General features: G+C 66.1%; 47 protein-coding genes, 1 other RNA gene and 1 pseudogene (1 of these 49 running past the window's edge). 26 read left to right on the top strand and 23 right to left on the bottom strand.

What is annotated here, in order from left to right; all coding sequences use genetic code 11:
* Positions 1 to 521: 521 nt before the first annotated feature.
* Positions 522 to 1655, bottom strand: a complete 1134-nt coding sequence (locus OQF70_RS05140; protein WP_280536260.1) for an FAD-dependent oxidoreductase — start codon at positions 1653 to 1655, stop codon at positions 522 to 524.
* A 244-nt stretch (positions 1656 to 1899) separates the two neighbouring features.
* Positions 1900 to 2685, bottom strand: coding sequence for an IclR family transcriptional regulator (locus OQF70_RS05135; RefSeq protein WP_280536258.1), 786 nt, complete (start codon positions 2683 to 2685; stop codon positions 1900 to 1902).
* Between the two features lie 140 nt (positions 2686 to 2825).
* On the opposite strand from OQF70_RS05135, the gene OQF70_RS05130 reads away from it, so the two are divergent.
* The 6 genes from OQF70_RS05130 to OQF70_RS05105 all read left to right on the top strand — a co-directional run bounded on the left by OQF70_RS05130 (position 2826) and on the right by OQF70_RS05105 (position 9198).
* Entirely contained in the window at positions 2826 to 4034 is a 1209-nt protein-coding gene (locus OQF70_RS05130; RefSeq protein ID WP_280536257.1) for an extracellular solute-binding protein, read from the top strand.
* A 34-nt stretch (positions 4035 to 4068) separates the two neighbouring features.
* Complete coding sequence (locus tag OQF70_RS05125; protein ID WP_280536255.1) at positions 4069 to 4947, top strand: ABC transporter permease; 879 nt, start codon at positions 4069 to 4071, stop codon at positions 4945 to 4947.
* Positions 4947 to 5786, top strand: coding sequence for an ABC transporter permease (locus tag OQF70_RS05120; RefSeq protein WP_280536254.1), 840 nt, complete (start codon positions 4947 to 4949; stop codon positions 5784 to 5786). The genes OQF70_RS05125 and OQF70_RS05120 overlap by 1 nt, the downstream gene beginning before the upstream one ends.
* A gap of 253 nt (positions 5787 to 6039) precedes the next feature.
* Complete coding sequence (locus OQF70_RS05115) at positions 6040 to 7326, top strand: glycosyltransferase (RefSeq protein WP_280536253.1); 1287 nt, start codon at positions 6040 to 6042, stop codon at positions 7324 to 7326.
* The gene (locus OQF70_RS05110; RefSeq protein WP_280536252.1) at positions 7319 to 7690 is read left to right on the top strand and encodes a cupin domain-containing protein; all 372 of its coding nucleotides are present in this window, start codon (positions 7319 to 7321) and stop codon (positions 7688 to 7690) included. Before OQF70_RS05115 ends, OQF70_RS05110 begins: the two co-directional genes overlap by 8 nt.
* On the top strand, positions 7687 to 9198 hold the full coding sequence (locus OQF70_RS05105) for an aldehyde dehydrogenase family protein (RefSeq protein ID WP_280536251.1): 1512 nt from the start codon (positions 7687 to 7689) through the stop codon (positions 9196 to 9198). The genes OQF70_RS05110 and OQF70_RS05105 overlap by 4 nt, the downstream gene beginning before the upstream one ends.
* 78 nt (positions 9199 to 9276) lie before the next feature.
* Here the strand turns inward: OQF70_RS05105 and OQF70_RS05100 are convergent, their stop codons facing one another.
* From OQF70_RS05100 to OQF70_RS05075, 6 genes are all read right to left on the bottom strand, one after another.
* On the bottom strand, positions 9277 to 10239 hold the full coding sequence (locus OQF70_RS05100; RefSeq protein ID WP_280536250.1) for an ROK family protein: 963 nt from the start codon (positions 10237 to 10239) through the stop codon (positions 9277 to 9279).
* A gap of 6 nt (positions 10240 to 10245) precedes the next feature.
* Positions 10246 to 11277 (bottom strand): ABC transporter ATP-binding protein, encoded by a 1032-nt coding sequence (locus tag OQF70_RS05095; RefSeq protein ID WP_280536249.1) that lies wholly within the window; start codon positions 11275 to 11277, stop codon positions 10246 to 10248.
* Positions 11278 to 11401: 124 nt separating this feature from the next.
* Positions 11402 to 12817, bottom strand: a complete 1416-nt coding sequence (locus OQF70_RS05090) for a phosphoglucomutase/phosphomannomutase family protein (protein WP_280536247.1) — start codon at positions 12815 to 12817, stop codon at positions 11402 to 11404.
* A gap of 573 nt (positions 12818 to 13390) precedes the next feature.
* The gene (locus OQF70_RS05085; protein ID WP_280536246.1) at positions 13391 to 15049 is read right to left on the bottom strand and encodes an aldehyde ferredoxin oxidoreductase C-terminal domain-containing protein; all 1659 of its coding nucleotides are present in this window, start codon (positions 15047 to 15049) and stop codon (positions 13391 to 13393) included.
* 167 nt (positions 15050 to 15216) lie between these two features.
* A complete protein-coding gene (locus OQF70_RS05080) occupies positions 15217 to 16383 on the bottom strand; it encodes an ABC transporter ATP-binding protein (RefSeq protein ID WP_280536245.1) in 1167 nt (388 codons plus the stop codon).
* 51 nt (positions 16384 to 16434) lie between these two features.
* On the bottom strand, positions 16435 to 17592 hold the full coding sequence (locus tag OQF70_RS05075; protein WP_280536243.1) for an extracellular solute-binding protein: 1158 nt from the start codon (positions 17590 to 17592) through the stop codon (positions 16435 to 16437).
* A gap of 204 nt (positions 17593 to 17796) precedes the next feature.
* Here OQF70_RS05075 and OQF70_RS05070 point away from each other — a divergent pair, with 204 nt between their 5' ends.
* Both OQF70_RS05070 and OQF70_RS05065 read left to right on the top strand, forming a co-directional pair.
* Positions 17797 to 18693, top strand: coding sequence for an ABC transporter permease (locus OQF70_RS05070; RefSeq protein WP_280536241.1), 897 nt, complete (start codon positions 17797 to 17799; stop codon positions 18691 to 18693).
* Positions 18694 to 18695: 2 nt separating this feature from the next.
* Positions 18696 to 19547, top strand: a complete 852-nt coding sequence (locus OQF70_RS05065; RefSeq protein ID WP_280536240.1) for an ABC transporter permease — start codon at positions 18696 to 18698, stop codon at positions 19545 to 19547.
* 185 nt (positions 19548 to 19732) lie between these two features.
* Here the strand turns inward: OQF70_RS05065 and OQF70_RS05060 are convergent, their stop codons facing one another.
* A complete protein-coding gene (locus OQF70_RS05060; RefSeq protein ID WP_280536238.1) occupies positions 19733 to 22066 on the bottom strand; it encodes an aminotransferase class III-fold pyridoxal phosphate-dependent enzyme in 2334 nt (777 codons plus the stop codon).
* A gap of 243 nt (positions 22067 to 22309) precedes the next feature.
* Complete coding sequence (locus OQF70_RS05055) at positions 22310 to 23617, bottom strand: glutamine synthetase family protein (protein ID WP_280536237.1); 1308 nt, start codon at positions 23615 to 23617, stop codon at positions 22310 to 22312.
* A gap of 159 nt (positions 23618 to 23776) precedes the next feature.
* Here OQF70_RS05055 and OQF70_RS05050 point away from each other — a divergent pair, with 159 nt between their 5' ends.
* Positions 23777 to 24409 (top strand): type 1 glutamine amidotransferase, encoded by a 633-nt coding sequence (locus tag OQF70_RS05050; protein ID WP_280536235.1) that lies wholly within the window; start codon positions 23777 to 23779, stop codon positions 24407 to 24409.
* A 42-nt stretch (positions 24410 to 24451) separates the two neighbouring features.
* Here OQF70_RS05050 and OQF70_RS05045 read toward each other — a convergent pair whose 3' ends face one another.
* Complete coding sequence (locus tag OQF70_RS05045; RefSeq protein ID WP_280536233.1) at positions 24452 to 25777, bottom strand: aspartate aminotransferase family protein; 1326 nt, start codon at positions 25775 to 25777, stop codon at positions 24452 to 24454.
* A 240-nt stretch (positions 25778 to 26017) separates the two neighbouring features.
* Here OQF70_RS05045 and OQF70_RS05040 point away from each other — a divergent pair, with 240 nt between their 5' ends.
* The 6 genes and pseudogenes from OQF70_RS05040 (at position 26018) to OQF70_RS05015 (ending at position 31233) form a co-directional block, all read left to right on the top strand.
* Positions 26018 to 27007 (top strand): ornithine cyclodeaminase family protein, encoded by a 990-nt coding sequence (locus OQF70_RS05040; RefSeq protein WP_280536232.1) that lies wholly within the window; start codon positions 26018 to 26020, stop codon positions 27005 to 27007.
* 246 nt (positions 27008 to 27253) lie between these two features.
* The gene (locus tag OQF70_RS05035; RefSeq protein ID WP_280536231.1) at positions 27254 to 27454 is read left to right on the top strand and encodes a hypothetical protein; all 201 of its coding nucleotides are present in this window, start codon (positions 27254 to 27256) and stop codon (positions 27452 to 27454) included.
* Positions 27455 to 27913: 459 nt separating this feature from the next.
* Positions 27914 to 28402 carry an Lrp/AsnC family transcriptional regulator gene (locus OQF70_RS05030; RefSeq protein ID WP_280536230.1) on the top strand — a complete coding sequence of 163 codons (489 nt, stop codon included), beginning with the start codon at positions 27914 to 27916 and terminating at the stop codon, positions 28400 to 28402.
* Between the two features lie 27 nt (positions 28403 to 28429).
* Positions 28430 to 28732: pseudogene (locus OQF70_RS05025) on the top strand (ABC transporter permease subunit); the annotation flags it as partial.
* 496 nt (positions 28733 to 29228) lie between these two features.
* The gene (locus tag OQF70_RS05020) at positions 29229 to 30341 is read left to right on the top strand and encodes a phytoene/squalene synthase family protein (RefSeq protein ID WP_280536228.1); all 1113 of its coding nucleotides are present in this window, start codon (positions 29229 to 29231) and stop codon (positions 30339 to 30341) included.
* Positions 30342 to 30426: 85 nt separating this feature from the next.
* On the top strand, positions 30427 to 31233 hold the full coding sequence (locus OQF70_RS05015) for a VOC family protein (protein ID WP_280536227.1): 807 nt from the start codon (positions 30427 to 30429) through the stop codon (positions 31231 to 31233).
* Between the two features lie 3 nt (positions 31234 to 31236).
* On the opposite strand, the gene OQF70_RS05010 is transcribed toward OQF70_RS05015, so the two are convergent.
* Positions 31237 to 31962 (bottom strand): ribosome assembly factor SBDS, encoded by a 726-nt coding sequence (locus OQF70_RS05010; RefSeq protein ID WP_280536225.1) that lies wholly within the window; start codon positions 31960 to 31962, stop codon positions 31237 to 31239.
* A gap of 174 nt (positions 31963 to 32136) precedes the next feature.
* Here OQF70_RS05010 and OQF70_RS05005 point away from each other — a divergent pair, with 174 nt between their 5' ends.
* The 4 genes from OQF70_RS05005 to OQF70_RS04990 all read left to right on the top strand — a co-directional run bounded on the left by OQF70_RS05005 (position 32137) and on the right by OQF70_RS04990 (position 35927).
* Positions 32137 to 33555 (top strand): glycosyltransferase family 2 protein, encoded by a 1419-nt coding sequence (locus OQF70_RS05005; RefSeq protein ID WP_280536223.1) that lies wholly within the window; start codon positions 32137 to 32139, stop codon positions 33553 to 33555.
* 88 nt (positions 33556 to 33643) lie between these two features.
* Positions 33644 to 34027, top strand: coding sequence for an Asp-tRNA(Asn)/Glu-tRNA(Gln) amidotransferase subunit GatC (gene gatC / locus OQF70_RS05000; RefSeq protein ID WP_280536222.1), 384 nt, complete (start codon positions 33644 to 33646; stop codon positions 34025 to 34027).
* Complete coding sequence (gene gatA / locus OQF70_RS04995; RefSeq protein WP_280536221.1) at positions 34028 to 35305, top strand: Asp-tRNA(Asn)/Glu-tRNA(Gln) amidotransferase subunit GatA; 1278 nt, start codon at positions 34028 to 34030, stop codon at positions 35303 to 35305.
* A 91-nt stretch (positions 35306 to 35396) separates the two neighbouring features.
* The gene (locus tag OQF70_RS04990; protein ID WP_280536220.1) at positions 35397 to 35927 is read left to right on the top strand and encodes an OsmC family protein; all 531 of its coding nucleotides are present in this window, start codon (positions 35397 to 35399) and stop codon (positions 35925 to 35927) included.
* A gap of 51 nt (positions 35928 to 35978) precedes the next feature.
* Here the strand turns inward: OQF70_RS04990 and OQF70_RS04985 are convergent, their stop codons facing one another.
* From OQF70_RS04985 to OQF70_RS04975, 3 genes are all read right to left on the bottom strand, one after another.
* Entirely contained in the window at positions 35979 to 38615 is a 2637-nt protein-coding gene (locus OQF70_RS04985; protein WP_280536219.1) for a cation-translocating P-type ATPase, read from the bottom strand.
* 175 nt (positions 38616 to 38790) lie between these two features.
* Entirely contained in the window at positions 38791 to 39609 is an 819-nt protein-coding gene (locus tag OQF70_RS04980; RefSeq protein ID WP_280536218.1) for a sulfite exporter TauE/SafE family protein, read from the bottom strand.
* A 3-nt stretch (positions 39610 to 39612) separates the two neighbouring features.
* Positions 39613 to 40053, bottom strand: a complete 441-nt coding sequence (locus tag OQF70_RS04975; protein WP_280536217.1) for a plastocyanin/azurin family copper-binding protein — start codon at positions 40051 to 40053, stop codon at positions 39613 to 39615.
* 97 nt (positions 40054 to 40150) lie between these two features.
* Here OQF70_RS04975 and OQF70_RS04970 point away from each other — a divergent pair, with 97 nt between their 5' ends.
* Positions 40151 to 40846, top strand: a complete 696-nt coding sequence (locus tag OQF70_RS04970; RefSeq protein ID WP_280536216.1) for a protein sorting system archaetidylserine synthase — start codon at positions 40151 to 40153, stop codon at positions 40844 to 40846.
* A gap of 34 nt (positions 40847 to 40880) precedes the next feature.
* Here OQF70_RS04970 and OQF70_RS04965 read toward each other — a convergent pair whose 3' ends face one another.
* Together OQF70_RS04965 and OQF70_RS04960 are read right to left on the bottom strand one after the other, a co-directional pair.
* Positions 40881 to 41192, bottom strand: a complete 312-nt coding sequence (locus OQF70_RS04965) for a hypothetical protein (RefSeq protein ID WP_280536214.1) — start codon at positions 41190 to 41192, stop codon at positions 40881 to 40883.
* Positions 41193 to 41274: 82 nt separating this feature from the next.
* A complete protein-coding gene (locus OQF70_RS04960; RefSeq protein ID WP_280536213.1) occupies positions 41275 to 41562 on the bottom strand; it encodes a zinc ribbon domain-containing protein in 288 nt (95 codons plus the stop codon).
* Between the two features lie 85 nt (positions 41563 to 41647).
* Here OQF70_RS04960 and OQF70_RS04955 point away from each other — a divergent pair, with 85 nt between their 5' ends.
* Positions 41648 to 41944 (top strand): hypothetical protein, encoded by a 297-nt coding sequence (locus tag OQF70_RS04955; protein ID WP_280536212.1) that lies wholly within the window; start codon positions 41648 to 41650, stop codon positions 41942 to 41944.
* A gap of 489 nt (positions 41945 to 42433) precedes the next feature.
* On the opposite strand, the gene ffs is transcribed toward OQF70_RS04955, so the two are convergent.
* The 4 genes from ffs to OQF70_RS04935 form a co-directional block, all read right to left on the bottom strand.
* Positions 42434 to 42745, bottom strand: an RNA gene (gene ffs / locus OQF70_RS04950) — signal recognition particle sRNA.
* A gap of 142 nt (positions 42746 to 42887) precedes the next feature.
* Positions 42888 to 43304, bottom strand: a complete 417-nt coding sequence (locus OQF70_RS04945) for a hypothetical protein (protein ID WP_280536211.1) — start codon at positions 43302 to 43304, stop codon at positions 42888 to 42890.
* A gap of 88 nt (positions 43305 to 43392) precedes the next feature.
* Positions 43393 to 43887 carry a redoxin domain-containing protein gene (locus OQF70_RS04940; protein WP_280536210.1) on the bottom strand — a complete coding sequence of 165 codons (495 nt, stop codon included), beginning with the start codon at positions 43885 to 43887 and terminating at the stop codon, positions 43393 to 43395.
* Between the two features lie 85 nt (positions 43888 to 43972).
* A complete protein-coding gene (locus OQF70_RS04935) occupies positions 43973 to 44323 on the bottom strand; it encodes a cupin domain-containing protein (protein ID WP_280536208.1) in 351 nt (116 codons plus the stop codon).
* A 105-nt stretch (positions 44324 to 44428) separates the two neighbouring features.
* Here OQF70_RS04935 and OQF70_RS04930 point away from each other — a divergent pair, with 105 nt between their 5' ends.
* Positions 44429 to 45226, top strand: a complete 798-nt coding sequence (locus OQF70_RS04930; RefSeq protein ID WP_280536206.1) for an SDR family oxidoreductase — start codon at positions 44429 to 44431, stop codon at positions 45224 to 45226.
* A gap of 126 nt (positions 45227 to 45352) precedes the next feature.
* On the opposite strand, the gene icd is transcribed toward OQF70_RS04930, so the two are convergent.
* Complete coding sequence (gene icd / locus OQF70_RS04925; protein ID WP_280536205.1) at positions 45353 to 46615, bottom strand: isocitrate dehydrogenase (NADP(+)); 1263 nt, start codon at positions 46613 to 46615, stop codon at positions 45353 to 45355.
* Between the two features lie 182 nt (positions 46616 to 46797).
* On the opposite strand from icd, the gene OQF70_RS04920 reads away from it, so the two are divergent.
* Both OQF70_RS04920 and OQF70_RS04915 read left to right on the top strand, forming a co-directional pair.
* A complete protein-coding gene (locus OQF70_RS04920) occupies positions 46798 to 47226 on the top strand; it encodes an EamA family transporter (RefSeq protein WP_280536204.1) in 429 nt (142 codons plus the stop codon).
* Positions 47227 to 47332: 106 nt separating this feature from the next.
* On the top strand, positions 47333 to 48214 hold the full coding sequence (locus tag OQF70_RS04915; RefSeq protein ID WP_280536203.1) for a DUF2071 domain-containing protein: 882 nt from the start codon (positions 47333 to 47335) through the stop codon (positions 48212 to 48214).
* A gap of 50 nt (positions 48215 to 48264) precedes the next feature.
* Here OQF70_RS04915 and OQF70_RS04910 read toward each other — a convergent pair whose 3' ends face one another.
* Positions 48265 to 49554, bottom strand: coding sequence for a Glu/Leu/Phe/Val dehydrogenase (locus OQF70_RS04910; RefSeq protein WP_280536202.1), 1290 nt, complete (start codon positions 49552 to 49554; stop codon positions 48265 to 48267).
* Between the two features lie 289 nt (positions 49555 to 49843).
* Here OQF70_RS04910 and OQF70_RS04905 point away from each other — a divergent pair, with 289 nt between their 5' ends.
* The gene (locus tag OQF70_RS04905; RefSeq protein WP_280536266.1) at positions 49844 to 50248 is read left to right on the top strand and encodes a PH domain-containing protein; all 405 of its coding nucleotides are present in this window, start codon (positions 49844 to 49846) and stop codon (positions 50246 to 50248) included.
* Positions 50245 to 51899, top strand: partial view of a PH domain-containing protein gene (locus tag OQF70_RS04900; protein ID WP_280536201.1) — the 5' portion only. 16 nt of this gene lie beyond the right edge of the window; 1655 of the gene's 1671 nt are visible here — the first part of the coding sequence; its start codon is at positions 50245 to 50247; its stop codon lies beyond the right edge, outside the window. Before OQF70_RS04905 ends, OQF70_RS04900 begins: the two co-directional genes overlap by 4 nt.

Raw genomic sequence — 51899 nt, 5'->3', positions numbered from 1 at the left:
TTGTGAGTGTCTTATGTTTATATGAGAAAGCTCCCGTTGACGTCGATCGAGTACTCTCGTAACGACAGATATTGCAGATATGTCGGATATGAATATATCACACTGAAAGTAAATATTGTCCCACCGGATACCACGTTCGATCTGGGTATCCAGTCCGTGCGGAGACGATCCAGCTCCGTCCCGCCCGAACGGTGACCGACGATCACACGCGGAATCGGTCAGTACAGTCGGTACATACCCCAATAGGGTCGTCACGTGGTTCAGACGCGCCACCACGTTTTTCCCTCCCCAACGAGTAGATACGGCGTTTCGTGTCCGGATCCGAACCCAGACAGTGTCCGATCTGTGGCTGGACGGGCGAACAGTCCGATCTCGAAGGAGCGGAGAGCGGAGTCGTCTGCCCGGTATGTGATGAACCGATGGTGATCGAGTAGCCGCAGGAGTGTGTTGATGGTGAGCGGGGAGCTTCACCGGAGATACTTATCGTATATGTATATTTAACTAATAGTGTTTAATAGATATCATACTTCTGACGTCGATATATACTCGAAATCCGGCCCGACGTCCTCGAACCGGTCGGCGTCGAACGGCTCCGTCGGGAAGGGGGCCTCGGCGCCGGTCAGCCGGTGGCGGACCGTCGGCCCGACGACCGGCGAGGTCATCACGCCGAGTCCGTTGAACCCGGTCGCCACGATCAGCGAGTCGGGCGCGCCGACCGGCGAGTCGATGATGGGGCGGGTGTCCGGCGAGGCGGTATCGACGCCCGCCCACCCGTTGACGAAGCCCGCGTTCTCGGCGCCGGCGAAGAACGTCGGGAGGAACTCCGCGACCTCGAGCATGAACGACTCGTCGGCGTCGGCCGAGGCCGCCCGCGGATCCGCGATCGTGTCGTGTGCGCCGCCGATCAGGAGGTCGCCGTTGTGCTCGGGCCGGAAGTAGAGGTGTTCGCTGCCGATCCGACCGGTCGGGAAGGTGTCGTCAAGCGGTGCGTCGGGCTCGACGACCACACATTGGGTCCGATACGGGCGGATCGGGACCGAGAGGCCGGTCGGGAGGAGGTCGCCGGTTCGCCAGCCGGCCGCGACGACGACCGCGTCCGCGTCGATCGGTCCCGCGGCGGTGTCGACGCCGCGAACGGTCCCGTCCGCGCGGATCCCGGTGACCTCACGATCGAGCTCGAAGGCGGCGCCGCGTTCCTGTGCGGTCTGCCGGAGCGCGTTCGCGTACGTGTAGGGATCGACCCAGCCGGTGTCACCGTAGCGAACGGCGCCGGCGAAGCCGTCGGCACGGATCCCGGGGAACCGATCCCGGAGTGCGGGCGCCTCGAGGAACTCCACGTCGAAATCCGCCGCCGCGAGCGCGTCCGCTGTCGCCCGTCCGTCCGCGGCTTCCCCGTCAGTGAGGACGTCGAGGCGGTCACGCGGCGTGAACGTGAACTCGTGAGTGCCGTCGAACTCACGGAAGAATCGGTTCGCGTGTCGGGCGATCGCGGGCTCGTCGTCGTAGTAGTTCGTCGGCGCCACGAGCCCGGCCGACACGCCCGTGGCTTCCGCGGCGACGCCCGAGCGATCGAGAACGGTGACCTCGTGGTCGGCGGCGAGCTCGAAGGCGGCGTGGCACCCGGCGACGCCTGCCCCGACGATGAGTACGTGCATCGGTTAGTACCCTCCACAGTGACGTGTCATTGCCACACGTATGACGACATCTTATATTAATAGTTGTGTTTCCGGCGATCCATTTAGTTTGTATATTGCAAAATACATCCAACCCCGGCAGGATACTTACAAAATTATGAACGTAATCCTTGATGTGGAAACATACCACAGAATCCGCCGATCCGTGCTGGATTCTCCGAAGACCCCGTTCCCATCACTATAGTTTGTATATGACGAAGGTATGTCACTCCGAGTGAACCGGATCGGACCGCTGGATGTTGATCTCGATCCGGTTTGCGGTCTCCTTGAGCGACGGGAGCAGATCGGTGATGTAGTCGTCGTCGAATCGGGTTTTCGGCCCGCTTGCACAGATAGCCCCCGCAACGCCCCGATCGGGGTGAGCGATGCTCGTCGCGACGGTTCGGGAGCCGAGGAACTCCTCCTCGTCGTTGAGCGCGTACCCCTGGTCGGTGATGCGTTCGAGTTCCTCGCGGAACTCGTCGCGATCGACGATCGTCTTCTCGGTGACCGGTTCGAAGGTGAGCTCCTCAAGGACGTGCTCCCGCTTCTCGTCGGGCATCGCCGCGAGCAACACCTTTCCGGCGGAGACGGCGTGGAGCGGTCGGACCGTCCCGACCGACGTCGCGGGTTCCGGAGCGTCGGCGCCGCGTGTCGGATACAGGTAGTACACGCGCCCGCGCTGTTCGACCGCGAGGTAGACGAGGTCACCCGTCCGCCGTGCCAGGTCATCCGCCGGCCCCGTACCGTGACGGTAGACGGGTATCCGTTCCCGGAGTTCGGTGCCCAGGGTGAACCACTCCAAGGTGAGTCGGTACTCCCCGTCCTCCTTGTACACCAGCCCGTCGGCCCGGAGCGTGTTCAGGTAGGTGTGCATCGTCCCGTCGGAGACGTCGAACTCGGCCGCCAGGTCGGTCACTCTGGCGCCGTTGTGGCGCTTGAGCGATTCGACGATCTCGACGGCGTTCCGCACCGTCCGAAGGTGCCGGCCGTCGTTCGCCTCGCTTGTCATATACCGTCATCTCGGTCCCCCTCCTCATAAATTTTGAGATATACGAACTCTCGCACCGCTCGATCGCGGGAGTCCATCCACGGATACTGCCACTCGTTCACAACTGTTATATAGTATGGTTGCACTTGTCGTGACGAACCATGACAAGAAAGCAGTCGTCGAGTCGCGCAGATCCGACTCCGTCGAACGACAGGCGTGGATTCCTCACCAAACTCGGCGTCGTCGGGGGCCTCGGAACGGGGCTTGCCGGGTGTCTTGGGAACGGCGGCGACGGTGGTAACGGCGGCAACGGGAACGGGAACGAGGGCGGATCCGGCGGTGGCAACGGCGGCACGCAGGGCAGCACGGGTTCCGGCGACCGGACGCTCACGATCCTCGGGTACAACTTCTATTACCCCGACTCGATCGTCGAACCGTTCGAGGAGGAGCACGGCGTCGACGTCGAGGTGATCAGTCTAACGACGAACTCCGAGGCGGTCGGGCTGATGCGAACGCAGTATCAGGGCGAAGTCGACGTGATCGGCGTGACCAACAACTGGGTCGAGCCGCTGTGGAACGCCGACCTCGTCCAACCGATCCCGACCGACGACATGAGCCACTTCGGGAATATGGTCGAACGCGCCCGGACCGCTCCGGGCTGTGTCATCGACGGGACGCAGACCGCGATCCCGTACGCGTACGGGATGACCGGGCCGATGTACCGTACCGACGTCATCGACGAGGAGCCGGACGAGCTTTCCTGGGACTACCTCTTCGATCCGGACGTGATCGAGTCGAACGACCTCGACGGGCGGATCGCGATGCGCGATTGGCCGATCGCAGCCTTCGCCGATGCGGGATACTACCTCGGAGACGATCATCCGCATCCGCCGAGCGACCTCGAGGCCTGTCGGGACGCCCTGGAGGCGGCCTTCCCCGCCTATCGAACGCTCTGGTCGACCCAGGACCAGCATCTAAAGCTGATCGCCAACGAGGAGGTCGTCGTCCAGCACGGATGGGACCTCACCGGATTCCTGGCGATGGATCAGGGCCATCCCGTCGAGATGGCGGTTCCGCCGGGCGGAACCGACGGCTACGCGGACGCCCACCAGCTCGCCACGGACGCGCCCAATCCGGACCTCGCGGTCGAGTTTATGGACCACTACTCCTCGCCGGACGCGTCGATCCAACAGATGCGGAACGCGGGGAACCTCCCGATAAATCTCGACGCCCGCGATCGGATGACCGAGACCGAGCGCGACCATCGGTCGGTCGTCCTCGAGAACGAGGACCGGCTCCGGATGCGCCGATACTTCGGCGACGAGGAACTCGAGACTGCCCAGCAGATGTGGCAGGAGCTGAAGGGGTAGCTCGCGTGCTCGGCATCGATATTCGACAGCCCCTATGAAACTCACGCGCACCCTCTCACGCGGCCGGGGACGCACCGCCGTCGATCTGCTGTTGACGGCGCCGGCGATCGCCGTCATGGTCGGTATCGGCCTGTTCTCGCTCGTGTGGGCCATCTACTTCAGCTTCTGGCCGATGCAGGGGAACCTCTGGAGTCCCGGCTTCTCGCTCGAGCACTACCGGGTTCTGTTCGAGTCGACGCGGACGATCGCCATCTTCGCCAAGACGCTCGCGAAGGTCCTCGTCATCGCGGTGGTCACGACGGCGATGGCGTTCCCCGTAGCGTGGTACGGTGGCCAGACGCTCGACGGGCGATCGGGAACGCTGTTCATTCTCGTCGCCATCGCCCCGTTCTGGACGAACTACATCGTCCGGACCTGGGCGTGGATGCTGATGTTGGGCGATCGAGGGTTCATCAACGAGGTGTTGACCGGGATCGGCGCGGTCGCGGAGCCGATCAGCCTGCTGTACACCGAGTTCGCGGTGATCGCCACGATGGTGTACATCTATCTCCCGTACTCGCTGTTCGCGATGTACGGGTCGGTGGACGCGATCCCGGGATCCCAGATCGAGGCGGCCTACGACCTCGGGTCGAACCGGTTCGAGGTCCTCCGATACGTGATCCTGCCGCTCGCGATGCCCGGGATCGTCCTGTCGTTCGTCTTCATCTTCGGGCGCGCGATCGGCGCGTACGTGACCCCCGAACTCGTCGGATCCCCACGAACGTTGTGGTACGGGAACGTCCTCGTCAACCAGTTCAAGGACAGCTTCAACTGGCCGCTCGGGGCGGCATATAGCGTCGTCCTGTTCGGGTTCGTCCTCGTGGTGCTGGCGGGGCTCTCGCGATGGCTCACTCTCCGGAAGGTGATGACCTGATGGCGGGCAAGTCGGCACTCGGAACGCTCGGCGACCGCGTCGACGCCCGGCTGCCGTCCGATCTCGACGCCACGCGCTGGCTCGCCGGGTTCACGATCGTCTTCCTCTATTTCCCGTTGGCGCTCGTGATCGTGATGTCGTTCAACGCAAACGATCTCGGATTCTTCCCGTTGACCGGCTTCACTCTCGAATGGTATCGGCAGTTGGCGGCCGACGCCGAGTTCTGGACCGCGCTGTGGTTATCGGTCCGACTGATGGTCGCCAGCGCGGTCGTCGCGACGCTGTTGGCCCTGCCAGCGGCGTACGGGTTCGCGCGACTGGAGGCCGACGGCGCCGGGGAGTGGATCAAGGGACTCCTCGGTTCGATCCTCCTGCCGATGTTCATCCCGGTCATCTTCATCGGGATCGCGTTGCTGTTGTACCTCTCGGCGATCGGGCTCGACTTCGGGTTCCTCTCCGTGCTGTTGGGCCACGTGATCTACGTGTTCCCCTATACGTTCCTCATCATCTACGCCGCCGTCCGATCGTTCCCGCCGGCGATCACGGAGGCGAGCCGTGACCTCGGCGCGAGCCGGAGCGAGACGTTCGCGCTGGTCGTGCTCCCGCAGATCTTCCCGTCCGTGATCTCCGGGTTCGTCTTCGCGATGCTGCTGTCGCTCAACGAGTTCATCATCACGTTCATGGTGAGCGGTCCGGACACGTTCACGATGCCGCTTTTGATCTTCGATCGCCTCCGTCGCCACCTGACGCCGGAGATGAACGCCATCGGCGCGATGCTGTTGCTGTCGGGGCTGCTCGTGGCGCTGTTCGCGGCCCGGTTCGATCCCCGTATCGACTGATCGAACCGGCCGCGACCGCCGCGATACGTGAACTCGGTCGCCGTGTCCGAATCCGACCGCGACGTCCGAATCTGACCGCGACGTTCGAATCCGACCGCGGTGTCTGATTCCGGATTGACAACGCGCGCCGTGTGGTAACGTGAGTTTTATATCCTATCGGTCTGTTCTCTCGAACCATGGGCGTTAGCAACACGCACCGAGATAGAGTCGCGAGACGCGTGGCCAATCCCGAAGCGACCGCCGGAGGTGACCGATGAGCGACGGCGCCACGATCGCCTTCTTCCCGGAGGCGGCGTACGGTCCGGCGCTCAACTCGGTCGGGATCGCACAGGTGTGCCGCGATCGCGGCCACGAGCCGGTGTTCATCTGTGACCCGAGTATGGAGGGCGTCTTCGAGGACTACGGCTTCGAGGAGCACTACGTGCCGATGTCGGATCCCGACGCCGACGCGGGATGGGAGGAGTTCATCAACACCCACATCCCGAACTTCGACAAGGATCCGATCGATCAGCTCGACAACTACGTCGAGGAGACCTACGATGCGATCGTGGCCTCCGCGGAGTGGGCCGAGACGGAGCTCCCCGAGGTCCTCGACGAGATCGACCCCGACCTGATCGTCGTCGATAACGTGATCCTGTACCCGTCGACCAAACAGTACGGCGTCCCGTGGGTCCGGATCACCTCGTGTTCGGAAAACGAGATCCCGGATCCGAACATCCCGCCGCACCTGTCCGGCGCCCGCGCGGACGACGTCGAGCACTACCACGAGTTCCAAGGGCGCTACGAGGACGTCATCGAGGACGTCCACGAGCGGTTCAACGACTTCCTCGAGGAGCACGGCGAGGACCCCTACCCGCGGGGCCTGTTCTACGAGACGTCGCCGTACCTGAACCTCCTCAAGTACCCCGAGCGGCTCCGATGGGACCGGTGGAATGAGCTGGATCCGGACCGGTTCCAGTACCTCAACGGCTGTATCCGCGAGGAGAACGAGTCCTACGAGGTCCCCGACCTGGACGCCGCGGACGACGCGCCCCTGCTGTACCTGAGCTTCGGGAGTCTCGGTGCCGGCGACACGGACCTGATGAAGCGGCTGATCGAGTTCCTCGGAACGCAGGAGTACCGCTGTCTCGTCAACGTCGGCGACTACGAGGACGCCTACGACGACTTCGAGGTTCCCGGAAACGTGGCGATCGAGAGCTGGTTCCCCCAGCAGACCGTCATCGATCGCGCGGACGTCGTCATCCACCACGGCGGCAACAACACGTTCAACGAGTGTCTCTACTACGGAACGCCGGCGATCGTGATGCCGTACGTCTGGGACGGCCACGACAACGCGACGCGCGTCGACGAGACCGACCACGGCGTCAAGCTGCACCGGTCGGACTGGACCGACGACGAGCTCGCCGGAGCGATCGAGACGTGTCTCACCGACGAGACGATCCGGGAGAACGTCGACCGCACCGCCGAGGACATGCAGTCCAGCGACGGCCGGAAGAAGGCGGCGACGCTGTTCGAGGACGTTCTGGAGACCCATGGCTGACGACGGCGAGTCGCCGTCGGCCAGCGTCCTTCAGGACCCGGCCGCCCTCGCGGACGAGGACCTCGACGACTGGGGCGTCGTCGACGAGCCGATCGAGGGCGAGTCACGAACCGCCGGAACGGTCATTCACAAGGGTCCCGACGGTCGCTCCGAGTGCGGCGTGTGGGCGTGCACGCCGGGCACGTGGAAGTGTGCGGTCGACCGCGACGAGTTCTGCTACTTCCTCGAAGGGCACGCGACCTACACCCACGAGGACGGCACCGTGATCGAGATCGAACCCGGAACGACGGTCCTGTTCCCGGCCGGCTGGACGGGGACGTGCCGCGTCGAGGAGACCGTTCGGAAGGTGTACATGATCCGATGACCGAGTTCGACCCCTTCGGGCGGCAGATCTTCCGCGGGAACGAGTATCGGGAAAGCCGGTCCGAGGGAACGATGGCGGTGATCGATCCGGCCACCGAGGAGCCGGTCGGGGAGATCGCGGTCTGTGACCCGTCGGAGGCCGAGTCGGTGGTCGATGACGCCGTCCGCGCGCAGGCCGAGTGGGGACGGACGGACGCCGCGACCCGGGCAGCCGCGCTCCACGACGTCGCCGACGCGATCGAGTCGGCGGACGTCGAGGCCGACGCGACGCTGATGACCCGGGAACACGGAAAACCGTATCCGGAGTCGGAGGGCGAGATCGACAACGTCGCCCACGTCTTCCGGTATTACGCCGAGTTGGCCCGCGACGAGGCGGGATCGATCCCCGGAACCAACCAGCCGGAGTCGTTCCAGTTCCACCGGTATTTCCCCTACGGCGTGACCGTCCACATCGTCCCGTCGAACTTCCCGGTCCTCCTGACCGCCTGGACCGTCGCCGCGTCGCTGGCGGCCGGCAACGCCGTCGTGGTCAAACCGTCCGAGCAAACGCCGCTGTCGACGTTGCGGTTCATACGTCACTTCCGGAGCCTCCCCGAGGGGCTGGTCTCGTGTGTCACCGGCGACGGCGAGACCGCCCAGTCGCTGATACGCTCCGACGACACCGACGCGATCGCCTTCACCGGCGGCGTCGAGACCGGCCGTGCGGTGAACACCGCGGCCGCCGAGGGACTCAAGCCGAGCGTCATCGAGGCCGGCGGGAACGACCCGATGCTCGTCTCGAAACACGCCCCGATGGAGGTCGCGATCGCCGGATCCGCCACGGCGGCGTTCCACCTCTCGGGACAGGTCTGCACCTCCTCCGAGCGCTTCTTCGTCCACGAGGACGTTCACGACGAGTTCGTCGGCGGCCTCGTCGAGATGGCGCGCGATCTCCGGATCGGCAACGGCCTGGAGGACGCCGAGATCGGCCCGCTCGTCAGCGAGCACGCCCGTGATGCGGTCGACCGGCAGGTCCAGGAGGCGGTCGAGGCGGGCGCCACGATCGAACACGGCGGTCGGGTCCCGCCGGACCAGGAGGTCGGCTGGTTCTACGAGCCGACCGTGCTGACCGGCGTGACGCCGGAGATGGCGGTGATGCGTGAGGAGACCTTCGGCCCCGTGGCGCCGATCTGTTCGGTCTCCTCCTTCGAGGAGGCGATCGAACTCGCGAACGACACCGACTACGGCCTCGGCGCCTCGGTGTTCACGACTGACCTCGAGGAGGCGATGCGCTCCTACGAGGAACTCGAGGCGGGGATGGTGTGGGTCAACAACCCGATGATCGACAACGACGCGATCCCCTTCGGCGGCTGGAAACACTCCGGGATCGGCCGGGAGCTGGGCCGCGAGGGCCTGAACGCCTTCCGGCGGACGAAGATGGGGGTCATCGACTGGAATCCGACCATCCAGGAGTGGTGGTACCCCTACCCCGACGACTGGTTCTACAGTCACGGCGCCGAGCGCTTTTAAGCGTGAACGCGTGTCGGGGTGACGTCTCCCGAGGCGAGGGGCCCGAACGGGGACCGATGCCTTCGGACCGGCTCACGCTTACGCCCGCACGTCGTCGGGCAACGCGAGCACGAGCGCGCCCTCGAGCACCGCCGCGTCGCCCCGGTCGCTGACGGTGACCTCGGGCGTGTCGACGACGAGTTTCGGCGGGAGTCGGTCCCGGATCGGATCGACGATCGTGTCCGGGTTGTTGGTCACGACCGCGCCGCTCAGCGTCACGACGTCGGGCGCGTACGCGTGCACCACGTTCGCGACGCCGAGCACGTTCAGCGCCGTCACGCGGTCGATCACGTGGTCCGCAAACGCGTCCCGGCCCGCATACGCGAAGACGTCCGCGGCGGTGAACGACTCGTCGTCGATCGGCAGCGCCGTGTCGGACGTCCCCTCCTCGAAGAGACGTCTCGCGAACCGCGGAATGTTGTTCCCCGAACAGTACGCCTCCCAGTGACCCGACTGCCCGCAGCCACAGGTCATCGTTCCGTCCGCGTCGATCGTCTGATGGCCCACCTCGCCCGCGTTCGAGTTCCGGCCCCGCAGGAGGTCACCGTCCGCGATGACGCCCGCGCCGATCCCCGAGGAGATGGTGAGATACACGAGATCGTCGACCGTCGGATGCGCGTGGAACCGGTCGCCGATCGCGCCCGCCTGCGTGTCCCCGCGAAGGGTCACCGACTCGGGGTCGAGGTCCAGCAGGGTCGCGACGGGCTCGACCAGGCGGATCCCGTCGATATCGTCTCCGAGGTTCGACGGGACCGTCACCGTCCCTGCGTCGACGTCGAGCCGTCCCATCGAGGCGATCCCGGCACCCGCGACCGCGGTCGGATCGACGGCCGCCTCCGCACACGCCGCCCGAACGACTTCGCGAACGGTCGCGGTGACGGCTTCTCCGGTCGGTCCGTCCGGCGTCGGTTCGCGTGCGCGTGCGACGATCGTCGCCGTCTCGTCCCCCACGGCCGCCCGAACGTTGGTCGCACCGAGGTCGATGCCCACGTAGTGTGGCATCGACGGTCACTCGAAGATCCGCACGTCGTCGATCGTCACCGACGCCTCGTCGCCGATCTCGAAGCCGGTCTCGTCGGATTCGATCTGGATCTGTCGGTCCCGTCCGGCCGTCGCGATATACCGCGTCGATGAACCGTGGTACTCCTTGTTCGTGATCCGAACTGCGAGTCCGTCCGTCTCCGGTCCGTGCAGACGGACGTGTTCCGGGCGGACGACGACCGTCGCCTCACCGACCGTGTCGACGTCCGGGATCGGGAGCGAGAGGTCGCCGTCGGTGAGGGTTGTGACCCCGTCCTCGACGCCGATCCGGCCCGAGAAGGCGTTCGCGTCGCCGATGAAGTCGGCGACGAAGGGGTTGGCCGGCTCGTCGTATACCTCCTCGGGGGTCCCTATCTGCTGGATCTTCCCGTCGCGCATGATCGCGAGGCGATCCGACATGCTCATCGCGCTCTCCTGATCGTGGGTGACGTAAAAGAACGTGACCCCGGTCTCCGACTGGATCCGGGCTAATTCGACCCGCAGCTCCTTCCGAAGCTTTCGGTCGAGGCTCGCCAGCGGCTCATCGAGCAGGACGATCGGCGGCTCCTTGATGAGCGCGCGTGCAAGCGCGACGCGCTGTTGTTGACCGCCGGACATGTCTCGAACGTCGCGGTCCTCGTACCCCGCGAGGTCGACGAGTTCGAGGTACTCGTTCACGCGGGCGTCGATCGTCTCCGCGTCGACGCCGTCACGTTTCAGCCCGTACGCGAGGTTCTCACGGACCGTCAGGTGTGAGAACAGCGCCAGCTCCTGAAAGACCAAATTGACGTCCCGCTCGTTCGGCGGCACGTCGTTGACGACCTCGCCGTCGATGTGGACGGTTCCGTCGCTTTGCGTCTCGAACCCCGAAACGATCCGGAGCGTCGTGGTCTTGCCGCTGCCGCTCGGTCCGAGTAGGGAGAAGAACTCCCCCTGTTCCAACTCGAAGGACACGTCGTCGCAGGCGACCACGTCCCCGAATCGCTTGATGACACCGTCTACCGTGAGAGCCGAAGCCATGGAACGTGATACTAACACTTCCTATAAGGATGTTTCGGGAGCCGACCGGCGAAAGCGTCCCATCGCGTTCGGTCAATCCTTCGGGACGTCGCGTTCGGTCGGCCCCTCGGGACGTCGCGTTCGGTCAGTCCTCGCCCGTCCCGCCGAGCCTGGCGGCGACCAGGTCGCTGCCGGCATCGAGGAGCGGCTCGAGCCGGTCCGGATCGGTGGTCTCGGCGTACACCCGGATCTTCGGCTCGGTTCCGCTCGGGCGGAGCAGAACCCACGAGCCGTCATCGAGCAGGAACTTGAACCCGTCGACGGTGACGGTTTCGGCGACCGGATCGCCCGCGATCCGGTCGGGGACGTCGGCTTCGAGCGCCTCGACGAGCCGGGGTTTCGCCGCCTCGTCACACGCCACGCTCCGTTTGTCCGCATAGATCCGCCCGTGCTCCTCGAAGAGTCGGTCCAACCGGTCATCGAACGGCTCGACGGCGGCCACCGCCGCCGCAAGCAGCGCGATCAGGACGCCGTCCTTGGTGCCGATGTGGCCGCGGATCGTGTACCCGCCGGACTCCTCGCCGCCGAAGAGGCCGTCGTGGGTCGCCATCCCGTCCGCGATCCACTTGAACCCGACCGGGACTTCGTGGACGTCGACGCCGTGTGCTTCCGCGATCCGATCGATCAGGAACGTGGTCGAAACCGTTCGGATGGCCGGTCCCGTCGCGTCCGCGTCCGTCAGCAGCGCCTCGAAGAGCGCCGCGAACAGGAGGTGCCCGCTCAACACTCCTCGATCCGGAGAACAGACCGTGATCCGGTCGGCGTCCCCGTCGTTGGCGATCCCGAGGTCGGCATCGTGTTCGGCCACCGCCTCCGGGAGCCCCGCGAGCGTTTCGGGGCTCGGCTCCGGAGTCTGACCGCCGAAGGTCGGATCCCGCTCACAGCGGCGCCGGATCACGGTCGCACCGGCGTCCTCGAGGAGCGTGTCCGTCACCCCGCGGCCGCTCCCGTGGATCGCGTCGTAGACGACCGTGAGGTCGGAGAGGTCGACGTCGAGGAAGTCACCGACGAGCTGTCGGGAGTGCTCGGCGTGGATCGCCACCGGATCGAACCGGTCGACCGTCCCGTGGTCCGCCTCGGGGAGTGCGGTCGGCGCCCCGAGTCGCTCCTCGATGGCGTCCGTCACCGACGGCATCGCGGAGACCGCGTCCGACGGGATGAACTTGATGCCGTTGTACTCCGGCGGGTTGTGGGAGGCCGTCACCATCACCCCGCCGCAGTAGTCGCCCCGGGCGACCGCGTACGCGAGGACCGGCGTCGGGCGATCCCGATCGGTGACCGAGACGTCGAACCCGTTGGCCGAGAGCACGTCCGCGAGGCTTTCGGCGGCGTCTTCGGAGGTCGCCCGTGCGTCGTACCCCACCGCGACGGCGCCGCCGGTTTCGACGGCCGTATCGCGGAGATAGGTTGCGATCCCCTGTCCGACGATGCGCACGCGCTCGTCGCTGAAGCGGTCGCCCCGTGCTCGCCAGCCGCCCGTGCCGAAGGTGATGTCGTCCATACCGGTTCCTCTCCACAGCGGAGTATAAATGCTGCCGAAACCTGTCGCCCCGCGGGGCTCGCCACCCGGCTCGCCGACATCGACGCGCGTCCCCGACGCCGTGTCGATCCCGTCATCGACGGGGTGTGACACCACGACACTACCGATCGGCTATGTGACTCTCCATCAATACACTACGCTATCATATATGTTCGAACCGTTCTTAAACCACGTAGAGACGTCATAACGGGATTCTCCAGTACACGGCCGGTACAGCCTCTGTGTTGGTGATTCGATCGACGAGTTTCGATCGTCGATTACGGTCCGATGATCGTCGTCCCATTCAGCAGATCCGAGGTACTGAAGCGCTGTGACGTGCCGTCTCTCGCACTCACTCGGCCCCCTCGACGGCCTCGTCGGATTCTCGGCGATCTGTCTGATTTTTATATATACTGTGTGTATTATACGCTGATAGCGTCTTGGGTTCGGCGGACTCATCGCTCCGAGTGTCGCGACGGCGACGGCGAAACCGTACGCGAGACGGGGATCGGCGGGAGCTGCTTCGATCGCCCGGGTTCGCCGGCGTCGACGCGATCAGGCCGGAACGGCCGCGTCGGGGACGACGCCGTCCTCCCACCCACGGGCGTCGTAGTACTCCCCGAGGGCCTCCTCGAGGTCCGGCAGGTCGTACGGGAGCGTGTCGTCCTCGCGGTCGAGACCGCGCTGGTTGTTGAAGTGGCGCTCGAGGGTGACGATGCGGTCACCGACGGCGAGGAGGTCCTCGAAGTCGGCGCCGAACAGCGCCTCGTAGCGGTCCGGGTTCATGTAGTCCCGGGAGAACTTGCAGACGACGCCGGCGTCGTTGACCGCCATCAGGTTCTCGCGCTCGACGAGCCGGTCGGCCTTCCCGAGGGTGCCCTCGGGATCGAGGGCGTCCTCCTCGGGAACCAGGGGATACTCGACGGAGTAGAAGACCGAGTACATGTGGTCCGCGCCGCGGTTGGAGACGGCGTAGGAAAGCCCCTGTCCGTGCAGGACGCGCCCCTCGTGGGCCGCGAAGTCCATCCCCTTGACCGTCCAGTTCTCGACGCCGAGCTCCTCGTGGCATCGGTCGATCCCCTCCGCGAGCGTGTCCCCGATCCCGTCGCGGTGGGCGATCTTCTCGACGGTCTCGTGGATCAACTCGACGTCGCCGAACGCGTCCTCGCTGGCGAGGTAGGCGGCCACGGTGTTGCCCGCCGAGATCGCGTCGAGGCCGTACTGGTCACACAGCTCGTTGGACTGCATCACGTCGACGATGTCGTCGACGCCGGAGTTCGAGCCGAACGCCATCGCGACCTCGAACTCGGGACCCTCGGTCTCGACGCCGCGCTCCTCGTCGCGGGTCGGGAGCTTGCACGCGAACGCGCAGGCCGAACAGGTGCCCTTCTTGTACTTCTTCTCCTCGACGGCCGAGCCGTTGATCCCCTCGACGCCCGCGAACTCGCGCTCGGAGAAGTAGTAGGAGGGCAGCCCCTCCATCGCGTTGGCGAGATCCATCACGGCGACCGTCCCCTGTCGCTTCATGATGTTGTCGTCGGTGGCGGCCTCTCGATGGATCTCCATCTGGGTGGACGGGATCTCGATCTCGGGCGCCGAATCGCCTTCGACGGTGATCGCCTTGACGTTCTTCGACCCCAGCACGGCGCCGAGTCCGCCGCGACCGAACGCACGCTCCTCGGAGGTCATGATCGAGGCGAACCGGACCTGGTTCTCGCCGGCCGGGCCGATGACGGCGGTCTGGTCGGCGGTGATGTCGTGTTCCGCCTCGAGGTACGCCACCGTCTCGCCGACCGTCTCGCCGGCCAGTTCCGGAACCGGCTCGAACTCGACGCCGTCATCGCGGATGTGGACCGCGATCAGTTCGTCGCTTGCGCCGGTGATCTCGACCGCGCTGTAGCCCGTGTCGGCGAAGTTCCGGGACATAAAGCCGCCGGCGTTGCTCGAGAGCAGGCCGTCGGTCAGCGGCGAGACGCCGGTACAGCTCATCCGCCCCGTGAAGCTCATCGTCGACGACTGCATCGGCCCCGTCGAGAACACGAGCCGGTTCTCCGGCCCGAACGGATCGGCGTCGAACGGGATCCGTTCGTGTGCGAGTCGGGTGCCGACGCCCCGCCCCCCGATGTACCGCTCGTTGATCTCTGCGATGTCCTCCCGTGTCGTCTCCCGGCTGCCGACGTCGATCGTCAACAGCGGACCGCGATTGTGAAGCATATGTGGTGATGTGATGTGGATGGTATTAAACCTTCATCGACTGGCTTCGACGACCGCCGCCTTCGGTCGCCACGATCGACGGACGGGCCCGTGCGTGCACCGGCTCTTCCGACATCGGTCGGCAGCCGACCCCGTCATTTCGCCGATCGAGTGGGTATACCGTTTCGCTACTCGAGGATGAGTTCGCACGCGCCGGTCGGGAAGCTCACCGTGACGTCGTCGCCGGCGTCGAACTCGTCGACCTCCTCGTTGACCTGCCGTTCGACCTCGAAGGTGTGGCCGTCGACGTCGACCTGGTACACCTTCAGCGACCCCTTATAAATCGCGTCGGTGACGGTGCCGTCCCACTCGTTGGCGTAGCCGCGACTCTCGCCGGGCGGCGTGAGGACGACCTCCTCGGGCCGAACCGAGACCGCCACGGATCGGCCCGCGTGGTCGGGGTACTCGCCGATGGCGACGTCCGGTCCGTCGGCGGTCTCGAGAACGGCGCCGTCGCCGTCGATCGTCCCCTCGAACAGGTTCGTCTCGCCGATGAACGTGGCGACGAACTGCGTCTCCGGCGACTTGTACAGCGAGTCGGTCGGGCCGACCTGCTCGATCCGGCCGTCGTTCATCACCGCGATCCTGTCGGACATCGTCAGCGCCTCCTCCTGGTCGTGAGTCACGTAGATGAACGTGATCCCCAGCTGCTCCTGGATCTCCTTGAGCTCGACCTGCATATGCTGTCGGAGCTTCCGGTCGAGGCTTGCCAGGGGCTCGTCCAGCAGGAGGACGTCGGGCTCGCGGACGATCGCGCGTGCCATCGCGACGCGCTGTTTCTGGCCGCCCGACAGCTCGGTCGCCTGGCGCTCGTGATAGCCGGGCAGCTCGACCATCTCCAGCGCTTCCGTGACGCGCTCCTCGCGCTCGTCCTCCGGAACGCCGTCCATCTCGAGGCCGAAGGAGATGTTCTCCTCGACAGTCATATGCGGGAACAGCGCCCACTCCTGGAACACCATACTGGTGTTTCGAGCGTTCGCGGGCACGTTCGTCACGTCCTCGCCGCTGATCGATACCGTCCCGTCGGTGGGAGTCTCGAGGCCGCTTATCATCCGCAGGGTGGTCGATTTCCCACAGCCGGACGGCCCCAACAGCGTGAGGAACTCGCCGGCCTCGATCTCGAGGTTCACGCCGTCGACCGCGACGACGTCGTCGAACTCCTTTCTGAGCGCGTCCAGTTGGACGGTGCCGCGCGTCGACGTCGCAGCGGTGCGGTCCGCGGAGGGGTCGGTCGCCTCGTCGTGGTCCGTCTCGGCCGATTCCTCGGGGTCGTGTGTATCCATTTTGGTACTCATAATGAACTCCCGGGTAATGAACGCCCGGGTGAGAACGGCTGTCGCGGGCGCTTAGACGCCGCTTTCGGCCTTCGCTTCTTCCCACATGTCCGTCCACTGGTCGGTCATAGACGAGAATTCGTAGGGCGTGGTCTGGTTGGCGATCCGTTCGGCGGCGTCGAATCCCTCGTCGGTGAACATAAGCGCCTCCTGTTCGTCGGCGCTGAACAGGTCGAACGCCTCCGTGTTGACCGGCGGACTCTTGGCGGCGGGCTCCCAGGCGATGCTCCGCTGCCCCTCCGGGGAGATGACGGTGTTCATAAAGTCGATCGCGAGCTCGCGGTCGGTCGGGTTCTCGACCAGACACATCCCCTCGGTCCACTGCATCCCGCCCTGTTCGGGCAGGACGACGTTGACCCAGTCGTTGCCCTCCGCGCGCAGCTCCGACATCGTGAAGTTCCCGACCGGGGAGATGACGATGTCCTCCTGGAGGAACGCCTGGCGGATGGCGCTCGTTCCGCTGTAGATCGCGTTGAACTGGTCGAACATCTGCACCAGGTGATCGAAGACGTCGTCCAGCTGCTCGTCGGTCTGCTCGAAGGGCGGGTACCCGAGCGTTTGCGCGATCTTCGGAATGTTCCAGGTCGGCCAGTCCATGATGCCCATCCGGTCCGTGTACTGCCCGTCGGGACCGCCCGTCCAGAGCACTTCGTAGGAGTCGTAATGGCCCTCCTCGACCTGGTCAGTGTTGACCGTCAGCGTGTCCCAGCCCCAGCGGGTGGGAAGCGCGTACATCTCCTCATCGTACTCGAAGGAGCTGAACGGCCACTGGAACTCCGAGAGGAAGTTGTCCATCGCCGGGAAGTCGTCCGGCGACAGCGGTTCGATCGTGCCGGCCTCCGCGTGGCGGGCTGCCCAGGTGTTGTTGAGGGTGAGCAGGTCGTAATCCTCCGTTCCGCCGCTCTGGAGGATGTTGAGTCCCTCGGGGTCGCTCGAGAGGAGGCTGATGTTGACGGTCGCGTCGTGTTCGGATTCGAACGTGTCGACGATCGCGTCCGTGCCGTACCCCTCCCAGGTGAGGACGTTCAGTTCGGTCGTGCCGCCGCCGCCGAGACAGCCGGCCACCGCCGCAGTGCCGACCGCGCCGGCTGCCTGAACGAATCGACGGCGCGACGCCGTCGAGTGTCCCGATCCGACCGCGTCGCCCGAGTCAGGTGTGTGGGCATTCATCTTGGGTCTACCCTAGTATGGTATCTCCGTTATATAAAACTTACCATATAATCCACCATTGGCCGTAAATATTCTACTCTGGTCCAACCGATACCGCTTTTGTTGGTTGAAATTCGATACTCTGGCCATCGGGCGATCCGGTACCGTATGGATGTGTAGCCCCGATCGGAAGATATATTGGATAGAGTTCGATCAAAGGGGAGTATGGTGGAGACTCACAGTAGAACAGATACCATACTTCGAACTATACTCGATCGCGTCCGCGAGTCGAACAGCTTCCTCGTGACCGGCGGGCCGATCCTGCTCCTCGAGGTCCTCTTCTTCCTGGCCCCCGTGGCGATCATGTTCTACATCGCGACGATCGGGATGGAGGACCTCGTGTTGGTTCAGGAGTTCACCCTCGGCAACTACTTCGAGGTGTTCACCGGGTCGGCCAACCGGGTGGCGTTCATCAACACGACGCTCATCGCGCTCGCGACGACGGCGACCGCGATCGTCGTCGCGTACCCGTTTGCCTACTACATCGCCCGGTTCGGCGGTGAGTACAAGAACATCCTGGTCGTGCTCGTGATGATCCCGTTCTGGACGAACTACATCGTGCGCGTGTACGGCTGGCAGATCATCCTCGGCTCGCAGGGCGTCCTCAACGGGCTGTTGGTCTGGCTCGGCATCATCAACGAGCCCATCGGCTGGCTCATCAACACCAAGTTCTCGATCTGGCTCGGGCTGACCTACCTCTGGTTGCCCTTTATGATTCTCCCGCTGTACACGAGCCTCGAGAAGCTTGATGAGTCGCTCATCGAGGCCGCCTACGACCTCGGAGCGAGCCGGCGCGAGGTGTTCAAGCGGATCGTGCTTCCGCTGTCGATCCCCGGGCTGGTCGGCGGGATCATCTTCGTGTTCATCTTCAGTATGGGCGCCTACATCGTGCCCGCGATGATCGGCGGCGGCGAACTGTTCGTCGGGACCCGCATCGAGTACGCCTTCGGGATCGGGAGCGACTGGCCGCTGGGGGCTGCCCTCGGCAGCGTCCTGATGCTGATCGTCGGCGGCGTCCTCTGGGGACTGATGGGTTACACCGACGTGGAGGAGATGTTCTAACGATGTCCGTGGACACTGACACCGCGACCGAACGAGCCGGATCAAGCGAGGAGTCGCCGATCGGCGCCGCGATCAACCGGGTCCTGAATGCGGTCGGGAGCTCTTGGATGTCCGTCTGGGCACTCCTCGTCTTCGCGTTCCTGTACGCGCCGATCGCCGTCCTGATCCTCTTCTCCTTCGAGCAGGGGACCTTCTCGGGATTCCCCTGGGACGGGTTCACGATGCAGTGGTACACCCAGATGGTCAACGACGATCGACTCATCCAGTCCACGCTCAACAGCCTCTACGTGGGCGCGTTCGTCACGGTCGGCGCGACCGTCCTCGGCACGCTCGGCGCGATCGCCCTGGTCCGCGGGAGCTTCCGTCGGAAGGGGCTGTTCCGCGCGCTCGTGATCGCGCCGATGACGATCCCCGGGCTCATCCTCGGGATCGCGCTGCTGCTGTGGTTCAACGTGCTCGGGTTCAACACCTCGCTGCGAACCGTGATGCTCGGCCAGCTCGTCTTCGTGACTCCGTTCGTCGTCATCACCGTGAGCGCACGCCTGCGCGGGTTCGACCCCGAACTCGAGGAGGCCGCCCGCGATCTGGGTGCCAGCAAGTGGCAGACCTACCGCCGGGTGACCCTGCCGATCCTGATGCCCGGGATCATCAGCGGCGCGCTGTTCGCGTTCACGCTCTCGTTCGACGACTTCCTGATCGCCTTCTTCACGAGCGGCGTCCAGAACACGCTCCCGATCTACATCTGGTCGAAGGTCCAACACGGGACCGACCCGGTCATCAACGCGATCAGCGCGATGGTGCTGCTGTTCAGCATCTCGCTCATCGTCGCCAGCGAACTGCTCCGCCAGCGGTAGAGCCGCTCCCGTTTCGAACGCCGTTCGCTTCCGCGACGTGGTCGACGTTTTTCCCACACGGCGCCTGATACGGCCCGTTCACACGGCGCCTGAAACGGCCTGTTCACACGGAGCCAACCCACACGGACACGCTGGTTGGCGCGGCCGAACCGATCGCTCGAACCGATCGCTCGAACCGATCGCTTTCAGCCGTGACGCGGTAGATCCGAGAGGACGTCGTCGAGCGTCGCAAGCAACCGATCCGCGTGCGATCGTTCGAACACCAGCGGCGGCCGGATCTTCAACACGTTCCCGTCCGCGCCGGTCGACCCGATGAGCACCCGGCGGTGACGCAGCTCGTTGACGACCGCGGTCGCCTCGCTCGATGCCGGTTCCCGCATCTCGGGGCCCCTGACGAGCTCGACGCCGACCATCAGTCCCTGCTGACGAACGTCGCCGATGCGTTCGTGTTCTGCAGCCAGTTCCGCGAGCCCGTCCTGCAGGTAGGCGCCGACGTCGACGACGTGCGACAGCAGGTCCCGCTTCTCGATCTCGTCGAACACCGCCAACGCGGCCGCACAGGAGACGGGATTCCCGCCGAACGTGCTGAAAAAGCCGGTCCGGTCGTACAGGGTCGAGGCGATCTCCGACCGCGTCACGACGGCGGCGACGGGATGTCCGTTGCCCATCGGCTTGCCGATCGTGACGATGTCGGGGATGAGGCCCGCGTTCCGGAAGCCCCAGAGGGACTCCCCGGGTCGGCCGAACCCGGCCTGTACCTCGTCCGCGATGACGAGCCCGCCCGCCTCGTGGACGCGATCGACCATCGATCCCGTTCGCGCCTCGTGAGGGGGATGGATGCCGTCGCTCGTGAACAGCGGATCGAACATCCACGCCGCGGTTCCCGTCCCCCGTTTCTCGAGCGTGGCCAGCGATTCGGTCATCCCCTGGACCGGATCCGCCTGGACCGGATCCGCGGCCGTTCGATCCTCGTGGTGCACGTCGTCGATCGGGGGAGTGACCGTCTCGACGTGGTCCGGATCCATCCCCTCGGGCCAGATCGTCGGGGATTGTGCGGTCGTCGCCTCCGTGATCCCGTGATACGCGTTCTCCGAGACGATCGCGCCCGCGTTTCCGGTCGCGGCCGTGGCCAGTCGCCACGCGGTGTCGGTCGCCTCGCTGCCGGAGTTGACGAACAGCACGCGGTCCAGTTCGTCGGGCATCGTCGCCAGGATCCGTTCGGCAAGCTTCACCGGCGCTTCGTGGAGATACCGCGTGTTGGTGGCAAGCGTGCGTGCCTGCCCCGCGATGGCGTCCGCGACCGCCGGGTTCGCGTGCCCGACGACCTGAACGTTGTTGTACGCGTCGAGGTAGCGACGCCCGGCTGGGTCGTACAACCACACTCCATCGCCGTCGACGAAGTGAACGGGGTCGTCGTACGAGAGCGGCGACGACCCGAGCACCTCACGGCGCCGAGACAGCAATTCCGACGTGTCGGTCCGGGAATGCGGGACGGCCCCGGATTGTGCGGCGGCTCGGAGGCGACGACCGATGACGTCAAGCCCCCGTTCATCGAGCGATCGTAGGAGGTCCCACCCGTCATCGACGCCGTCCACGCTGTGGGCGTCCGTCTTTTCGGGATGCTCCGCGAGCCGCCACGCGACCGTCACGCCCCAGGTGAGGTGTCGTGCCGCGACGAGATCCGCCAGCAATTCCGCCTCCTCGTCCTCGAGAGGTGTGACGCTGACGTATCCTCGGATCACGTCCTGGGCCGCCTCGATCGGGTCCTCGCGACGGTACATCACGCTTGCCACCGCCATCACCAGGTCACTCACGAGCGCGGTGTGGGTGAGATCGCCGAAATCGACGATGCCGCCGACGCGATCGGCACCGTTCAGGAGGACGTTATCCAGCGTGAGGTCGTTGTGGATCACCTGCGCACGGAGCGAATCGAACTCGGGCTCGACCCGGTCCTCGTACCGATCGAGGATCCGTTCCGCGAGCTCGCGTCGATCGGGGTCGGTCACGCTGTCGAGCAGCGACCGAAGTTCGGGAACGTGCCGCAGATCCCACAGGATATCGTAGTCGGCGTCGGGATGAAAGAAGCCGCGCAGCGCTTTCCCGAGCCGCGCCACGACCGCCCCGTATTCGAAGAGCGCCTCCGCGTCGAGGCCCTGCCCCGGGACGGGTCGTCCCGGAACGTGGGTGAACAGCCGCACGTGATACGTCTCCTCGTCCTCGATGGTCGTCCACGGAGACCCATCGATCGTCGGCACCGGCTCCATCACCGGGAGGTCGGGATCGGTCCGTTGGATATGGCGCAGCGCCTCCGTCTGCAGATCGAGCGATGCGTCGTCATCGGCCGGGCTGGAGACCTTCAGGACGTATGCCTCGCCGTCGTCGACGTCGATCCGAAAGTTCTGGTCCCGTTCCCCGCCGAGTTCGGTGGCCGTCCCCTGCGTGCCGAACTCGCGTTCGGCGATCCGTGCCGCGCGCCGTTCATCCAGAGTCGGGGGTGGGACGACAAACGGTTCTAACAAGGTGGCTGCATCCGTCATGAGTTTGCTCTATACGTTCCAACAGACGGATCCATACTGAATGTTTCCCCATACCCTCGGAGGGAACGCGGGATGGCCTCCGCGTGACGGCCGGTCTCACGTCCGATCCCCTTCCACGGAGAGCCGGCCTCACGGTCGAGACGAACTTCGCATCCGAGACGGACTGCCATCCGAGACGAACTTCGCAGCCGAGGCGGACTTCGCAGCCGAGACGACCTTGGCGTCCTACACCGTCTTCACGTACTGGTCGCGTTCCCAGTCGGTGACGTGGTTCCGGAACGCCTCCAGCTCGCGCCGCTTGGAGGCCGTGTATACGCGCACGACGTCCTCGCCGAGGAGATCGACGAGCGCGTCGTCGGTTTCGAGCGCACGCAGGGCGAGCTCGGGCGAGCGGGGGAGCGTTGGCCGATCGCCGGTCGGATCGCCCTCGGCCGGCGCCGGCGGCTCGAGCTCGCGTCGGAGCCCGTCGAGACCGGCGGCGATCGTTCCCGCGATGACGAGGTAGGGGTTGGCGTCGGCGCTCGCGATCCGCGTCTCCGTCCGGACGACCCCCGGCGGCACGCGAACCGCAGTCATCCGGTTGTCGTACCCCCACGAGGCGGTGTAGGGCGCGAACGAGTTCGGCTCGAACCGCTTGAAGCCGTTGATGCTCGGCGTCCCCAGCGCGGCCAGCGCGTCGGCGTGATCCATCAGGCCGCCGACGAAGTGCCGGCCTCGCTCCGACAGCGCGCCGTCCTCGGCCGCCTCGAAGACGTTCTTCCCGTCGTCGAACGCGCTCACGTGGAGGTGGTAGCCGCTGCCCGACCGGTCGGCGAACGGCTTCGCCATGAACGTCGGCCACTGGTCAAAGCTGCGGCCGGCCTGCTTGACGAGCCGCTTGAAGTCGAACGTCGTGTCCGCCTGTTCGAGCGGGCGACCGTAATCGAACAGCACTTCCAGTTGTCCGGGGCCGTGCTCGTGGTGGAGCGCGGTGAGATCGATGCCGTAGTCGCCGGCCCAGTCGACGATCCGGTCGTAGAACCCCGCGACCTCCTCGGTCGCCCAGGAGACGCACTCGTGGTTGTCGTCGGTGGCCGGGGTGAACTCGCCGTTGGGGGTCTCCTCCAGGAGGTAGAACTCCAGCTCGCTGCCGGCGTAGAAGTCGAACTCGAAGTCGTTGGCCGACAGCACCGACTCAAGCACCGCTCGCGGCGAACACGCCAACCGCTCGTCCTCGTGGAAGAACCGACACAGGACCCGGACGGCGTTCTCGCGCCAGGGGAGCCGCATCGTCGTCTCCGGAATCGGATGCACGGTTCCGTCGGCGTGACCGATCTCCGCGCCAAGCCCGGATCCCTCGGGGACGTGGTTGCGCGGCGTCTGGGCCAACAGCACGAGGTTCATCGCGAACCCGTCCGCCCACTTCTCGAGGAACGCGTCCGCGGTGAGCTGTTTCGACCGGGAGATCCCGTTGATGTCGGCGAACTCGATGAACACGTGGTCGATCGCGGGATCCTCGATCGTCTCGACCATCCGGTCTGCCGCCTGGCTCATTCGAGCATCGCCTCCCTGCGGGCCGATCCCCAGCGGGCTGATCCCCGGCTGGTCGATCGCTGTGTGGTATCTGGTCTCATTGGTTATGTGCCACCGTCTGGATGTGGGTTGCAGTCGAGGTACAATAATTTATCCTTCTCCGGATACGAGGGACGATCGATGATCCTCGTCCTCGACGACGAAGTCCAGCCCGATTACCGATACCTCGGCCCGGAGATCGCCGCGTTCACGCCCGACAGCGAGTATCACGTCTACGCGGAGGACCCGGAAACGCCCCCGCTCTCGCAGTTCGACGGCGTGATCGTGAGCGGCTCCACCGCGAGCGTCTACGAGGACGGCTACGACTGGTTCGACGACCAGCGGTCGCTCGTCGAGACGTGTCGGGCGGAGTCGATCCCGCTTTTGGGCGTCTGTTTCGGCCACCAACTGATCAACGACGCCTTCGGCGGCGAGGTGATCGAGGACCGCCGCCGGGCGACGTTCGTCGAGATGACGACGCTCGACGCGGACGACCCGATCCTGGCGGGCGTGAACCCGGTCGTTCCGGTGCTTCACTCGGACCTCGTCGTCGAGCCCGGCGAGGGGATGGAGCCGATCGCCGAGACCGACTACAACGACCACTTCTGCACCCGCCACGTCGACGCGCCGATCTGGACCGTGCAGTTCCATCCCGAGTTCACCGAGCGCGTCCGCGACCGGCCAAGCGACTGGTCCGACGGCGATCACTCCTTCGGCGAGTGTAACGCGACGGCGGTGTTGGAGAACTTCGCGGCGTACTGTCGGGATCGATAGCGCGCGAAAAAGCCGATAGCACGGGAACGGCCGACGGCTACCTCACTCGAAGACGGCGGCGAACGATTCGTCGAGCGCGTCGAGGGCCTCCTCGACGTCGTCCTCATCGATGCACAGCGGCGGCGAGAGGGTGATCTGGTAGTCGGGCCGGCCCAGACCCACGAGGACGCCGCGGTCCTTGGCCTCGCCAAGGACCTCGCTAACGGGGTTGTCGACGTCGTCGTCGACCCAGGAGTTCGCGAACGGCTCGCCCGTCTCGGGGTTCTCCACGACGATGCCCCACAGGAGCCCCTTCCCGTGAACGTGGGAGATCTCGTCGTACGAGTCCGCGAGATCGTGAAGACCCTCCTCCAACAGCGCACCCATCTCCCGGCCGTTCTCGATGAGGTGGTCCTCGTACTCGTCGATCGCCGCGAGCCCGGCGGCACAGCCCAACGGGTGGCCCGCGAAGGTCTGTCCAACATCGGTGCCGTCCTCGCGGATGTCGTCGGCGATCTCCTTGCGCATCAGGACGCCCGCAAGGGGAACGTACGCGCTCGTCACGCCCTTCGCGAAGGAGATCATGTCCGGATCGACGCCCTCGTCCTGCATCGCGAACATCTCCCCGCAGCGGCCGAATCCCGCGATCACCTCATCGGCGATGAGCAGGACCCCGTACTCGTCACAGATCTCCCGGAGGCGCTCGAAGTAGCCTTCGGGTGCGGGATAGGCGCCGCTGGAGCCCGCCACCGGCTCCATCAGGATCGCGGCCACGGAGTCGGGGCCCTCGTTGCGGATCACGTATTCGACGTGGTTGGCGGCCTGTTCGGCGAGCTCCTCGCCCTCGGCGTCGAAGACCGACGGGAGGGGCGGCAGGAACTTGCCCGATCCCGTCACTGCGGCGTGGGAGTTGACGTTGTTCCGCGTGCTGGGGTCGGCGGTGAGCGCCGCGGTTCCGTAAGTGCTGCCGTGATAGGACTGCCACCGGGTCAGGACCTTCGGGGCGTCGCGGTACTCACGGGCGTACTGGACGGCCAGCTCGTTCGCCTCGCTGCCCGACACCGAGAAGACGACGTCGGTGAGCGGCTCCGGCGAGACCTCGGCGAGTCGGCGGGCCAGCTTCGTCCGCGTGTCGTTCTCCTTGCCCGAGGAGACGTACGGAATCCGGTCGAGTTGCGTCTTGACTGCGTCGATGATCGCCTGGTTGTCGTGGCCGGCGTTGACGCAGTAGAGCGACGCGATGAAATCGAGATACGACTCACCCTGGTCGTCGATCACCCGCGCACCCTCGCCGTGGGTTATCGGCGCGCTGTCGCCGTCCGGATCGTACCAGTGGGGGATCCAATCTGGATCGTCAGCCAACTGTTGTGCACTTTGATCGGAGCTCATCCGAGTAAATCCTTCACGGTCATACTATATATTAGTTGTGCGTCACCGGCGGAACGGCGACGTACCGGCGGAAGACGGCCGTGAGGCCGCCGTTCGGTCCCGCCACCGATCGGTGCCGCAGGGCTGTGGCGGCCCGTCCCGCGGAGTTGGATAGGATCTAACGAGACGTTCATCGGTGAAAGGGAAGACAAGGTTTCCGGAATAATTGGTTTTATTATCCTAGACTCGAGAGAGTCTGGTATGTCAGTCCTGTTGCTGTCCAGCGAGGACGTCGAAACGCACGCCCGGATGACCGACGTCATCCCGGCCGTCGAGGAGGCCTTCGCGGCCTACGAGCGCGGCAGCGTTCAGATGCCCGCAAAATCATACATCGAACTGGAGCGGTACAACGGCGACTTCCGGTCGATGCCGGCGTACATGGACGCCGGCGACTGGGACGCCGCCGGGATCAAGTGGGTCAACGTCCACCCAGACAACCCCGAGAAACACGATCTGCCCACGGTGATGGGGACGATGATCTACTCGGACCCCGAGACGGCGCTGCCGCTGTCGATCATGGACGGCACGGCGCTGACGATGCAGCGCACCGGTGCCGCGGCGGCGGTTGCGACCGACCATCTGGCGATCGAGGACGCCTCGACGCTGGGGATCGTCGGCGCCGGCATCCAGTCGTACACCCAGGTCGAGGCGATCGCCGAGGTGCGACCGATTACCGAGATCGTCGTGAGCGATCTCGATGAGGATCGGGTCGCTCGGTTCATCGACCACTTCGAGGACGACTTCGACGTTCGCGCGGGATCGATCGCCGAGGCCGCCTCCTGTGACGTCCTCTCCACGGTCACGCCCGTGCGCGAACCGATCGTGAGCCTCGATGACGTGGGCGAGCACACCCACATCAACGCGATGGGCGCCGACGCGGCGGGCAAACAGGAGCTCGAGACCGCGGTGTTGGAGGCCGCCAAGCTGACGATCGACGACCACGCGCAGACCACCCACTCCGGGGAGATCAACGTCCCCTACGGACGGGGAGAGATCGAGGACCCCCACATCTACGCCGAGATCGGTGAGATCGTCGCCGGGGCCAAGCCCGGCCGAACCGACGACGACGGGATCACCGTGTTCGACTCCACCGGCCTGGCGATCCAGGACGTCGCCGCCGCGCGCGTCACCTACGAAGTGGCCAACGAGGCGGGCGCCGGGACGGCCTTCGACCTGATCGATACGTCCTGATACAGTCGGACGAAACTCCGCGAGGAGTTTCGCCCGCCAGTAGTCACCGAGTTGGAGTGTGCTCGAGCCGCTCACACCCGGACTGTCGTCTGATTCCTCGCAATTCTCCGTCCTCGTCGACGGATGGGTTGGGTATCATCGTCGGTCCCGTCCGTTTGTCCGACAGTATGTCGTGATCACGGCGGTCACCGACGCGAGACGGCCACCGGCCGAAAGAGTGAGACGACCACCACCCGTGCGGCCGATATGACACGCACGGCGACCGTGTTCCGGCACGACAGCTTCTGGTACACGACGATCCCGCCGGCGAGAACGGGGCCGAGTGGACCGGGCGGCTCGCCTCCCGCGAGCCCCATCCGGATCGACCCCGAGTGGGTCCGCACCATCAACCGGATCCTCCGGATGGAGATCCCCGACCGGATCGAGTGGGTCAAACCCGATCTGTAACTCGTCAGCGCCGACCAGGATCCGGGGGCGGTCGATCCGCTCGCCGGGATCGACGCGACCGTCGACGTCGACGCCGTCGCAGATGCCGTCGACTACCACACGGAGTACTGGTCGACGCTCGAGTGAGCTGAATTTCTATCCAAGAGTAAGTAATAAATCAGGATGTTGTCCCGAGTATCGTGGTATTTTGAACTTTTATTCATAATACCTGGCGGGAGAAACAAACTTACAACGCTAAGCGTGTAATAACCTTCGAGAGTGATCAAATAGTCACATGATGCCACGACGGACACCCGGCAGAAGGGCGATCGCTGCTCGAACGCGCGTGCGGAACCCGTTCCGATGGGAAAGAATTAATACATAAGTCGAACTATGTCTCCATAACTGAACGTGGTTCAAACACACGCGGAACGGCGGCCGGTTCGTCGGCCTCGAGCCACGTTCGAGCCCGCAACACCCATGGACGAAAAAGACCTGCGTATCCTCAAGACGATCGCATCGGAGCGGATCAACAGCCCGGAACGGATCCACGAACACACGGGGATCCCCAAATCAACCGTTCACTACCGGATCGAACAGCTCCGCGAGAAGGGCGTCATTCTGAACGATCTCTACGAGATGGACCTCTCGAAGGTGGGACTCTCCATCGTGTTGATAAGCGAAGTGTACGCCGAGTACGAGGAGGATTACCACGAATCCGTCGGCGAGCGGATCGGCGAGATCGAAGGGGTCAACCAAGTGTACTTCACGATGGGCGATACCGACTTCATCGTCATCGCACACGTCACCGATCGGCGGATGGTCGAGGACCTCGTGGAGTCCTACGAGTCGATCGACGAGATCCGTCGCACGAGTTCGAAGTTCGTGATCACCACGGTCAAAAACGAGAGCCACCCGATCAACGACTTCGAGCACGAAACGCTCGTCGAGGCGATCATCGAAGAATAGGCGGTCCGGCCCTCCACGTTCGACCGGTCACTCGAGGAGGCCGCCAAGAACCTCGGGGCCGCCGAGACGCGCGTCTTCTTCGAGGTGCCGTTCCCGTTCATCCTCCCCGGCGTCGTCGCAGGGATGCTGCTCGCGTTCACGACTCCTTCGACGACTTCAGCCAGACCTCCCTGGATCGGCACCAACACTGAGACGCTCCCGATCGTCATCTACTCGATGATCCGGACGGGGCTCAACCCCTCGATCAACGTCGTCGGCACCGTGATCGTCGTCTTCTCCCTGTCGATCGTTCTCGTCGCCGAGCTGCTCTCGTCTCGAGTGACAGAGTAACTATATATCTATAATATATATTGTATTTATATCAGAAATTTCGAACACCAACCGGAAATGGAGGACGAACGGGGGCAACGGTGGACTGCTGATCGATCACGGATACGATATCCGAGATTTCGTTTCTCCATCCGGCTATCCAGACGGCCATCGAGCGCATTCGACGTCTAACCGGCGTAAAACTCGATTTAACCCATCCATCAATAAGCTGGAGGCGACACATCACGACTGCGTGGCGACGCGCTCTGATCGTCACGACTTCATCATAACCTCATCATGACCGCCGATCGTCGCCACGACCTCGTTCAACCGACGGTCCAAATGAATACCATATATTCAATTATTCCGTTTAAATATATTATATCATATATTTATAATATGTATAATATACCGGAGGCTTCGAACGCGATCGACGGCCGCCAAAACGGGGCCATCATAGATCACGGACCGTCCCCACGAGACTTTTTACCCCGCACGTTCTATGGTCGATATCTGAATGAGCGGACGTAACATATCCGCCGGCGAGTCCGACGTCGAGTCGGCCGCCGGTGGCGACCACGAGGCCGCCCGGGCGGACCTCGACTGGTGTCACGAGGCAGTGCAAGGCGTGTCGCGCACCTTCGCGCTGACCGTTGACGTGCTCGAGGAGCCGATGGCGAGTCACATCTGTCTCGGCTACCTCCTCTGCCGAGTCGCCGATACCGTCGAGGACGCCGGTCACATCCCGCCGGCAGCCCAGACCGAGCTGCTCGAGACCTACGACGCCGTCCTCGATCCCGACGGCGACACCGACGTCGACGAGTTCCGCGCGGCCGTCGACGAGTGGGTCCCGCCCGAGGCGGAGCGGAACGCGGACTGGGCGGTCGTCGCCCGGTCGCCGACGATCGTGGCGACCTTCCAGGAGTTCCCCGAGGACGTTCGGTCGGCCATCGTGCCCCCGGTTCGGGAGATGGTCGACGGGATGGCGATGTTCCTCGACCGGCACGCGGAGGCGGGCGGGCTCCGGATCGACGACCGGGACGAGCTCGAGCAGTACTGTTATTATGCCGCCGGCACCGTCGGCACGCTGATCACCAACCTCCTGACCCGGGCTGACGTCGACGACGATCGCGTGCAACGGCTCTACGACACCGCCGAGGAGTTCGGCCTGCTCCTCCAGCTCGTCAACGTCTCGAAGGACGTCTACGACGATTACACCGCCGAGAACAACGTCTACATCCCCGCCGAGTGGCTCGCCGCCGAGGGCGTCGACCAGGAGTCGATCGTCGACCCCGAGAACCACGACTCCTCCGCCCGCGTCGTCGACCGGACCGCAGAGTACGCCCACTCGTTCCTCGACGACGCCCAGGCGTACCTGGAGACGATGCCGCTGAAACACGGCAACACGATGGCCGCCTGGAGCGTCCCCTACCTGCTTGCGGTCGGAACGCTTCGGGAGATCCAGTCGCGCCCGGAGGACGCGCTCACCGAGACCGGCGTGAAGGTCTCCCGCAAGGAGGTGTTCGCGGTGATGTCGGCCGCCAGCGACGCCGGTCGCGACTCGCTTGCCGACCTGCGGGAAACGATCGCGAACAAGCCGTTCCACCGCGCGATGAGCGCGGGCGAGTAGCCGGCACGCCACTCGACGCCGACACGCGTTGCCGGAACCGGACGCTCGGTGATTCCCCCGCGGTCCCCCGTCGCCATCCCCACCGATGACCATCACCCGACTCACACACCTCGCGCTCGAGGTCCAGTCGCTCGATCGCGCACGCGAGTTCTACGAGGATCGACTCGGGCTCGGCCACGAGCGCATTCACCGGACCGATCGGGAAGTCGCCTATGCGGTCGGTGATACCGGGTCGCGCCTCGTGCTCCGCCGCCCACGGTCGATCCCGCGTGGCGGCGTCCACACCCATTTTGCCCTCTCGACGACCGCCGACGCCTACGACGCCTGGATCGATCGCTGTGCGGATCTCGATCCCGTCGAACGGACGTTCGGGGCGTATCGGTCCCTGTACGTCGATGACCACGACGGGCATTGCGTCGAGATCGGGACGCTTGAGGGGGCTGACGACGCCGGCACTCGTGGAGACACGCCGGCACTCACGGGGATCTTCGAGGTCGTTCTCGAGGTCACGTCCCTGGAGCGGAGCGAGGCGATCTACCGTTCGCTCGGCTTCGAGGTCGTCGATCGCGGCGACGACCGGCCGCGCGTTCGCCTCCGGGGGCCGTTCGATCTCGAACTGTGGGAACCACACATCGGGATCGCCGACGCGCGTGGTGGGTGCCACGTCGATCTCGGACTGGCGAGCGACGATCCCGACGTCGATGCCGACCGGCTTGCTGACGCGATCGCGACGGCGGGTTCGGCGGGTTCGGTGGGTGGAACCGATGCGACCGATGCGACCGATGCGACCGATGCGACCGGGGAAGCGGCGACCGAGATCGTGGAACCGATCGACGGCGGCGTCCGCGTTCGCGATCCGGACGGACACCGGATCGCGATCGTCGCTGAGTGACCGCTATCGCGTTCGGAGGTCGTCTTTGTCCTTGACGACCTGCGTCTCGGCGTTCCCCGAGGAGACCTCGTTGGCCAGGTCGTAGAAGTCGTTTTGCAGGCCGGCCGGGAAGGTCACGACGCCGACCCAGGATCCGTCGTTTTGCCACTCCTCACGCTCGAGGTCGCCGAATTCGCGTATCTGCGCCTGTCCGGATCCGGCGTAGTCCGGCGGCAGCTGCACGGCGACCGTGATCTCCTCGAACCGGATCGGGATCACGGGTCGCAGCGCCTCCAGAGCGTCGTCGACCTGGTTCTCGACGGGCTCCATCGGATCGATGGTGAACCCGGCCTCCTCGAGGGCGCGGTCGATGCGCTCGGGCGGGTGCGGCGAGTCGTCCATCTGGGGGTTTATCGCGTTGCGCGCGATCGTGTTGATGAGCTGTTTGCGCTTGCGCTCCTGCATCTCGCGGCGTTGATCGGCGGTGATCTGGATCTCGCCACGCTCGACCACCTCGGGGATGATCGCCATCGGGTCGGTCGTTCCGAACACCTCCTCGAGGGCGGACTCGGCCGGGCGATCGCCGCGTGAGGCGTTCTCGAAGACGTCCTCGGCGGCGATCACGTCCTCGAGGTCGCCCTCGAAGTCGCCGCGTTTCATCGCCAGCGCCGCGTCGGGGTCGATCAGCACCTCGAACCGCTCCCCGTGTGATTCGAGCCGGGCCGTGACGGCGTCCTCGAGTGAGATCATACTCGCCGGTTCCTCCCCCGTGGTAAAAAGTCTCCCGCGTCAGGGCCCCACGGGGCCACGGAGCCATCCCCGATCGGCTGTGAGGACCGCGAGGACCGCGACCGATCGTCACGGGACCCGGCAGCAGCCGTGATCGAGCCAAGCTTCATATGCTGTGGGCGAACAGTCTCTGGCGTGCTTGAACCGTCGGTTGCCGCGCTGTTGAACGTGTTCGTCGCCACCCAGGTCATCTACGGGCTGGTCAACCTCTCGGTGGCCTTGCTGTTATATACCCAACCGGTCAACCGGGTCGACGAGGCCCTCGCGATCCCGTTCGGCGGTGACGACGCCGCCGACGTCCCGGGAAATGGTGACGACGCCGCCGACGTTCCCGTTTGGGGAAGCGATGTCGGCGTCTCAGCGACGGCGGATGCGGGGACGACTCGGGCCGATCGGTTTCGGCCGATCCACGTCCTCCTGGCGATCCGCAGCGAACGACGGGCGGTCATCGAGGAGACGATCGCCGACGTGTTCGCCCAGGAGTACCCGACCGATGCGATCCACGTCTACGTGATCTACGAGGCGGACGACGACCTCGTCGGCGGCTACGTCGACGACCTCGCCGCGGCGGCGGCCGAACGTGGGTGGGACGTCGTCCCGCACGTGGTCGACCGGGAGGGGCTGTCGTATTACCTGCAGGCGAACGCGCGATTGATCGCCGGGGACTTCGTCCCCCGAACCAAGGCCGCAGCGCTAACGTACGCGTTCGCCTCGCTATCGTTCGCCCCCGACGACGTGGTCACCGTCTCCGACGCCGACACGACGCTTCCCGCGGACACGTTTCGGCTCGCGGTCGGCGGACTCGAGGAATACGACATCGTCCAGGCCAAACAGACGGTTCGAAACGTCGCGGACGGCTGGTTACCGACCCTTGAGGCGATGGGGATCGCTGCCTGGTCGGACGCGATCTACACGCGAACCAGCACGGGGCCCTATCAGCTTCTCGGAAAGGGCTACTTCATCGGCGTCGCCGACCTGTACGCGCTTGACGCCTGGGATCCGGACGCGATCACCGAAGACATGACCCTCGGCGTCGCGGCCTACCTGCGCGGCTACCGACTCGGGGTCGTCGACCGATACGTTCAGGATCTCTGTCCGCCCGACTTCCGGGACTGGATCCGACAGAAACGCCGTTGGGTCGGCGGGCCGTACGGTCACCTGTTCCGAAGGGAGTTCACGCTGCGGGAACGGGTCCGATTTTGGACGTTCACCGTGGCCAACCAGGCCATCTCGGTGGCGAACTTCCTCGGGATCCCGGTGGGCGCGATCGTCGCGTGGTCCGTGCTCGTCGGACCAGGTATCACGCTTCCGACCCCGGTGACCGTCCTCGTCGCGTTCAACCTCCTCTGTTGGATCGAGTTCACGCGCCGGACGTACGCGGCGACGCGGCGCGCGGTTCGCCTCGAGACCCGCCGTCAGACGGCTCGATTCTACCTGATCTCGAACCCGATCACGCAGGCGATCTACGCGGCGCTGTGGGCGATTCCGATCGCGAGCGCGGTGTGGCGGACCCTGCGCGGTGCAACCCCGGACTTCGAGGTGACGCCGAAGTGAGGGGATGATTCGGGTCACCGGGCAGAATCGTGGATGCGGTGGTCGTCGGATTCGAAACCCTTACTCCCGGGCCGTCACACTCATCGGTATGAGCGATTCGCCCGACGAACGGTCCGAGGCGGCTGCGGACGCGGCGGACGCGGCGGATGCCGCAGACACCGCAACCACGGACACGACGGAGGCTGTCGACGCGACTGACGCGACCGACGTCGACGTCGAGGACGTCGACCACGTCGCGAGCCTCGCGCGCGTCGACCTCGAGGAGGCGGAGCGGGAGCGGTTCCCCGAACAGTTCGCGGAGATCCTCGAGTACTTCGAGACGCTGGATGAGGTCCCCGAGCACGACCGCGAGCCGGAGCTCGTGAACGTGATGCGTCCCGACGAGGTCCGTGAGGGGCTCACCCAGTCGGAGGCGCTCCGGAACGCCTCGGAGACCGAAGACGGCTACTTCCGCGGCCCGCGGGTGTCGTAGATGGCGGCCGACCTCAACGCGTTCATCACCGAGGAATCGATCGCGGGTGCCGACGCGGGACCCCTCGCGGACGCCACCGTCGCGGTCAAGGACAACATCTCGACGGCCGGCGTCGAGACGACCTGCGGGTCCCGAATGCTCGAGGGCTACGTCCCGCCCTACGACGCCACCGTCGTCGAGCGACTCACGGACGCCGGCGCGACGATCGTCGGTAAGGCGAACATGGACGAGTTCGGGATGGGGACGACCACGGAGACGTCCCAGTTCGGCCCGACGCGCAACCCGGTCGATCCGGACCGCGTCCCCGGCGGCTCATCGGGCGGCTCCGCGGCCGCGGTCGCCGCCGGCGAGGCCGACCTCGCGCTCGGAACCGACACGGGCGGGTCGGTCCGCTGTCCCGCGGCCTTCTGCGGCGTCGTCGGGATCAAGCCGACCTACGGACTCGTCTCGCGATACGGGCTGATCGCGTACGCGAACTCCCTCGAGCAGATCGGCCCGATCGCCGGGACCGTCGAGGACGCGGCGGCGCTGCTCGACGTCATCGCCGGCCCCGACCCGCACGACGCCACGACCCGGGAGGCCGGCGCGGACGCGAACTACGCGGCCGCCGCCGACGGTGACGTCGACGGGATGACGATCGGCGTCGTCCCCGAACTCTTCGAGGGGGCCCACGAAGGCGTCGTCGAAACCGTCCGATCCGCGATCGACGATCTGGAGGCGCAGGGCGCCGAGACGGTCGAGGTCTCGCTCCCGTCGGTCGAACACGCCGTTCAGGCCTACTACGTCATCGCGACCTCGGAGGCCTCCTCGAACCTCGCGCGCTTCGACGGCGTCCGATACGGTCACTCGGCCGGCCACGACGGCAACTGGAACGAGACGTTCGCCGAGACGCGCTCGGAGGGCTTCGGCGAGGAGGTCAAACGCCGGATCCTCCTGGGTACCTACGCGCTCTCGGCCGGCTACCACGACAAGTACTACAAGAAGGCACAGGACGCCCGCGCGTGGGTCCGGTCGGACTTCGACGACGCCTTCGCGGACGTCGACGTGATCGCCTCGCCGACGATGCCCGTGCTCCCCTTCGAGCTGGGTGAAGGGATCGACGACCCGATGACGATGTACCTCGCCGACGCGAACACGACGCCGGTCAACCTGGCGAACCTCCCCGCGATCTCCGTCCCCGCCGGCACCGCCGAGGGACTTCCGGTCGGCCTCCAGCTGATCGGCCCCCAATTCGGCGAGGAGACGATCGTCCGGGCCGCAAGCGCCGTCGAGGAGTAGGGGCGGGGCGCCAAGACGAACTACGTCCCAGACGACGGCGGTATTTGTCGCCCTCCAAATCCGTTCCTGTCCTCACCGCCCACCGATGGGTATGTCGGAATCCACCGATCGGGACTTGCCGGAGATCCAGGAGCCGCTGAAGGCGGAGTACGAGAAGAACCCGGACGCGGCGAAGGTAACGCTGTCGGCCACCGGTGCCGAGCAGGCCGAGGAGGGACGCGCCTGCGACGTCGACATCGGCCGGGCGATCTACGAGGCCGAGCTCCACGAGGGCGCCGGCGGGCCGGGGTCGGGCGCCTGCTCGGGCGACCTGCTGCTCGGCGCGCTGGCGGCCTGTTCACAGCTCACCGCGCAGGCGGTCGCGGAGAACTTCGGCATCGACGCGGACGTGAGCGTCGACGTCGAGGGCGACCTCGACCTCCGGGGCACGATGGGCGTCGCCGAGGACGCGCCGGTCGGCTTCGAGGACATCCGCCTCTCGATCGACGTCGATCCGGCCGACGGGGAGTCGATCGACCCCGAGACGGCGGCCACCTTCGAGCGGGCGACCGAGAAGTACTGCGTCGTCTACCAGACGCTCATCGACTCGCCGGCGATCGAGACCGACTGGAACGTCGACTGAGGGGAGGACCGACTGGAACGTCGGCTGACGAGGACGGTGGAGGTCCCTTCTCTACTCCCCGTCGTCGTTCACGAGCGGCCGCGAGGAGTTCGCCACCACGAGCAGGCTGCTCGTGCCCATCGCGACCGCGGCGAACAGCGGGTTCAGGACGCCGAGGGCCGCAAGCGGGATCGCGATCGCGTTGTAACAGAACGCCCAGGCGATGTTCCCCTTGACGCGCCGGCCCGCGGCGCTCGCGAGGTCGAAGGTCGTCGTCACCGACCGGAGGTCGTCGTCCACGATCGCGACGTCGGCGGCGTCGGCCGCCATCGCGGTCCCGCCGCCGAGCGCGATCCCCAGGTCCGCACGCGCCAGCGCCGGCGCGTCGTTGGTCCCGTCGCCGACCATCACCGTCGTCCCGGTCGCCGCGAGCCGCCCGACCGTTTCGGCTTTCCCCTCCGGCGGCACGCCGGCGAACACCCGCGAAACCGCGTCGTGGTCGGCGAAGACCGTCGCCGCCCGCTCGTCGTCGCCGGTGAGGACGACGACGTCGACCCCGCGGTCGGCGAGTTCGGCAACCGTCTCCCGCCAGCCATCCCGAAGGTCATCACCGACCACGATCGTTCCCTCCGCCTCGCCGTTGCGGCCGACCGCGACCGGGACGCGACCCACCGCGCGTGCGTCCGCGATCCGATCGGCGATCGCGTCCGGAACCGCCCAGCCACGCTCCGCGAAGAGGTCGGGATGGCCGACGAGCACTTTCTCGCCGTCGACCACGCCCGACACGCCGGTTCGGTGGCTTCGGAAGGACTCGACGCGATATGGATCGGCGGACTCCTCAATCGAGCCCGTCTCGTCGGTCGTCGCGGTCGCGGCCGCCATCCCGTCGTCGGCTTCGGAGTCCGCGTCCGATCGCGTGGACGTGACCGACGATCCGCCGTCGGTCGCCGTCGTGTCGGCGTCAGCATCCGCGACCCCGTCCCCGACGGCCGCGTCGTCGACCGCGTTCGCGATCGCGGTGCCGACGGGATGGGCTGACCGACCCTCGAGGGCGGCGGCGCGCTCGAGGAGGTCGGGGTCAAGGTCGTGGTCGACCACCCGCGTCTCGCCGGTCGTCAGCGTGCCGGTCTTGTCGAGGACCACCGTGTCGGCCTCGCGGACGCGCTCGAAGACGGTGTCGTCGAAGACGACGATCGACCGCGCGAGCGCGTCGCGGATCCCGGCGGCGACCGCAAGCGGCGTCGCCAGCCCGAGCGCGCACGGACACGAGACGATGAGAACGGTGAGTCCGACCAGCAGCGCCTCCGCGGGCGGCGCCCCGACCACAAGGGTTCCGACGGTCGCAACCGCGGCGATGGCGAGCACGACGGGGACGAAGACCGTCGCGAGCCGGTCGGCGAGCGCCTGGATCCCGTGGTTGGAACTCTGGAGGTCCCAGACGAGCTCGGCGATCCGGTCGAGGCTGCTCGTCGCGCCCTCGCCGACCTGCACGACGAGCGCTCCGTCGGCGAGGACCGACCCGCCGACGACCGTGTCGCCCGGCCGCTTGTCCACGGGCAGGGATTCGCCGGTCACGACCGACTCGTCGACCGCGCCCTCACCCTCCACGACCTCGCCGTCGATCGGGACGCGCTCGCCGGCCCGAACGAGCAGGCGGTCGCCCGTGTTGAGGTCCTCGATCGCGACGGTCTCGGTGTCGGCGTCGACACCTGGTGGATCCGACGCGTCTGCGTCCGCCGTGGGTTCGCCACCTCCGACCGTGCCGTCGTCTCCGGTTCTGTCCGTGTCGACCAGCCGGCGTGCTTCGTCGACGCGAACGGCGGTCAGATCCGAGAGCCGCTCGGTCGCGCGGCGTTTGATCGACGTCTCGTAGTGGGTGCCGATCGTGACGATCACGATGATCGCGACGGTCACGTCGAAGTAGACGTGCTCCTTCCCGGTCGCGATCGAGAGGATCGAGTAGGCGTACGCGCTCATCGCCGCCAACGCGACGAGCAGGTCCATGTTCGGCGACCGGGTCCGGAGACTCACGTACGCGCCACGGAGGATCGGCTTGCCGGTGACGACGACGACGATCGTCGTGAGGATGCCGATGAAGCCGTAGAAGTACGTGCTCGAGGAGTGCCGGAGTGCATCCGAGAGGAACCGGGCCATCGCGTCGGTGTAGAACAGGCCGTCGAAGTAGGTCGGATAGATGATCGCGACGTACTGCAACATCACCATCATCCCGACGAGCACGCCGACCGCGAGCCGCACCGTCGCGATGGCGTCCGCGCGCCGGCGTCGGAAGGCGTCGTCCCGGTCGTACGCGCTGTAACCGAGCCCCGAGACGGCCTCACGCAAGTCGGCCGCCGAGACCGTCTCGGGGTCGTGGTCGATCCGTACCGTCTCGGTCACGTAGCTCGCGCTCGCGTCGCTGACACCGTCGGTCGCCGCCGCGGCCGACTCGATGAACGCCTCACAGGTTGCACAGTGCATCCCGTCGACCTCGAGGAACGTGGGCTCGTGGTCGTCGGGCACGGTCGGTTCCTCCTCGGCTGCCTCGGAGCCGTGGACGCGCTCCCGGACGTCGGCGGCGTCGACGTCGTCGACCGACCCGAGCGTCTCGTGGACGTCCCGACAGCCGGGACAGCAAAACGGGTTGCCGTCGGCGTCGACGATGTCGGCGGCGGGAAGGTCACAGAGCGTGCAGGTCCGGTCCTCGGTCATAGGATATGGGTGGGATGGGATGGTGTCGGGTAGGTACGGGTGTCGGAGTGGGTGTGGGTGCGGGTGTGCGTGGATCGGTCGACTCGGCGCGACGCGCTCGCCGAATCACGGCCGACCGATCCCGGGTACGTGCGGTTCGTGCCGGACGTGAATGACTGTTGCGTCTGCGGACGCATCACCCACCTCCCGCCCCGCTCAAGGGGTCGTAGAACGGGAACATCGGATGCGGGACGTGGATCCCCAGGCTCATCAGCCCGTGGGCAAACAGCACGTAGCCCAACGCCAGGAACACGATACCGAGCAGGCGGTGAAGCCGTCGACGGTGGACCGCGTCGACCGCCTCGATGACGGTTCCGTAGGCGAAGACGGCCGGGATCGTTCCGATCCCGAGCGCCGCGAGCGCGAGCGCGCCCGACGCCGCGGAGCCGCTCGCGAACGCGTAGAGGTACGCCGGATAGAGGATCGGACACGGCAACAGCCCGTGGAGGCCCCCGAGGACGATGATCCCGGGACCGTTTGCGAGCCGGTCGACGTGGTTCATCAGTCGGCCCGTGACGCGGTCGAGCCCCGGCAGGTGGATCCCGGCGGCCGCGCTCCCGAGCAGGTACCGGACGCCGATCGCGACCACGAACAGTCCGATGAGGACGCCGACGACGCCCCGAACCAGTCCCGCCGTCGACGTGAGCGACCCCACGGTGAGAAAGACCGCGCCGCCGAGCCCGCCCAGGAGCGCGCCGATCAGGGTGTAGCTCGTCGCTCGCCCGACGTTGAACAGCGCGTGCTGGCGGACCTCATAGGTGGTGAGATGGGAACGTCGCCCGGCGGCTGCGCCCGCCCCGGCTGATCCGTCGCCGTCCGACCGCGGCCCCATCCGGTCCGAATACACCGTGACGAGGGGCCCACACATCCCGATACAGTGGGCGCCGCCGAGCAGCCCGACGAGCAGAAACAGCGCGACGTCGACGCCGAGCAGCTCGGCGGCCGTCGGCACCATCGGTCACTCCTCGACGATCACGGCGCCGATCATTCCGGCCTGCTCGTGGGGAATACAGACGTAGTCGTACCGACCCGGAACCTCGAAGGTATGAGTAAACTCGTCGCCGTTCTCCAGGGCGCCGCCGCGATCGCTCCACCACGCGTCGCGGGCGGTCGCCTCGTCGTCGTATCCGCCGGTCGCGAAGAACTCCGTGTCCTCGGGAATGGCGTCCTCGTAGGCGGTGACGGTGTGGGTCCGCGCGCTCGTGTTCCGCCAGGTCACGGACTCGCCGACGGCGATCGTGACCTCCTGGGGGCGAAACGCCGTCGCGGTCATCCCGACGTCGTAGTCGGGCTCGTCACCGGACCCACCCGCGGCACCGCCCAGACAGCCGGCGATCGGGAGCGTGGCGGCCACCGTCGCCGACCCGGCCAGGCGCGAAAGGAACCGTCTCCGCTGCATATCTCCTCGTCAGCGACCCGCGGGCTTATGTACGGCGGTCCGCTCCCGGGTTCTGAGAATAACAACAGGTAAAAAGCCCGTCCACGACCCGATGGGTATGAAGCCGCGGTTCGCCGGCCGACTCGGGCTCGCGGACGCCGTCACCGTCGCGAACGCGGCGATCGGCTTTCTGGCGGTCGTGGCCGCAACGATCGACGTCGAGCTCGCTGCCCGGCTCGTGCTGTTCGGCGCCATCGCCGACGCGCTCGACGGGATCATCGCCCGGACGCACGGATCCACGCCGGCGGGCGACCACCTCGACTCGCTGGCCGACGTCGCGACCTTCGGCGTCGCTCCCGCGACGATCGTCGCGATCACGCTGGAGTCGACCGGAATGGCGACGTCGAACCCCGCCTTCCTCGCCGGAATCGCCGTCGGCGCGGCGTACGTCGCGATGGCGGTCACCCGTCTCGGGCTCTACGCCGCCTACGACCTCGAGAGCGACGAGACGAAGGGCGTGCAGACGACCCTCGCCGCGACCCTGATCGCGGCGACCGTCCTGGCTGGCTACACCGATCCGGTCGTGTTGGTCCCCGGGACCGCCCTGCTCGCGGTCCTGATGGTCTCGCGGGTGACGTACCCGGACCTCCACGCCCAGGACGCGATCGTGATGGGCGTCGTGCAGGCGATCGCGATCGTTCTCACCGGCGACTGGGGGCGCGTCTTCGCGTTCGCGCTGCTGTTTCTGGCCGGGAGCTACCTCGTCTTTGGTCCCTGGTTCTACTGGCGTGACGGGCTCCAGCTTGGGGAGTGACCGGGGCAAAACGGCCCGTCGCGTCCGCGACCGGTCACATCCCCATATCCGCGGCTGCCTCCGGAACCGGGAGGTCGGCGACGGCCACACCCAACCGCTCGGCGGCGTGATCGAGCGCCATATCGAACCCGTAGTAGCGTTCCAGCTCGTCTCCCTTTGACCCGGTTCGAACCTTCAGCATCGCGTAGCCGTCGACGTTCTGGGCGATCGCCGCGGTCCGTCCCTCGCGGTCGAACGCGAGCACGCGCTCGCCGTCAGTTTCGGTGTATGTCGCGGTGACGTCGCCGGCGTCGGCGGTAACCGTGGACGAGCCATCGTTCGCGTCGGTTCGGGTCGGATCAGCCATACCTCGCGTTCGGACCGAGGGCCTTCGAACCCATCGATCGGTGCGAGGACGGGAGCTGACCATCGGGTGTCGGTACCGACGTCTATCTCGCTCGCCCGCCCCGTTGGGCCGTCGCGTCCAGATAACTCGTGTAGCCGCCGACGGCGAGGCCGAACCCGACGACCGCGAGCGCGAAGCCGATCCACCGGGTGAGTCCGACCGTGAACGCTCCAAGCAGGAACCCGAACAGGAACGCGAACACCCCGATCACGACTGCCCCGGCCGCGAGGATCGGCGTCGGCTGGAGCTCGCCGCAGTGGGGACACACGCGGGCATCCGCGTCGATCACCTCCTCACAACCGAGACAGCGGACCGTCCGTCGATCGGTCACATCACCACGTTCGACCGGGGTGTCTTATAAAGACACGGCTCCGGGCGCCGGACGACTGAAGGGGATCGCCGCCGTTGGTGCCCGTATGAGCGAGTCCGATCCGTGGACGACGATCGACCTGGCCCGCCCGGACTGCACCTCGATCGACGTGAGCGTGGGGGAAAGCGACCTCTCGGTCGGGGCACCCGGTGAATCCCCTGATTACGCGTCGATCGACGTCGAGACGACCGACGACGAGGACCGGGTCATCGTGAGCATCGAGACGACCGCGGGCGACCACGGAACCGGGATCGCGAGCGCGGAACTCACCGCCGCGGAGGCGGGGCAACTGGCGGACATCCTGACCGACGTCGTCGCCAAGCGGGAAGATAGGTCGGATTGACATCCTCCCCGCGCTGAAGCACGAGGATTCCTTCGTGGGACAACACGCCGTTCGTGCGTCCCCGAAGGCACCCTGACCAGACCACGAGGGTCTGGCTGTGGTTTGTGAGTAGTGCGTCGGGCCACCAGAGGTGGCGTGGTGTGCTTGGGTATCCGCTTGCACCTCACAGGCCGTGCCATCGACCCGACTCACCCGCGATGGGCGAGTAGACATCCGACACAGGGTTGCTTTTTGATAGTGGAGACCCCAATCCAACTCCATTTTTCGCCTGATGTGCTTACTCTACGATATACTGTCAGGGCTAATAAAATCTCTTGGTTAGCGTCTCTGTTGTCGGATTCATCTCCGTCCCCAGAAGTCTGCGACTGCTGGTGTGCCAGCAAATCGCTATGCGATTTGCGACCGCGCTAAAGCGCGGGGCTTTCTCCTTGATTCTCCGTAAGAGACGCACGACTCACGGACGAACGATACGTGTGAACGGCGTATGAATGGTGGACGACCGGATTCGCCCGGCGTTCCGACACGGGGAATCCCGGTTGCCTCCTCCACCCCGCGATCCGACGAGCGACGCACGTCCGGCGGTGGGCTGCTCGCTTCCGCGTCTGACCCGGTACCACCGACGAACCACGACTGGCCGCTCCTGCGAGCGGGCGCCGTGAACCGCTGTCCCCGTCGGACGAGGCTTCCACGTTGGCTCCCGGGGCCCGAGTCGGTCCGACCGGACTCCCCCGGCGTTCGGTCCCCGCTGAAGACTACCTCACGGGTAACGGGCGGGGCCTAACCGCCCGACCTAGTCCGCTTGGTCGTACACCGGTCCGACTTAAGGGCCTTTCGTTCCACGGGGTCGGTCGTCACCGCCGACGCCGATGACGCCGACGATCCCCGAGGCCGATGATCCCTGACGCCGCGGGCCACCCTTGACCACCAGTCCGACAACCGTCGATCACTCGAGCACCGATCGGGCGTACACGCCGGCGCTGGCGGCGACCCCGATCGCGGCGACGACGACCGCCGTCGGGTGCCACTCGATCCAGCGATACTCCCGTGGAAAGCTGTACAACACGGTGTCGTCGAGCGCGAACCACCAGAGCACCGCACCGACGAGGACGACGGCGCCCAGCGCGACGAGCCCGCCGGCCATCGTGACCGGATCGACGTTCCCGCGCTCGGCCGAGGCGAACGCGACACCGCCGACGGCGGTAAAGAGGACGATCGCCGTGAGCCCGATCGGGCCGGCGCCGTAGTAGGCGCCGATCAGATCGGCGTACCCGTCGATCAGGAGAAACGGTGCCGCGGCGGCGATCACCGTGAGAAAACAGACCAGCGCGCCGATCCGGGACGCGAGGTGACGGACGTTCATACCGCCGGCTTCGTGCGGGGCGGCTTAAAAAGGGACGATCGACGCGAGCGGCCGAGAGACCCCACTCGGCAGCCGACCTGCGGGCGTCTCACTCGGCGGCGGCCGCGACGGCATCGCGGACCTCGGGAACGAACGTTTCGAAGTCGGGATTCTCGCCCTCGCGGACCCACCGATAGGTGACGATCCCGTCGTCGTCGATCACGAACACGCTCCGCTGGGCGACCTCGATCCGGTCGTACATATCCCCGTAGACGACGTCGTATTTCCGGATCACCTCGTGATCCCAGTCGGAGAGCATCGGGACGTCGATGTCCTCGGTCTCCATCCAGACGTTCTGCGCGAACGGGAGATCGACGCTGATGCCGTAGACGTCGGCGTCGAGCGCCTCGAAGTCCGACAGCCTATCGCTGAAGGTACACATCTCCTCGGTACACCCGCCCGTGAACGCCGCGGGGTAGAACGCCAACACGACGGGGCCATCGCCGATCCGGTCCGAGAGTCGAAAGTCGTCCAGATCGTTGTACGCCGCGCCGCCGGCGAGCGGGACCGCGAAATCGGGTGCTTCGTCTCCGACGTCGACCATACGCCCCGTGAGACGGGGACGGCATATATACACCCGTGCTCGGGAGCGCGGGTGGGGCCCCACGGGACACCGATACCGTCGACACTCACTCCTCGCGGTCGGTCCAGAAGTCGAACGAGCGGCCGGGCGCGAAGACGTCGAGCCCCACCGCGCGCTCGTCGCCGGTGTTCTCGACGCGATGCGCCTCCCACCCGTCGAGTTTCACCGAGTCGTACCGCTCGAGCGTGACCGTCTCGCCCGAGTCCGACTCCACGGTCAGCTCACCCTCCAGACAGAGGCATACCTGCTCGTTCTCGTGGTCGTGCATCGGCGAGCTGTGTCCCGGTGGCTTCTCGAACCACTCGAATGAGAACTGGTCGCTTCCTGCCAGGGCCGCCCGCATCCAGCCGTCGTCCGGTTCGTACGTCTCCGCGTCGTCGAATGCGACGTGGTCCATACCCGATGTTGGGACATCGTCGCAAAACGGTTCCGCATTATGTGACCCCGGCGCGTCCTGCGGGATGCGAGAAACGTTTCCGTATTCGACCCGATATCGTTCCGTATGGACCTCGAAATCGCCGATAACTCGGCACTGGTCACGGCATCGAGCCGTGGATTGGGGAACGCCTCGGCGACCGCACTCGTCCGTGAGGGTGTCAACGTCGCGATCAACGGTCGGAATGTGGACGCGCTGGAGGAAGCTGCTGCGGAGCTTCGCGAGGAAGCCGCCGGCGACACCCGTGTGCTCCCGATCCAGGGTAATCTGACCGACGAGAACGACATTGAAACCCTCGTCGAGACCACCGTCGACGAGTTCGGCGGTCTCGACCACCTCGTGACCTCCGCGGGCGGCCCGCCGAGCGGTCCCTTCCTGGAGACCGACGACGAGGACTGGTACGAGGCCTACGACCTGCTCGTGATGAGCGTCGTCCGCCTCGTTCGCGAGGCCGCCGACCCGCTCCAGGCCGACGGCGGCGGCACGATCGTCAACATCACCTCCCGCAGCGTCAAGGAGGCGATCGACTCGCTGGTCCTTTCGAACTCGGTCCGGATGAGCGTCATCGGGCTCGAAAAGACGGTCTCGAAGGAGCTTGCACCCGAAGTCCGTGCCAACGCGGTCCTCCCAAGCGCCCACGAGACGTCCCGGATCGAGGATCTGATCGAACAGGGCGTCGAGCGCGGCGAGTACGAGAGCTACGAGCAGGGGCTCGCGGAGCGCGGCTCCTCGAACCCACTCGGTCGCATCGGTGACCCGATGGAGCTCGGCAACACCGTCGCGTTCCTCTCCTCGCCGAAGGCCGGCTACATCAACGGCCAGGCGATCCCGATCGACGGCGGTGCCGGCAAATCGAACCTGTAGCGAGCGACGGCATCGACGCACAGCCGACGCGGTGTCTCCGCCGCTCCTCGCTCTGTACGTCGCTTTGGAGGCGCTCGTTTCGAAAAATGCGGTGTCGTCTGTAGTTCCGCCGTCGGTGGTGGCCGGTTAGGCCAGATCGTGGATGTTCTCGACGACCGTGTCGGCGAACTCGCTGGTGGAGAGCTTCTCCCCGCCCTCGATCTGTCGATGCAGGTCGTAAGTAACCGTACCGGCGGAGATAGTCTCCTCGACGGCGTCGCGGACGAGGTCGGCCGCGTCGTTCCAGCCGAGGTACTCGAGCATCTCACGGCCCGAGAGGATCATCGCGGTCGGATTGACCTTGTCCTCGCCGGCGTATTTCGGCGCCGACCCGTGGACCGGCTCGGCCAGACAGCGGCCGTGGCCACGGTTGATCCCCGGCGCGATGCCGAGTCCGCCGATCTGGGCGCCGGCGGCATCGGACATGTAGTCACCGTTAAGGTTCATCGTCGCGATGACCGAGTATTCGTCCGTCCGGGTGAGGATCTGCTGGAGCATATTGTCGGCGATGCGGTCATTGACGACGACCGTGCCCGCCGGCTGCTCGCCGTCGTATTCGTCCCACAGCTGGTCCTCGGTGATGACGTTCTCGCCGTACTCCTCTTCGGCGACCTCGTAGCCCCAGTCCCGGAAGGCGCCCTCGGTGAACTTCATGATGTTGCCCTTGTGGACGAGGGTGACCGAATCGCGCTCGTTGGCGACCGCGTAGTCGATCGCCTCGCGGATGAGCCGTTTGGAGCCGAACTCGGAGATGGGTTTGACGCCGATGCCGACGGGACCGTCGTGGATGACGTCCGGGACGTCCATCTCGTCCTCGAGGTACGTCCGGACCTGCTCGGACTCGTCGGTGCCGGCCTCCCACTCGATGCCCGCGTAGACGTCCTCCGTGTTCTCCCGGAAGGTGACCATGTCCATCTGCCCGGGATCTTTGACCGGCGATGGGACGCCCTCGAGGTGATAGGTCGGACGGACGTTGGCGAAGAGGTCGAGCTTCTTGCGCAGCGCGACGTTGAGGCTCCGGAACCCGGCCCCGACCGGCGTCGTGAGCGGGCCCTTGATGGCGACGCGGTGTTCGCGGATCGCGTCGACGGTCTCCTGTGGGAGGTTTTCATCGTACTTTTCGCGGGCGGACTCACCCGCATACACGCGCATCCAGGCGATCGATCGGTCGGTCGCCTCAGCGGCGGCGTCGAGCACCGTCTGGGCGGCCGGACCGACGTCGGTACCGATCCCGTCGCCGTAGATGATCGGAATGATCGGCGTGTCGGGAACGTTCAGCTCGCCGGTTTCCTCGTCGACGAGCGTGATCCGTGTTCCGTCCTCGGGGACGGATATATGGTTCGTACTCATAGTCGGCTAAGGCTTACCAAACCGACCTAAAAAAACACCCGCTTTCCCGGCGTAGGCGCCCCGGATCGCCGATTCGGATCGGGTGTCTCTCTCCGATGCACGCCCGCTATCGGTTCGTCCGGTTCCGGAAAGACGGTCACCGATCGGAACCGACAAGCCGACACCGACACAGGGTTCGGACGATGCAACCGTACGTCCCATACTCGCTGTTGGCCGTCGCGGCCTACGCGCTCGTCGCCCCCCTGATGCGGATCGCGACGTCCGGGTCGAACGCGATCCCGAGCGACGTCGCCGCCGCGATCTCGAACCTCATCCTCGTCGTCGCCGCGGTCGCCGTCGTCCTGTTCAGCGGACAGGACCTCGCGGGCCATCTCGGGAGCCCGAAGGTCGTCTACGTCCTCGGTGCGGGCTGTTTCCTCGCGGTGGGGATCCTCTCGTACTACCGAGCGCTTGCGCTCGGTCCCGTGAGCGTCGTCACGCCCATCTTCGCGACCTTCCTCGTGTTCAGCTCCGTCATCGGAATCGCCGCGCTCGGCGAGTCGCTGACGCTACAGAAAGCCGTCGGGATCGCCTTCGCAATCGGGGGCGTCTACCTCGTCTCGACGGCCTGAGGCGGTCGACGTCGTACTCGGAGCCGCGATATTGCGATCGACAGTACGCTGGGATCACGCTTGCGCTGGAGTCACACCTTTGAGTCGGCCGTCCCCATCTCCCAGTATGTTCGGCCGCGATCCGATCGAGATGACCTGGGAAGACGTCGGGTTTCTCCATTGGCCCGTCGATCCCGCCACCGTGGCGGATCGACTACCGGACCGGCTCGAAGTCGCGACCGTCGACGGGGACGCCTACCTCGGCGTCGTTCCCTTCGTGATGCGCGACATCCGGATACGGGGACTCCCGATCGGGCTTTCGTTCGTCGAACTCAACCTTCGAACCTACGTCGACGGTCCCGCCGGACCGGGCGTCTACTTCCACTCGCTGGACGCCGACGATCCGATCGGTGTCGCGATCGCACGGACGCTGTTCGCGCTGCCGTACTATCGGGCCGACGCGTCGGTCAGACGCGAGTACGCCACCGCGACCCGAACGGGCACGAGGCCGAATACGGGTACGGATCCAGCCGTCGAGACGACGCCGGCCGCACCCACGACGACCGAGAACGAGTCGGGGGCCGGAGAGCCACCGATCACGGCGGTTCACGTTCGGAGTCGGCGCACGCACGGCGGCGCGGACCTGGCCGACTTCGACGCGACCGTTCGTCCGACCAGCCCCAAAACCGGCGGCCCGACCAGCCCCAAAGCCAGCGGCCCGACCAGCCCCAAAGCCAGCAGCTCGACCACGGCCGACCCCGGAACGCGTGCAGCGTTTCTCACTGAGAACTACCGGTTTTACGCCACGGCGGGGGACGCAGCGCTACTTCCGAGCGGGCTCTACTGCGGGGAGATCGACCACGAGCCCTGGCCCCTGCGGGAGGCGAGCGCCGAGATTCGGGCCAACACGCTGTTCAAAGCGAACGGGTACGACCATCCCGAAGGAGATCCCCTGGTTCACTACTGCCGATCGCTTTCGGTCACCGCCGACCGGATCCGGCGGGTGTGAGACCCCGGCGGCGACGCCGGTTCCGGGGACGGGAGACACGCCCCAGTGGCTTAGGGGAACAGGCCGCGGTACTCGTGGGCACGCCCGATCCGCTCGAGCGCGATCGTGTACGCTGCGGTCCGGAGATCCGGAACGTCGCCCTGGTCGTATCGTTCGATGGTCTCGTCGAAGGCCGAACCGATCCGCCGCTCGAGTTCGGCGTTGACCGTCTCGAGGGGCCAGGAGAACTCCTGGGAGTTCTGCACCCACTCGAGGTAAGAAACGATGACGCCGCCGGCGTTCGCGAGGATGTCCGGCACGATCTGCACGTCGCGCTCGGAGAGCACCTCATCGGCCGCGACCGTGGTCGGTCCGTTGGCGGCCTCGACGATCGCGTTCGCCCGGACCCGGTCGGCGTTCTCGGCGGTGATGACGCCCTCGACGGCCGCCGGGATGAGCACGTCGACGTCGAGCTCGAGCAGGTCGGCGTTGGAGATCTGCTCGGGCTCGTCCCACTGCGTGCGGTCCGCGACCTTGAGATCGCCGGCGGTGTACTCCTCGATCAGCCCGCCGGCGTCGACGTGCGCGCCGAGCGTCGGGACGTCGAGCCCGTCCGGGTCGTAGGCCGCACCGGTCACGTCCGAGGTCGCCACGATCCGCGCGCCGGCGTCATCGAGCAGCCGCGCGGCGTGTGACCCCACGTTGCCGAACCCCTGGACCGCGACCGTCGCGTCGCCGAGGTCGTTCTCCAGATACTCGAAGAGGCGCTCAGTGATGATGGAGACGCCACGCCCGGTCGCGGCCACGCGCCCGGGCGTCCCGCCGATCTCGAGCGGTTTGCCCGTGACGACCTTCGGGACCGTGTATCCCTCGTACATCGAGTAGGTGTCCATCATCCAGGCCATCGTCTGCGGGTTCGTGTTCATGTCCGGCGCCGGCACGTCGGTCTCGGGGCCGATCAACCGACGGATCCCCTCGGTGTACCGCCGGGTGAGCCGTTCGAGGTCGTTGTCGGTGAGGTCCTTGGGCTCACAGATGACCCCACCCTTGGCGCCCCCGTATGGGAGATCAACCAGGGCGCACTTCCAGGTCATCCATCCCGCGAGGGCTTCGACCTCCCGCTGGGTGACGCTTGGGTGGTAGCGAACGCCGCCCTTGAACGGACCGCGGGCGCTGTCGAACTGGCACCGATACCCCTCGAACACTTCCACGCCACCCGATTCGAGCTCGACCGGGAGCGTCACCTTGAGCGTCCGCTCGGGGTATTTGAGCCGCTCGAACACGCCGTGGTCGACGTCGGCGTACGTCTCGGCGCGGTCCATCTGGGCGAGCATGTTCTCGAACGGATCGTCGTTGCCCATATCCCGAGTGCAGCATCCCCCCCGAAATCAGTTTCGGGTGCCTTTGGTTGTGACAATTATTGCCAGCCAACGGTTCAGCAGTCACCTCGGTCGAGCGTCGTCGCCGGTTCGGTGCGAACGGGGCGATCGCCGCCTCCCGAGACTTATACCCGACGCCGAACAAGCCGGGGGTATGGCTGCCGACCCCACCTCCGACTCCGCGGCCGAGTCGCCACCCCCGGATCCGGCGACCGTCACCCGTCGACTCGACGGCCGGATCCGCGTCGTGTGGATCGTCCGATCGATCCTGATGTCCGCCCTTCTCGCGGGATTCGCCGCCGTCATCGGCCGGTTCCTCGAGACGCCGTGGTGGACCCCAGCCGTCGTCGGCGTCCTTGCTGTGGCCGTGTCGGTTCCATATGCCCTCGTCCGATATCGGCGCTGGTCGTACGCGATCCGTGAGGACGCGCTGTACCTCGATCGCGGGGTCATCACCCGCGTTCGAACGGTGGTGCCGCTCGTCCGGATCCAACACGTCGACTCCCGCCGCGGCCCGGTCGAACGAGCCACCGGCTTGGCGTCCTGCGTGGTGTATACGGCCGGATCGCGCGGCGCCGACGTCCGGATACCGGGGTTGACCCCCGAGGACGCCGACGACCTCCGTGAGACGCTCAAACGGCTCGCGATCCGTGCCGAGGGGGAGGACGCGGTGTGAAACTGTCCCCGCTCTCGATCCCGTACCGCGCCCTTCAGAAGGCGTCGACGGTCCTCGTCGCGCTGTTTTTCCTCGGCACGTCCGGGATGGTCGATGGTCTCGTCACGATCGGCATCGGCGTGCTGGTCGCGGCAGCCGCGCTCGCCTACGAGACCGCCTATTACCGGCGGTTCGAGTACGAGTGCACTCCCGACACGTTCGACATCGCGTCCGGCGTGATCTCCCGGCGTGATCGGGAGATCCCGTACGGACGGATCCAGAACGTCGACGTCTCCAGAAACGTCCTCCAGCGTCTCCTCGGCATCGCCGCCGTCGATCTCGAAACCGCCGGTGGGTCTTCCACCGAGGGCGCGATCCGATACGTGGCCGCCTCGCGGGCGACCGATCTCCAGCGGGAGATCCGGCGACGAAAGGCGACACGAGCTGACGACCGGTCGGCGGCGCAGGGAGCCGACCGGCGGGCCAGCGATCCGGATTCCGCCGATCGCTTGGAACCTTCCGTGCCGACCGAGGACTCGGAAACCGAACTGTTCACCCTCTCGCCGGCGGAGTTGGCCCTCGTCGGTGCGCTCTCGTTCGACCCACGACTGATCGGTCTCCTGGCGTTCGTCGGCTCCGGGTCGGTCCCCGCACTCTCCGGGTTCCTGCCGACCACGACCGCGCTCGTCGTCACGATCACCGGGATCATCGCCCTCGGGCTGTTGCTCGTGGCCTCCTGGATCATCGGTGCCGCGGTCGCCATCACCAACTACTACGGGTTCCGGTTGACCCGCACGGGTGACGACCTTCGGTACGAGCGGGGGTTGTTCAAACGGTACTCGGGGTCGATCCCGACCGACAAGGTGCAGAGTCTGACGATCACCGACAACCCGGCAAAGCGGTTGGCTGGATACGCGACGCTGACGATCGAAACGGCGGGCTATGCCCCCGGACAGGGCGGCACGTACGGCAGCCAAGCGGCCGTTCCGCTTGCTCGCCGCGATCGGGTTCGCGAGCTGGCGCGTGAGATCGAGGCGTTCGACGACCCCGACTTCCGGCGACCGCCTGCGCGTGTTCGCGTTCGATACGCGATCCGATACGTTGCGATCGCCGTGGCCCTCACCGCGATCGCGTTCGGCGCCGATCGGTTCGTTGCCGCCACGATACCGTGGTACGTCACGGCGGCGCTCGTTCCCGTTGCCGTGATCGCGGCCCACTACAAGTGGGTTCACCGCGGCTACTGGCTCGGCGAGAACCACCTTCTCACGCGTGTCGGGTTCTGGAAGCGGAAGACGCGTGTGGTTCCCTACTACCGGATTCAGACCGTGATCGACGCGCGAACCGTGTTCCAGCGCCGATGGCGGATCGCGACGGTCGTCGCCGATACTGCCGGGTCCAGCGGATTCATCGGGCGCGATGCCGCCGCGTTGGACATCGATGCCGACGCCGCCGAGCGACTTCGAGTCGAGCTTTCCGACCGGCTCCGGACGGCACTGGCTGACCGCCGAGATCGCGGGGGTCCGTCCGCAACACGCGCCCCCACGGCGACCGATCACGACTCCCCGCCGACTGCGGATGGGACGGGCACATCGGACGTCGATCGATCGGCGGACGATGGCGGGTTCCGCTGGATCACCGACGACCGCCAGTCGGCGGCTGATGAGTCGGGTCC

Source organism: Halopenitus sp. POP-27 (assembly GCF_029889855.1).
GTDB classification, from domain to species: domain Archaea; phylum Halobacteriota; class Halobacteria; order Halobacteriales; family Haloferacaceae; genus Halopenitus; species Halopenitus malekzadehii.
This window is presented reverse-complemented; position numbering and strand designations above follow the sequence as displayed.

What these genes read in the sequence shown, in the direction of transcription:
- OQF70_RS05040 (WP_280536232.1), top strand. Translation starts at nt 26,018, where the DNA reads ATGTCAGTCCTGTTGCTGTCCAGCGAGGACGTCGAAACGCACGCCCGG.
- OQF70_RS04965 (WP_280536214.1), bottom strand. Translation starts at nt 41,192, where the DNA reads ATGGCTGATCCGACCCGAACCGACGCGAACGATGGCTCGTCCACGGTT.
- OQF70_RS05045 (WP_280536233.1), bottom strand. Translation starts at nt 25,777, where the DNA reads ATGAGCTCCGATCAAAGTGCACAACAGTTGGCTGACGATCCAGATTGG.
- OQF70_RS05015 (WP_280536227.1), top strand. Translation starts at nt 30,427, where the DNA reads ATGACCATCACCCGACTCACACACCTCGCGCTCGAGGTCCAGTCGCTC.
- OQF70_RS04910 (WP_280536202.1), bottom strand. Translation starts at nt 49,554, where the DNA reads ATGGGCAACGACGATCCGTTCGAGAACATGCTCGCCCAGATGGACCGC.
- OQF70_RS05105 (WP_280536251.1), top strand. Translation starts at nt 7,687, where the DNA reads ATGACCGAGTTCGACCCCTTCGGGCGGCAGATCTTCCGCGGGAACGAG.
- OQF70_RS05095 (WP_280536249.1), bottom strand. Translation starts at nt 11,277, where the DNA reads ATGGCTTCGGCTCTCACGGTAGACGGTGTCATCAAGCGATTCGGGGAC.
- OQF70_RS05050 (WP_280536235.1), top strand. Translation starts at nt 23,777, where the DNA reads ATGATCCTCGTCCTCGACGACGAAGTCCAGCCCGATTACCGATACCTC.
- OQF70_RS04935 (WP_280536208.1), bottom strand. Translation starts at nt 44,323, where the DNA reads ATGGACCACGTCGCATTCGACGACGCGGAGACGTACGAACCGGACGAC.
- OQF70_RS05035 (WP_280536231.1), top strand. Translation starts at nt 27,254, where the DNA reads ATGACACGCACGGCGACCGTGTTCCGGCACGACAGCTTCTGGTACACG.
- OQF70_RS04980 (WP_280536218.1), bottom strand. Translation starts at nt 39,609, where the DNA reads ATGGTGCCGACGGCCGCCGAGCTGCTCGGCGTCGACGTCGCGCTGTTT.
- OQF70_RS04930 (WP_280536206.1), top strand. Translation starts at nt 44,429, where the DNA reads ATGGACCTCGAAATCGCCGATAACTCGGCACTGGTCACGGCATCGAGC.
- OQF70_RS05110 (WP_280536252.1), top strand. Translation starts at nt 7,319, where the DNA reads ATGGCTGACGACGGCGAGTCGCCGTCGGCCAGCGTCCTTCAGGACCCG.
- OQF70_RS04970 (WP_280536216.1), top strand. Translation starts at nt 40,151, where the DNA reads ATGAAGCCGCGGTTCGCCGGCCGACTCGGGCTCGCGGACGCCGTCACC.
- OQF70_RS05130 (WP_280536257.1), top strand. Translation starts at nt 2,826, where the DNA reads ATGACAAGAAAGCAGTCGTCGAGTCGCGCAGATCCGACTCCGTCGAAC.
- OQF70_RS05030 (WP_280536230.1), top strand. Translation starts at nt 27,914, where the DNA reads ATGGACGAAAAAGACCTGCGTATCCTCAAGACGATCGCATCGGAGCGG.
- OQF70_RS05010 (WP_280536225.1), bottom strand. Translation starts at nt 31,962, where the DNA reads ATGATCTCACTCGAGGACGCCGTCACGGCCCGGCTCGAATCACACGGG.
- OQF70_RS04915 (WP_280536203.1), top strand. Translation starts at nt 47,333, where the DNA reads ATGTTCGGCCGCGATCCGATCGAGATGACCTGGGAAGACGTCGGGTTT.
- OQF70_RS05090 (WP_280536247.1), bottom strand. Translation starts at nt 12,817, where the DNA reads ATGGACGACATCACCTTCGGCACGGGCGGCTGGCGAGCACGGGGCGAC.
- OQF70_RS05020 (WP_280536228.1), top strand. Translation starts at nt 29,229, where the DNA reads ATGAGCGGACGTAACATATCCGCCGGCGAGTCCGACGTCGAGTCGGCC.
- OQF70_RS04975 (WP_280536217.1), bottom strand. Translation starts at nt 40,053, where the DNA reads ATGCAGCGGAGACGGTTCCTTTCGCGCCTGGCCGGGTCGGCGACGGTG.
- OQF70_RS05065 (WP_280536240.1), top strand. Translation starts at nt 18,696, where the DNA reads ATGTCCGTGGACACTGACACCGCGACCGAACGAGCCGGATCAAGCGAG.
- OQF70_RS05075 (WP_280536243.1), bottom strand. Translation starts at nt 17,592, where the DNA reads ATGAATGCCCACACACCTGACTCGGGCGACGCGGTCGGATCGGGACAC.
- OQF70_RS05140 (WP_280536260.1), bottom strand. Translation starts at nt 1,655, where the DNA reads ATGCACGTACTCATCGTCGGGGCAGGCGTCGCCGGGTGCCACGCCGCC.
- gatA (WP_280536221.1), top strand. Translation starts at nt 34,028, where the DNA reads ATGGCGGCCGACCTCAACGCGTTCATCACCGAGGAATCGATCGCGGGT.
- OQF70_RS04985 (WP_280536219.1), bottom strand. Translation starts at nt 38,615, where the DNA reads ATGACCGAGGACCGGACCTGCACGCTCTGTGACCTTCCCGCCGCCGAC.
- OQF70_RS05120 (WP_280536254.1), top strand. Translation starts at nt 4,947, where the DNA reads ATGGCGGGCAAGTCGGCACTCGGAACGCTCGGCGACCGCGTCGACGCC.
- OQF70_RS05070 (WP_280536241.1), top strand. Translation starts at nt 17,797, where the DNA reads ATGGTGGAGACTCACAGTAGAACAGATACCATACTTCGAACTATACTC.
- OQF70_RS05115 (WP_280536253.1), top strand. Translation starts at nt 6,040, where the DNA reads ATGAGCGACGGCGCCACGATCGCCTTCTTCCCGGAGGCGGCGTACGGT.
- OQF70_RS04940 (WP_280536210.1), bottom strand. Translation starts at nt 43,887, where the DNA reads ATGGTCGACGTCGGAGACGAAGCACCCGATTTCGCGGTCCCGCTCGCC.
- OQF70_RS05135 (WP_280536258.1), bottom strand. Translation starts at nt 2,685, where the DNA reads ATGACAAGCGAGGCGAACGACGGCCGGCACCTTCGGACGGTGCGGAAC.
- OQF70_RS04990 (WP_280536220.1), top strand. Translation starts at nt 35,397, where the DNA reads ATGTCGGAATCCACCGATCGGGACTTGCCGGAGATCCAGGAGCCGCTG.
- OQF70_RS04945 (WP_280536211.1), bottom strand. Translation starts at nt 43,304, where the DNA reads ATGAACGTCCGTCACCTCGCGTCCCGGATCGGCGCGCTGGTCTGTTTT.
- icd (WP_280536205.1), bottom strand. Translation starts at nt 46,615, where the DNA reads ATGAGTACGAACCATATATCCGTCCCCGAGGACGGAACACGGATCACG.
- OQF70_RS05085 (WP_280536246.1), bottom strand. Translation starts at nt 15,049, where the DNA reads ATGCTTCACAATCGCGGTCCGCTGTTGACGATCGACGTCGGCAGCCGG.
- OQF70_RS04905 (WP_280536266.1), top strand. Translation starts at nt 49,844, where the DNA reads ATGTCCGCCCTTCTCGCGGGATTCGCCGCCGTCATCGGCCGGTTCCTC.
- OQF70_RS04955 (WP_280536212.1), top strand. Translation starts at nt 41,648, where the DNA reads ATGAGCGAGTCCGATCCGTGGACGACGATCGACCTGGCCCGCCCGGAC.
- OQF70_RS05055 (WP_280536237.1), bottom strand. Translation starts at nt 23,617, where the DNA reads ATGAGCCAGGCGGCAGACCGGATGGTCGAGACGATCGAGGATCCCGCG.
- OQF70_RS04920 (WP_280536204.1), top strand. Translation starts at nt 46,798, where the DNA reads ATGCAACCGTACGTCCCATACTCGCTGTTGGCCGTCGCGGCCTACGCG.
- gatC (WP_280536222.1), top strand. Translation starts at nt 33,644, where the DNA reads ATGAGCGATTCGCCCGACGAACGGTCCGAGGCGGCTGCGGACGCGGCG.
- OQF70_RS05100 (WP_280536250.1), bottom strand. Translation starts at nt 10,239, where the DNA reads ATGCCACACTACGTGGGCATCGACCTCGGTGCGACCAACGTTCGGGCG.
- OQF70_RS05080 (WP_280536245.1), bottom strand. Translation starts at nt 16,383, where the DNA reads ATGAGTACCAAAATGGATACACACGACCCCGAGGAATCGGCCGAGACG.
- OQF70_RS05125 (WP_280536255.1), top strand. Translation starts at nt 4,069, where the DNA reads ATGAAACTCACGCGCACCCTCTCACGCGGCCGGGGACGCACCGCCGTC.